General features: G+C 30.4%; 38 protein-coding genes and 2 tRNA genes. 20 read left to right on the forward strand and 20 right to left on the reverse strand.

What is annotated here, in order from left to right:
- Nucleotides 1-944: ABC transporter ATP-binding protein (locus ACFDSN_RS03510; protein ID WP_375238444.1), on the forward strand; the 944-nt coding region annotated here is incomplete at its 5' end.
- A gap of 132 nt (nt 945-1,076) precedes the next feature.
- Nucleotides 1,077-1,289 carry a hypothetical protein gene (locus tag ACFDSN_RS03515; RefSeq protein ID WP_375238445.1) on the forward strand — a complete coding sequence of 71 codons (213 nt, stop codon included), beginning with the start codon at nt 1,077-1,079 and terminating at the stop codon, nt 1,287-1,289.
- On the opposite strand, the gene ACFDSN_RS03520 is transcribed toward ACFDSN_RS03515, so the two are convergent.
- The 7 genes from ACFDSN_RS03520 to ACFDSN_RS03550 form a co-directional block, all read right to left on the reverse strand.
- A complete protein-coding gene (locus ACFDSN_RS03520) occupies nt 1,261-1,722 on the reverse strand; it encodes a 3-oxoacyl-ACP synthase (protein ID WP_375238446.1) in 462 nt (153 codons plus the stop codon). The two genes, ACFDSN_RS03515 and ACFDSN_RS03520, sit on opposite strands and share 29 nt — an antisense overlap.
- Nucleotides 1,712-2,410 (reverse strand): monofunctional biosynthetic peptidoglycan transglycosylase, encoded by a 699-nt coding sequence (gene mtgA, locus ACFDSN_RS03525; protein ID WP_375238447.1) that lies wholly within the window; start codon nt 2,408-2,410, stop codon nt 1,712-1,714. The genes ACFDSN_RS03520 and mtgA overlap by 11 nt, the downstream gene beginning before the upstream one ends.
- A 7-nt stretch (nt 2,411-2,417) precedes the next feature.
- Nucleotides 2,418-3,533, reverse strand: a complete 1,116-nt coding sequence (locus ACFDSN_RS03530; RefSeq protein WP_375238448.1) for an NAD(P)/FAD-dependent oxidoreductase — start codon at nt 3,531-3,533, stop codon at nt 2,418-2,420.
- 76 nt (nt 3,534-3,609) lie between these two features.
- Nucleotides 3,610-5,220, reverse strand: a complete 1,611-nt coding sequence (locus tag ACFDSN_RS03535; protein ID WP_375238449.1) for a S8 family peptidase — start codon at nt 5,218-5,220, stop codon at nt 3,610-3,612.
- Between the two features lie 9 nt (nt 5,221-5,229).
- Complete coding sequence (locus ACFDSN_RS03540) at nt 5,230-6,090, reverse strand: MBL fold metallo-hydrolase (RefSeq protein WP_375238450.1); 861 nt, start codon at nt 6,088-6,090, stop codon at nt 5,230-5,232.
- Nucleotides 6,091-6,144: 54 nt separating this feature from the next.
- On the reverse strand, nt 6,145-8,376 hold the full coding sequence (locus tag ACFDSN_RS03545; protein WP_375238451.1) for a SulP family inorganic anion transporter: 2,232 nt from the start codon (nt 8,374-8,376) through the stop codon (nt 6,145-6,147).
- Nucleotides 8,373-9,221 carry a universal stress protein gene (locus ACFDSN_RS03550; protein ID WP_375238452.1) on the reverse strand — a complete coding sequence of 283 codons (849 nt, stop codon included), beginning with the start codon at nt 9,219-9,221 and terminating at the stop codon, nt 8,373-8,375. The genes ACFDSN_RS03545 and ACFDSN_RS03550 overlap by 4 nt, the downstream gene beginning before the upstream one ends.
- A gap of 152 nt (nt 9,222-9,373) precedes the next feature.
- Between ACFDSN_RS03550 and lpxD the strand changes: the two genes are divergently transcribed.
- Nucleotides 9,374-10,366, forward strand: a complete 993-nt coding sequence (gene lpxD, locus ACFDSN_RS03555; protein ID WP_375238453.1) for a UDP-3-O-(3-hydroxymyristoyl)glucosamine N-acyltransferase — start codon at nt 9,374-9,376, stop codon at nt 10,364-10,366.
- A gap of 68 nt (nt 10,367-10,434) precedes the next feature.
- Here the strand turns inward: lpxD and lepA are convergent, their stop codons facing one another.
- Nucleotides 10,435-12,231, reverse strand: coding sequence for a translation elongation factor 4 (gene lepA, locus ACFDSN_RS03560; RefSeq protein ID WP_375238454.1), 1,797 nt, complete (start codon nt 12,229-12,231; stop codon nt 10,435-10,437).
- Between the two features lie 162 nt (nt 12,232-12,393).
- Here lepA and dusB point away from each other — a divergent pair, with 162 nt between their 5' ends.
- A complete protein-coding gene (dusB, locus tag ACFDSN_RS03565) occupies nt 12,394-13,389 on the forward strand; it encodes a tRNA dihydrouridine synthase DusB (protein ID WP_375238455.1) in 996 nt (331 codons plus the stop codon).
- A 105-nt stretch (nt 13,390-13,494) separates the two neighbouring features.
- Here dusB and ACFDSN_RS03570 read toward each other — a convergent pair whose 3' ends face one another.
- Nucleotides 13,495-14,418: an SPFH domain-containing protein gene (locus ACFDSN_RS03570; protein ID WP_375238456.1), complete on the reverse strand. Its 924-nt coding sequence runs from the start codon at nt 14,416-14,418 to the stop codon at nt 13,495-13,497.
- A gap of 78 nt (nt 14,419-14,496) precedes the next feature.
- Between ACFDSN_RS03570 and ACFDSN_RS03575 the strand changes: the two genes are divergently transcribed.
- Nucleotides 14,497-15,192: a hypothetical protein gene (locus tag ACFDSN_RS03575; RefSeq protein WP_375238457.1), complete on the forward strand. Its 696-nt coding sequence runs from the start codon at nt 14,497-14,499 to the stop codon at nt 15,190-15,192.
- Nucleotides 15,193-15,346: 154 nt separating this feature from the next.
- Nucleotides 15,347-17,179: a T9SS type A sorting domain-containing protein gene (locus ACFDSN_RS03580; RefSeq protein WP_375238458.1), complete on the forward strand. Its 1,833-nt coding sequence runs from the start codon at nt 15,347-15,349 to the stop codon at nt 17,177-17,179.
- Between the two features lie 72 nt (nt 17,180-17,251).
- On the opposite strand, the gene gltX is transcribed toward ACFDSN_RS03580, so the two are convergent.
- Both gltX and ACFDSN_RS03590 read right to left on the reverse strand, forming a co-directional pair.
- Nucleotides 17,252-18,760: a glutamate--tRNA ligase gene (gene gltX / locus ACFDSN_RS03585; protein WP_375238459.1), complete on the reverse strand. Its 1,509-nt coding sequence runs from the start codon at nt 18,758-18,760 to the stop codon at nt 17,252-17,254.
- A 67-nt stretch (nt 18,761-18,827) separates the two neighbouring features.
- Nucleotides 18,828-19,667 (reverse strand): hypothetical protein, encoded by an 840-nt coding sequence (locus tag ACFDSN_RS03590; RefSeq protein ID WP_375238460.1) that lies wholly within the window; start codon nt 19,665-19,667, stop codon nt 18,828-18,830.
- A gap of 229 nt (nt 19,668-19,896) precedes the next feature.
- On the opposite strand from ACFDSN_RS03590, the gene ACFDSN_RS03595 reads away from it, so the two are divergent.
- From ACFDSN_RS03595 to ACFDSN_RS03640, 10 genes are all read left to right on the forward strand, one after another.
- Entirely contained in the window at nt 19,897-23,316 is a 3,420-nt protein-coding gene (locus tag ACFDSN_RS03595) for a DUF4175 family protein (RefSeq protein WP_375238461.1), read from the forward strand.
- A complete protein-coding gene (gene ybeY, locus ACFDSN_RS03600; RefSeq protein ID WP_375238462.1) occupies nt 23,303-23,719 on the forward strand; it encodes an rRNA maturation RNase YbeY in 417 nt (138 codons plus the stop codon). Before ACFDSN_RS03595 ends, ybeY begins: the two co-directional genes overlap by 14 nt.
- Nucleotides 23,720-23,786: 67 nt before the next feature.
- Nucleotides 23,787-25,658: a tRNA uridine-5-carboxymethylaminomethyl(34) synthesis enzyme MnmG gene (gene mnmG, locus ACFDSN_RS03605; RefSeq protein ID WP_375238463.1), complete on the forward strand. Its 1,872-nt coding sequence runs from the start codon at nt 23,787-23,789 to the stop codon at nt 25,656-25,658.
- 6 nt (nt 25,659-25,664) lie between these two features.
- Nucleotides 25,665-26,120 (forward strand): hypothetical protein, encoded by a 456-nt coding sequence (locus tag ACFDSN_RS03610; RefSeq protein WP_375238464.1) that lies wholly within the window; start codon nt 25,665-25,667, stop codon nt 26,118-26,120.
- Entirely contained in the window at nt 26,113-26,952 is an 840-nt protein-coding gene (locus ACFDSN_RS03615; RefSeq protein WP_375238465.1) for a class I SAM-dependent methyltransferase, read from the forward strand. Before ACFDSN_RS03610 ends, ACFDSN_RS03615 begins: the two co-directional genes overlap by 8 nt.
- Nucleotides 26,953-27,215: 263 nt before the next feature.
- Nucleotides 27,216-27,731 (forward strand): OmpH family outer membrane protein, encoded by a 516-nt coding sequence (locus tag ACFDSN_RS03620; RefSeq protein WP_375238466.1) that lies wholly within the window; start codon nt 27,216-27,218, stop codon nt 27,729-27,731.
- A gap of 2 nt (nt 27,732-27,733) precedes the next feature.
- Nucleotides 27,734-29,575, forward strand: coding sequence for a M1 family metallopeptidase (locus tag ACFDSN_RS03625; RefSeq protein ID WP_375238467.1), 1,842 nt, complete (start codon nt 27,734-27,736; stop codon nt 29,573-29,575).
- 87 nt (nt 29,576-29,662) lie between these two features.
- A complete protein-coding gene (gene rnpA, locus ACFDSN_RS03630) occupies nt 29,663-30,025 on the forward strand; it encodes a ribonuclease P protein component (RefSeq protein WP_375238468.1) in 363 nt (120 codons plus the stop codon).
- 22 nt (nt 30,026-30,047) lie between these two features.
- Nucleotides 30,048-31,682, forward strand: coding sequence for a S41 family peptidase (locus ACFDSN_RS03635; protein WP_375238469.1), 1,635 nt, complete (start codon nt 30,048-30,050; stop codon nt 31,680-31,682).
- 6 nt (nt 31,683-31,688) lie between these two features.
- On the forward strand, nt 31,689-32,567 hold the full coding sequence (locus ACFDSN_RS03640) for an OmpA family protein (RefSeq protein ID WP_375238470.1): 879 nt from the start codon (nt 31,689-31,691) through the stop codon (nt 32,565-32,567).
- A gap of 33 nt (nt 32,568-32,600) precedes the next feature.
- Here the strand turns inward: ACFDSN_RS03640 and ACFDSN_RS03645 are convergent, their stop codons facing one another.
- The 4 genes from ACFDSN_RS03645 to ACFDSN_RS03660 form a co-directional block, all read right to left on the reverse strand.
- Nucleotides 32,601-33,755, reverse strand: coding sequence for a GNAT family N-acetyltransferase (locus tag ACFDSN_RS03645; RefSeq protein WP_375238471.1), 1,155 nt, complete (start codon nt 33,753-33,755; stop codon nt 32,601-32,603).
- An 84-nt stretch (nt 33,756-33,839) separates the two neighbouring features.
- Nucleotides 33,840-34,322 (reverse strand): DUF1761 domain-containing protein, encoded by a 483-nt coding sequence (locus ACFDSN_RS03650; RefSeq protein WP_375238472.1) that lies wholly within the window; start codon nt 34,320-34,322, stop codon nt 33,840-33,842.
- Nucleotides 34,323-34,494: 172 nt separating this feature from the next.
- Nucleotides 34,495-36,507 (reverse strand): glutamine--tRNA ligase/YqeY domain fusion protein, encoded by a 2,013-nt coding sequence (locus tag ACFDSN_RS03655; protein WP_375238473.1) that lies wholly within the window; start codon nt 36,505-36,507, stop codon nt 34,495-34,497.
- A gap of 25 nt (nt 36,508-36,532) precedes the next feature.
- Complete coding sequence (locus tag ACFDSN_RS03660) at nt 36,533-37,114, reverse strand: outer membrane beta-barrel protein (RefSeq protein ID WP_375238474.1); 582 nt, start codon at nt 37,112-37,114, stop codon at nt 36,533-36,535.
- A gap of 139 nt (nt 37,115-37,253) precedes the next feature.
- Here ACFDSN_RS03660 and folB point away from each other — a divergent pair, with 139 nt between their 5' ends.
- Nucleotides 37,254-37,616, forward strand: coding sequence for a dihydroneopterin aldolase (gene folB / locus ACFDSN_RS03665; protein ID WP_375238475.1), 363 nt, complete (start codon nt 37,254-37,256; stop codon nt 37,614-37,616).
- A gap of 46 nt (nt 37,617-37,662) precedes the next feature.
- Nucleotides 37,663-37,733, forward strand: a tRNA-Cys gene (locus ACFDSN_RS03670).
- A 36-nt stretch (nt 37,734-37,769) separates the two neighbouring features.
- Here ACFDSN_RS03670 and ACFDSN_RS03675 read toward each other — a convergent pair.
- The 5 genes from ACFDSN_RS03675 to rbfA form a co-directional block, all read right to left on the reverse strand.
- Nucleotides 37,770-38,177 carry a hypothetical protein gene (locus ACFDSN_RS03675; RefSeq protein WP_375238476.1) on the reverse strand — a complete coding sequence of 136 codons (408 nt, stop codon included), beginning with the start codon at nt 38,175-38,177 and terminating at the stop codon, nt 37,770-37,772.
- A gap of 15 nt (nt 38,178-38,192) precedes the next feature.
- Entirely contained in the window at nt 38,193-38,873 is a 681-nt protein-coding gene (locus ACFDSN_RS03680) for a LysE family translocator (protein WP_375238477.1), read from the reverse strand.
- A gap of 45 nt (nt 38,874-38,918) precedes the next feature.
- A complete protein-coding gene (locus ACFDSN_RS03685) occupies nt 38,919-39,218 on the reverse strand; it encodes a heavy metal-binding domain-containing protein (protein ID WP_375238478.1) in 300 nt (99 codons plus the stop codon).
- An 80-nt stretch (nt 39,219-39,298) separates the two neighbouring features.
- Nucleotides 39,299-40,504, reverse strand: coding sequence for an ABC transporter permease (locus ACFDSN_RS03690; protein WP_375238479.1), 1,206 nt, complete (start codon nt 40,502-40,504; stop codon nt 39,299-39,301).
- Nucleotides 40,505-40,900 carry a 30S ribosome-binding factor RbfA gene (gene rbfA, locus ACFDSN_RS03695; protein ID WP_375238480.1) on the reverse strand — a complete coding sequence of 132 codons (396 nt, stop codon included), beginning with the start codon at nt 40,898-40,900 and terminating at the stop codon, nt 40,505-40,507.
- 98 nt (nt 40,901-40,998) lie between these two features.
- On the opposite strand from rbfA, the gene mce reads away from it, so the two are divergent.
- Together mce and ACFDSN_RS03705 are read left to right on the forward strand one after the other, a co-directional pair.
- Complete coding sequence (mce, locus tag ACFDSN_RS03700; RefSeq protein WP_375238481.1) at nt 40,999-41,400, forward strand: methylmalonyl-CoA epimerase; 402 nt, start codon at nt 40,999-41,001, stop codon at nt 41,398-41,400.
- 57 nt (nt 41,401-41,457) lie between these two features.
- A tRNA-Ile gene (locus tag ACFDSN_RS03705) sits at nt 41,458-41,531 on the forward strand.
- Nucleotides 41,532-41,535: the final 4 nt, after the last annotated feature.

A 41,535-nucleotide genomic window follows, 5' to 3' on the forward strand; every position in this document is an offset into this window, starting at 1 on the left:
CTTTTTACATTTTATATCTATTTTTAAAACCAATGTTAAAAGTTCAAAATCTTACTTTTTCTTACACAAAACAACCTGTTTTAACTAGTTTAAATTTTACAGTTAAACAAGGTGAACATTTAGCTCTTATTGGCGAAAGCGGTTGTGGAAAAAGCACACTTTTAGAACTCATTTATGGCGAATACGATTTAAATGAAGGACACATTTTTTGGAAAAAAATAGAAATATTAGGACCAAAACACAATTTAGTAGTTGGTTACGATTTTACGAAATACGTGTCACAAGAATTTGATTTAATGCCTTTTACTACGGTTGAAGAAAATATAGGGAAATTCTTATCTAATTTTTACCCTAAAGAAAAGAAGACACGTACTGCAGAACTTATAAAAGTAGTAGAATTAGAAGCTGTAGCAAAAACCAAAGTAAAATTACTAAGCGGCGGACAAAAACAACGTGTTGCTTTAGCTAGAGCTTTAGCTAAAGAACCCGAATTACTTTTATTAGACGAGCCTTTTAGCCATATAGATAACTTTAAAAAACAATCTTTAAGACGAAGTGTTTTTAGATATTTAAAGGAGAAGAATATCACTTGTATTGTTGCAACTCATGATAAAAATGATGTATTAGGTTTTGCAGATCAGATCATGTTTTTAAATAATAAGAAAATTGAAATTAAAGGCGATCCAAAAAATTTATATTCTAATCCAAAAACACCTTTAATTGCTTCATTTTTTGGAGAGTTTAATATTATAAATAATCAAATAATTTACGCGCATCAAATTAAAACTGTTGATAATTCTAACTTAAAAGCAGTTGTTTTAGAGTCTTATTTTAATGGTAGAAACTATTTAATAAAAGCAAAATTAAGTTCTGAAATTGTTTTTTTTGAGCATAATAAAACATTGCAAAAAAATGATTCCATTTGTTTAAAAATTAACCTTTAGTTCTATAGTTGTCTTTTTTGAAATGTTGCAGATACTTTTTCGTCTAATAGTTATCATAATTAGAAAAAAATGAAAAACACGCCAACAATCAAGCTTTTTGGTACACATAACTGTCATAAAACACAGTGTTATATGGCTTTCTTTGACAACATTAAAACACCTTATTTATTTTTGGATGTTTCAAACGAGAATAATACCGATGAATTGAGAAGGCTTTATACAAATAGAAGGCTTAATTTTCCAACAATTACCATTGGTGATAAAAAACTAAGAAATCCTAACGGTACTGATTTAAATAAGTGGATTACTAAATCAATTACAACACCTCAACAATATCAAAACTAGTTCCTCTAAAAGTAATAGTATCTCCTACTGTTTTACCAAGAAGTAATAATCCAATTGGTGTATTTGGAGAAATAGCATAAAAAGTGTCTTTTTCAAAAGTTAACTCACCAGAACTAATAGCTATAAAATAATTGGCTTTTGTTGTAATAACAACACTACCTAAGCCAATAATAGTTTTTGAAAAATACTCTGGATTTATTTTTGAAAGTGTGACTTGAATTTTTTGAATTTCTGAGAGTTGATTTCCAGATTTTTCACGTTCTAACTGCACCATTGCTCTTCCTGTTTCGTGCTTATCTCCTGCGCTACTTTTTGTTTCACTTTGTAAACTCTGCTGTAAGTCGTCTATTATAGTTTTAACAGTTTTTAAGCGCACATCTAAATTCTCTTTACACAATGCTAGTAGTTGAGTTTTTATGGCTTTATTTCTCATTTTTAACGTTCTTTTTTGGAAGTTTTAAAGGTCCATAATAATTCATTTGTTTAACAATCCAACTTTTTCTTTTAGAGATATAATTTGTTGCTGGATTGGCTTTATATGTTCTTGGATTTGGTAAAATAGAAGCAATTGCAGCTGCTTGATAATTATTTAATTTTTTAGCTGTGGTTTTAAACCAATATTGAGATGCTGCTTCTGCTCCGTAAACACCTTTTCCCATTTCTATACTGTTTAAATAAACTTCCAAAATGCGTTCCTTGCCCCAAATAAGCTCAATTAAAAACGTAAAGTAAGTTTCTAAACCTTTACGTAACCAACTTCTGTTTGGCCACAAAAAAACGTTTTTAGCAGTTTGTTGACTAATAGTGCTTCCGCCTCTTATACGTTTTCCTTTTTGGTTGTTTTTATAAGCTTTTTCTATGGCATTAATATCAAACCCATTATGATGCAAAAATTTTTGGTCTTCACTACAAATAACTGCTTTTTTTAAGTGGACTGATATATCTTTAAACTCAACCCAACTATGTTTAATAGATTTGGTTTTGCTGTCATCTTCCGCATAACGAATTAACATTAGTGGCGTATAAAAAACAGGAACAAATTTATAAACCACAACTAATCCTACAGTAAACACAACAAACCAAAAACAGCATTTTATAATAAAAGTAAAAAAACGTTTCATTCAAAAATTAATCTAATAAATCGGCTAATTCTTTACCAACTAAACTACCAATTGCAATTCCCATTCCGCCTAATCTAACACCACAAAACACGTTATTAGAAATTTGTTTTACAATAGGTTTTTTTTGAGAACCTACGCCCATAATTCCGCTCCAACGTAAATCTATTTCAAAATCAACTTTAGGTAAAATAGTAGTTTTTAAAAGTTCTTCTAGCTTATTTTGAATTAACGCTGTTTGGTTAAAACTAGTTGTTTCTTCAGCTTTAAAATCAAGATTTCGTCCGCCACCTAAAAGAATTCGATTATTAATATTTCTAAAATAATAGTACCCTTGTTCTAAATGAAATGTGCCTTTTACCTTTAAATCTTTTATTGGTTTAGTGATTAGCACCTGAGCTCTTGCAGGTTTTACGGTTTCGTTTAATAACTGTGATGCAAATCCGTTTGTTGCTACTAATACTTTTGATGCTTTTAAAGTGAAATGATTTGTTTTAATATCAACAGAATCGTTATTGTCTTCAAAAGCTTCAACTGAAATATTATTTAAAATCTTAATATCTTTTTTAATGGCTAGTTTCAGTAATGAATTCATCATTTTTCCGGTATCAATCTGTCCTTCAAATCGATTAAAAAACAACTGGTTATTTACGTTTTCAAACCCGAAAGCATTTTCAACTTCATTAAAAACGTCTTTCTTAAAAATAGGTTTTAAAATATGATTGATATGGTTTTTATGAAACTGACATTCTTCAAACAAGAAATTATCATTACTTGGAAATAGTTCATAGCCACCATAAGATTTATATTTCAGTTTTTTATCACCAACAGTTTCTCTTAACACGTGCAAACCTTTTAAACGTTGAATAACTAATTCTATAACCTCAGCTTCAGAATGTGTTTTTAAATCGTCGATAAGTTCTGTTAAACTTCCAAAACAAGCAAAACCTGCGTTTTTAGTACTTGCTCCTTGAGGTAAAACACCTTTTTCTAAAATTACAATCTTAGCTTTTGGTTGTTTTTTTCTTATTTGTAATGCGCAATTAAGCCCAACTATTCCGCTACCAACAATAGCATAGTCTATATCTGAAAGCCAATTTTTATGTTCCCAATAACTATAATTCATAACCACAAGAAACAAAAAAAAACCTTAATAGAAATAACTATTAAGGTTTTAAAATTATACGTTTTTTATATATGAATTATTGTATCATACTTGCCATAATTAAGGCGTTATATGCATTAACTATTTTACCAGATTTACATAACTCTGCAAATGGTCTAACATCTTCTCCATTACCACCAACAACTACTTTAGAGTGAATTGGAACTCCAGAATTTAAAATAACTTGCTTTACTTGTGCAGCTGTTAATTTTGGATATTGAGACCAAACTAATGCTGCAACTCCAGCAACTCCAGGAGAAGCCATACTTGTTCCACTAATAGATTTATATTCGTTTTCTGGAAATGTTGAATAAATTTGAGCTCCTGGAGCAAATACGTCTACATTTTTTTGACCATAATTAGAAAATCTAGCTACCATATCTGTTCCGTATTTTGGACCTAATGCACCAACACGGATATAAGTATTTGATATTTCTGCTCCACCAGTATTATCGTCTGGAAAATTAAGTCCTAAATCTACATCTTTACTATCATTTCCTGCTGCGTGTACAAAAATTACATTATTATCGCTTGCATATTTAATTGCATCTCTAACCCATTCACTTTGTTGAGAAAATGATTTACCAAAACTTCCGTTTATAATATTTGCACCATTATCTACTGCATAACGAATTCCTTTTGCAACATCTTTATCGTACTCATCTCCATTTGGTACTACACGAACACTCATTAATTCTGCGTTGTTTGCAATACCATTTGCTCCTATCCCATTATTTCGCTCAGCTAAAATAATTCCAGCTACGTGTGTTCCATGTGATTCAGATTTTTTGATTTGCTTTACATTTGCATTTCCATAACCAGGTTTATCGTTAAAATCGTTTGGATTATCTCCAGTTTTACGTCCTGAAAAGTCTGGGTTTAAATGTGTATTTAAACGCTCTACTATACCATCTAAAGCACCTTTTAACTCTTCTTTAGCTTGTTGTACACTTTCTAATCCAAAGCCATTCATTTGTGCCGCTACAGCTTTATGCTTTAATAAATCCTCATCTTTTGTATCAAGATTTTTTACTTCGTCGTTTGTATAATCGGCTTTACCAAAGTATTTAGTAAATGCAGCATCTGCATCTTTTAAAGCTGCATAGATTTGTTCGTAGCGTTGTTTTGTTGGTTCCATTTGTGCGCGATCTTTTTCTAAAGCTGCTTTAGCTTCAGCAAAACGATGTGCATTAGCATCTCCTGTTGCAACAATACGGGTCATTTCTAATTGCTCGTCGTAGGCTTCACCTAAAAAGTTCCATCCGTGAATATCATCGATGTAACCATTTTTATCATCATCAATTCCGTTTCCTGGAATCTCTTTACTATTTGTCCAAAGTACGCCATCTAAATCTTCATGATCAATGTCTATTCCTGAATCTATAACAGCAACTATAATTTTCTTACCTTTTTTGTCTTTTACTATTTCTGTATAAGCTTTATCTACACTCATTCCAGGAATAGTATCTTTTACTAGATCTAAATGTCCCCAATTGTGCTTTTCAGCTTCAGTTAATTCTTGTTCTTTAATTGGTGTGTTATCAATATTTGTAATTGGTGTTGATAAAATCTCTGTAGATCCACCACAACTTGATAAAATAGCTGCAACTACTGCAGAGAATAGGATTGGTTTGTTAATAAATTTCATAATATATATTTAGTTAAAAATGTCTTGACACGTAAAGGTTTCTTTTAATCTTACGCCTTTTTCAGTGTGTTTTACGGTTATAATTTCGTTATGTGCATCATGTTCTAAAAACAAATAAAATTCGTTATCTGCTGCCATATTTAAAAAACGCTCTTTTTCGTCTAAAGTTAGTAGTGGTCTTGTATCATATCCCATTACAAATGGTAGTGGTAAATTACCTACAGTTGGTAATAAATCTGCCATAAAGCAAATGGTTTTTCCTTTGTAATTAATCATTGGAATCATTTGTTTCTCTGTATGACCATTTGCAAAAAAAATATCAAATCCTAATGCTGAATTTTTTAAAATATCGTTATCAGGAACTTCAGTAAATTTTAATTGTCCACATTCCTCCATTGGTAAAATGTTTTCTTTTAAAAACGAAGCAACTTCGCGTCTATTAGGCTCTGTTGCCCATTTCCAGTGATTTTTATTAGACCAAAAATGTGCGTTTTTAAATGCCGGCTGTAAAACTGTACCGTCTTTATTATATTCTATACTTCCACCACAATGATCGAAGTGTAAATGCGTCATAAAAACATCTGTAATATCATCACGATGAAAACCTACTGCTTTTAATGATTTATCAATAGAATCGTCTCCATACAAATTATAGTGACCATAAAATTTATCAGACTGTTTGTTTCCCATTCCTGTATCGATTAAAGTTAATCGATTACCATCTTCTATTAATAAACATCGAGCAGCAATATCTATCATATTGTTACTGTCTGCAGGATTTGTTCTAGTCCATAAAGATTTAGGAACTACACCAAACATTGCACCACCATCTAATTTAAAATGTCCTGATTGAATAGGATATAATTTCATAATTTATGCAAATTATGAAATTATGAAAAGAATGATACTATTTTTTGGAATTTATTAACGTAAAAAAGGTTCTTTTTCACTTTCTATTACAGAATCAAGAATTAGGTCTCGTAATTGTTTTCCAAAATATAATAATGCTTTAATTTCTTTTAAACTTGCCACGCGTTCTTTAGAAAAAATAAGTAATGATTTTCCATTAGATTCAACATGATAATAAGGATTACTTTCGAAAAAGTGAACCAGCTCATTAGAAAAAAACTGCTTAATTTGCTGCGAGTTTTTACCTAATAAATAAAAACGCTTAGAGAAATCTGGATGTTTATCAACATTTATATCTGTATAACCTGCAAACGCATAAGCCTTTTCTAAAAAACCTTCTTTATCTAGTGTAAATTCAGGAATGTTTTTATATAAATCTAAATAAAACATCGTAGATCTAATGGTTTCTTTGGCAATAAACTCACCTTCAGAATATTCTAAATCGAAAATTTTAGCACCACATTTTTCGTCTAATAAATGATTATGTGAAAATCTTGTTTTTTTTGTTTTAAAATACTCAAATGGTTCTAAAAAATCCAAAGATTTATTCTTTTTAGATATATAGTTTAATTCAAAATCTTCTGCAAAAGCCTCTAAGCTATTTTGCCTTCTTGTTAAACTTTTCTTGATTATGTTAGGAACAGGCAACATCCGTTTTAAAGCGAATGGATGCTCGGTTTTACTATCATGCATATCCAAACCAATAATTTCAAAATGACCACCTTTTTTATGAAATGTATCTTGATAATTACTTAGGTTTTCCATAACCGTATCGTCTACAAACTCACACATAGAAAAATCTACAATAACATCTAAATGTTCTGGAATAGCATTAATACGTTCTTTTAATTTATAGAAATTTAAAAAACTACAAAAATGCTTTACACTTATAAAATAACTGTCGTTATTATCATGTTCTTGATACATTAAAACATTAGGTTTTAATATGTTTTTGGCAAACAAATTAAAACTTTTATTAACTAAAGTATGTAAAATAAACGTGGCAATTATCCCCGCTAAAATACCTTGAATTAAACCGATTAAAAGTGTTGTAAATAATGTAACAAAGAAAATTACCAATTGTCCTTTTCCAATGCGCAAAATTTTCCCTAATTGATTTGGGTTTGCAAGTTTGTAACCTGTATAAACTAAAATAGCCATTAAGGCAGGTAAAGGAATTCTTGTTAATTGTGTACTAAATAATACTATAAATAACACTAAAAAGAATGCGTGGAAAAAGTTAGAAGATCTATTACTTCCACCATTATTAACATTTACAGAACTTCTTGCTATTACGGTAACTACATTTAATCCACCTAAAAGCCCACTTGCAACTGTTGCTAGGCCTAAAGCTTTTAAGTCTTTATTTACATTAGAACGTCTTTTATCTACATCTAATTTATCTACTGCTTTAATACTTAATAACGATTCTATACTTGCTATTAAAGTCAATGAAACAACACTTAACCAAAAGGTTAAAGAATTAATTTTACTAAAATCTATACTAGGTAGTTCAGATATGATTTGATCTGCTGTCGGAATTCCAGAAATCATATATTCTTCTGCTATTGGATTTGGCAACTTTAAGACTAGTTCAAAATAATAACTTAAACCAATAGATAACATTACGATCCACATTGGAGCAGGTACTAATTGAAAATATTTATTTCTAATCTTAGAATAAAATATCATAATTAGCAAACTTAATACTCCTGCTAAAGCAGCATAAAGCAAGCTTCTATTTTCAAAATGAAATACGTTTATAATGGCATTAGGGATTTCTAATAGATAATCTACTGTAGTATCACGTTTTATTTTGTGCGCTACCATAATATGAAACTGTTTTCCAAGAATAATTAATCCAATAGCGGCTAACATTCCTTGTATAGCAGAGTTTGGAAAAAAATCTGCCAACTTCCCCATTCTAAGAAATCCTAAAATAAGCAATAAGGCTCCAGAACAAATTATTGCGGCATAAGCACTTTCTAATCCTAAAGTTGAAATAGCAACTAATAACACACCAACTAATCCATTTCCTGGACCGGTAATTGTAACATTACTTCCTCCAAGAATTGATACTATTATTCCACCAACAACTGCTGCAATTATTCCAGCGATTGGTGGTGCATCACTAGCCATAGCCAGACCTAAACCTAGAGGTAAAGCTATAAGGCTTACTACAAATCCTGAAAAAATATTTTTAGGTAAGCTTTTAAAAAAAATTACTATGTTGCTTTTTGGACTCATCTTACAATTAAAACATCGCTTGGTAATTCTGTTAAAATATATTCTATATCATGAGGGAAAATTCGATCCCAAAAAGTTAATTTTTTTGGTGCATTCATTACTAACAAATCAGCCCTTACCACTTCGGTATAATGACCAATACTATAGCCACTTGTTCCAAAAATTGGTTGAGATTTAATTTTTAAATTAGCTTTATAGTCTTCTGGAATGTTTTTTAAAATAGCATCTACTCGTTCTTCCTCAAGGCGCTTTAATTTTACTTTTTCGATGTTAGATTTCCTTAAAGATGTATCATCTTCAACGGTAATAGATAATTTTTGTTTAGAAATCTCTTCAACAATTGTTACACTTTTAGAGCCAAACTTATGTGCCATATATATAGCAGAAGTAACTGTCTGTTCTGTTTGCTTTTCGTCTAAACCATTAACCACAATGTGCTCACAAATTTCTCTGTTTACAGAAGGATGCGTTAGTAAAAGTATAGAACATTTCGCTTTTCTTGTAATCTTTCTGGCAATAGAGCCTAAATAGAAATTTACAAGCTTTTCCCGCTTTAAAGCCCCTAAAAGTAGTAGGTCTATTCTAGAGTCTTCAATAGTTTGCAAAATTACATCTACTGGTTTTCCTGGTTTAAATACAATTTCGAATTGTAAACCTTGTTCTTTATAAGGTTTTAATAGTGATTTAAATTTATTAGATTTCTCTTCAGAAAACTCACCAACATGTATTAATATTAATTTAGAATTTAGGTATAAACTTAATCTTGAGGCTTCATTAATATTAGCTTCAAGGTTTGGAGAAAAAGCCACTCCAATTCCAATAGTATTAAATAGGTTTAATGACAAATTTATTTTTTAAAAAAGTGAAGATAGTATTTTAGGTATAGAAAGCTAACTTAAAATTATAGAAACTTAATTGAATCTATAGTTTTTTTATTCTTTGATTCTTTTTTATATCACAAATACTATCTTAGTAAACTTAAAATATAAAAACATCTATGAAGTCCTTTTCAATTAATGAAATTAAAAACTTAGTAAATGGTAATCTGATTTTCGAAATAAACGAAGTTATTACAGGTTTAGAAACAGTAGACAATGCAACTATAGGACAAGCTACTTTTATAGGTCATAAAAAATTTGCTAAGAACTTTGAAAACTCAAAAGCTTCTGTTGTTATTGTTTCTGAAGGTATTGAATTAAAAGATAATCCTACTTGTGCACAAATAAAAGTTACAAACGCAGATTTAGCTATGGCTAAACTTTTGGAAGCTTTTTCTCCAGAAACACCAAGTTTTATTTCTAATATTAGCCCTGTTGCTGTAATTGATAAATCTGCTATTATTGGTAAGAATGTTAAAGTTGGTGCAGGTTGTTATGTTGGAAAAAACACAGTTGTTGAAGATAATGTAACTTTATATCCAAACGTAACTGTTTTTGACGATTGTAAAATTGGGCAAAATACTATAGTTTGGTCTGGAACAGTTATTAGAGAGCGAAGTGAAATTGGAGCTCATTGTATTTTTCATAACAACGTTAGTATTGGTGCAGATGGGTTTGGTTATAGACCAAGTGATGACGGAAGAAGTTTGGTTAAAATACCACATATTGGAAATGTAATTATAGGAAATAACGTAGAAATTGGTGCTAACTCTTGTGTAGATCGCGCTAAATTTAGTTCTACTATTATTGGCGATGGTTGTAAAATAGATAACCTAGTACAAATTGCACATAATTGCATTTTAGGACGATCTTGTATTATGGCCGGAAGTAGTGGTTTAGCTGGTTCTGTAACACTTGGCGATGGCGTTATTATTGGCGGAAGTGCTTCTATAAAAGACCACACCACAATACATTCTGGAGCTATAGTTGGTGCTGGATCTGGCGTTTTAGCCGATGTTCCTGCTGGTAAAACCGTTTTAGGTTATCCAGCAACAGATGCTAAGGAAAAAATGAAACAATGGGTTGCTTTACGTAAATTAGGTAGAGCTTAGTTTAATTTTATACTATCAAAAAAGCCTCAAATTAATTCTAATTTGAGGCTTTTTTGATTTCTTATTTCTTAATCATTAAGTTTTAATACTGCCATAAACGCTTGTTGTGGAATTTCTACATTACCAACTTGGCGCATACGCTTTTTACCTTTTTTCTGCTTTTCTAATAACTTACGTTTACGTGAAATATCTCCACCATAACATTTAGCCGTAACATCTTTACGTAATGCTTTTACGGTTTCTCTTGCTATAATTTTTGCTCCAATTGCTGCTTGAATTGGAATGTCAAACTGTTGTCTTGGAATTAATTCTTTTAATTTTTCGCACATTTTTTTTCCAATATTATGTGCATTATCTGCATGAATTAAAGCAGAAAGTGCATCTACAGATTGTGCATTTAATAATACATCTAAACGTACTAATTTAGAGGCTTTTAATCCAATTGGATGATAATCGAAAGAAGCATAACCTTTAGAAACCGTTTTTAAACGATCGTAAAAATCAAATACAATCTCTGCTAAAGGCATTTCAAATGTTAACTCTACACGTTCTGGTGTTAAATAGGTTTGATTCATAATCATTCCTCTTTTTTCAATACACAAACTCATAACATTACCAACAAAATCAGATTTTGTAATAATAGTAGCTTTAATATAAGGTTCTTCAACACGATTTAAACTAGATGGTTCTGGTAAATCACTTGGATTGTTTACAATAATAATATCATCTGGATATTTATGAGAAAACGCATGATAACTAACATTAGGAACTGTAGTAATCACGGTCATATCAAACTCACGTTCTAAACGTTCCTGGATAATTTCCATATGTAACATTCCTAAAAATCCACAACGAAAACCAAAACCTAACGCTGCTGAACTTTCTGGCTGAAACACCAAAGAAGCATCATTTAGCTGTAATTTTTCCATAGAATTACGAAGTTCTTCATAATCCTCTGTATCAACTGGATAAATTCCTGCAAAAACCATTGGTTTTACATCTTCAAAACCTGCAACTGCATTTGTTGTTGGATTAGCTGCATCTGTAATTGTATCTCCTACTTTTACTTCTTTAGCCTCTTTAATTCCTGTAATTAAATAACCAACATCTCCAGCTTTTATCTCTTTTTTTACAACTTGATTTAACTTTAAAGTCCCAACCTCATCTGCGCCATAAGTTTTACCTGTAGCAATAAATTTAATTTGTTGGTTCTTTTTTATTGTTCCGTTAATAACTCTAAAGTATGTTTCTACACCACGAAATGAATTGTAAACAGAATCAAATATTAATGCTTGTAATGGTTCATCTGGATTACCTTCTGGCGCGGGAACACGTTCTATAATAGCTTTTAAAATGTTTTCTACACCAAAGCCAGTTTTTCCACTTGCGTGAATAACTTCTTCTGGATCACAACCTAAAAGATCTACAATATCATCTGTAACCTCTTCAGGATTTGCACTTGGTAAATCTACTTTATTAAGAACAGGAATAATCTCCAGGTCATTTTCTAAAGCTAAATATAAATTAGAAATAGTTTGTGCCTGTATGCTTTGTGCAGCATCTACTATAAGTAATGCGCCTTCACAAGCGGCAATAGATCTAGAAACTTCGTAAGAAAAATCTACATGACCTGGCGTATCAATTAGATTTAAAATATAATCTTCACCTTCAAATTGATATTCCATTTGAATAGCGTGAGATTTTATGGTAATTCCACGTTCGCGTTCTAAGTCCATACTGTCTAATAACTGAGCTTGCTCTTCGCGAGCAGTTACAGTTCCTGTATGACCTAATAAACGATCGGCAAGTGTACTTTTTCCGTGGTCAATATGTGCAATAATGCAAAAATTTCTAATGTTCTTCATAGTCTTTCGTCTCTAAACAAGGTAGATATTGCAAATATAGTCGAAAAAACTATGGGTTTTGGGAAATTTGTTAGTACTTCTTTTGCTATGAAAGAATAAGATATTTCAATCAAAATTATCATTACATAAAAAAGCCCTAATTTTGCATAAAAATATTCAATTTTGGTAAAAATAGGCGACATAGAACTTCCTGATTTCCCTTTGCTTTTAGCTCCAATGGAAGATGTAAGCGATCCACCATTTAGAGCGTTGTGTAAAGAGCAAGGTGCTGATGTGGTTTATACGGAATTTGTAAGTAGTGAAGGTTTAATTCGAAATGCTGCAAAAAGTGTTATGAAGCTTGATATTTACGAAAAAGAGCGACCTGTTGGAATTCAAATTTTTGGAGCAAATTTAGATAGTATGCTTCAAACTATAGATATTGTTGCAGAATCTAAACCAGATATTATAGATATTAATTTTGGTTGTCCTGTAAAAAAGGTCGTAAGTAAAGGTGCTGGCGCTGGAATTCTAAAAGACATCTGCTTAATGGAACAATTAACTGCCGAAATGGTTAAGCGTACCAATATTCCAATTACGGTTAAAACACGTTTAGGTTGGGACGACGATTCAATTAAAATTGTTGAGGTTGCTGAGCGCTTACAAGATGTTGGCTGTAAAGCAATAGCTATTCACGGACGTACAAGAGCACAAATGTATAAAGGCGATGCTGATTGGAAACCTATTGCACAAGTAAAGAATAATCCAAGAATGCACATTCCTGTTTTTGGAAATGGAGATGTTACTAGCCCAGAACGTGCAGTGGAAATGAGAGATGATTATGGCTTAGATGGCTGCATGATTGGTAGGGCAACTATTGGAAATCCATGGTTCTTTAAACAAGTGAAACATTTTTTTAATACCGGCAAACATTTAGAGCCAATTACAATACAAGAACGTGTAGAAGCGGCCAGAAGGCATTTACAAATGGCTATAGATTGGAAAGGTGAAATCTTAGGTGTTTTTGAAACTAGAAGACATTACACAAATTATTTTAAAGGTATTCCGCATTTTAAAGAACATAGAATGAAAATGGTTACCAGCGATCATTCTGAAGATGTTTTTGCAGCTTTTGATACGGTTTTAAAAGAATTTGGTGATCATATATTTACAGAATAACAACTCATAATTCACTTAAATTGTAAAAAAAACCAGAACGTCTTAGTTCTGGTTTTTTTGGAAAAATTGCTTATTGTGTTACTACAATAATGTTGTTAAAGAAGTTTAGCTATTAAGTTTTTTATTCTTCTTAGCTTCTTTCATTGCTTCACCTATTTCGTTACTTGCTGCAAAACTAGCAACCATATCATTTAACATATTACTTCCTGCTTGTGGTGAATTTGGTAATAATATTAAATTACTGTTTGTTTCACTACCAATAGCTTGTAATGTATCATAATGTTGTGTTACAACAATTAAAGCTGATGCTTCTTGAGAATTAATACCAACTTTATTTAATACCTCTACTGATTCTTCTAAACCACGAGCAATTTCACGTCTTTGATCTGCAATACCTTGACCTTGTAAGCGCTTACTTTCAGCTTCTGCTTTTGCTTTCTCAACAATTAAAATACGTTGTGCATCACCTTCATATTGTGCAGCTGTTTTTTCTCTATCAGCTGCATTAATTCGGTTCATTGCTTCTTTTACTTGTGCGTCTGGATCAATATCTGTTACTAATGTTTTAATAATGTCGTAACCATAATTTTGCATAGCCTCATTTAATTCTGTTTTTACAGCAATAGCAATATCATCTTTTTTTAAGAATACATCATCTAAAATCATTTTTGGCACTTCTGCACGAACTACATCAAATACATAAGAAGTAATTTGATCATGTGGATAATCTAATTTATAAAAAGCATCTTCTACTTTTTGCTTAATAACTTTGTACTGTACAGAAACTTTAAGTCGAACAAATACATCATCTTTAGTTTTTGTTTCAACAATTACATCTAATTGCTGAATTTTTAAGCTTAATCTCCCAGCTATTTTATCAACTAAAGGAATTTTAAATTGTAAACCTGATTGGCGTATAACTTTAAATTTACCAAAGCGTTCTATAATAGCAGCAGATTGTTGTTTTACGGTAAAAATACCCGTAAATAGAATAATAAGTCCAAGGACAATAAAAGGAATAAAAAACATATTTAGTTAGGTTTTAAAGGTTAATGTTTTATGCTTACTAATTTAGTTATATTTGCGCTGTAAAACCCAAATAATTATATGAAAAATAAACATTTACTCCTATTAGTCGCAATATGTGTGTGTTTTGTTACACAAACAAACGCACAAAGACAAAAAGCGAAAGGAACTGTTAATATAAAAAATGGTTTTGCTATTGCAGGAGGACTAACTCAGTATGATATTTTAACAGATAATTTTACTACTACCAAAGGTGAAGGTTGGGTTTTTGGAATGAGTGCTACAGTGGATTTACCCCACAAAGGTTTTAATGTAAGTTATGGTATGCAATTATCTGAAAACATTCTTGGAGTTGCCGCTAAACCTTCTTTAACGACATCTAGCATAGATAATTCTGTTGACTATAAAATATTTACCGCTCAAGTAGCTTTTTTGTGGCATCTTAAGTTAGGAACAGATCATTTAACCTTAGACATTGGTCCTATGCTACAATATAATAGTGATTTAGAGTTAAAAGACGAAGATAAAGAAAACTACATAATTGATGGTTTTAACTCAGTAACTGCTAAAGACTTTAAAAGTTTAAACAATGTAAACTTTAATGGTGCTATTGGTTTAACCGCAGGTATTAGTCATTTTAAAGTTAAGGCACAATACATCTATGGAGTAACTAATATATTAGGCGGATTAAATAAAGAAGATTTCGCTCAAGATTTAGAGAAAAAATTTAAAGGAAATCAAAGTATGTTAGCCTTTACTGTAATGTTTTCTTTTTAATATATTTTCACTTTATATTATAAAAAAGAGCTAATGAAAATTAGCTCTTTTTTGTTTTATGTGTTGAATTATATTATTTTCTTTAAAGGTCAATCTTACTAAGTCGATAAATGCTTATCTTTAAAAAAATTCAACCTAAAAACCTCACTTTATTATGAAACAAAAATTACTTTTTTCAATTCTTTTTTTCAGTATGATTTTTTTAGCATCTGCTCAAAATAAAAGAGAGGTCGCGGATAAATGGTTAATAGATAATTATTCTGAATTATTAATTAATCAAGAACATCAATTAGAAATGCTTTTTAGTAGACCTGCGCTCTCTGGAGAAACTTTTCGTTATTACCAAATGATTAATAACGTGCAAGTTTTTGATGCTGAGATAACTGTACACGTGTCAAATAAAAATAAGGTTTCTTATTTTGCGAGTTCTTATAAAAAAGCTGTTCAAAATATTAATACCAACCCTAGTGTTACAGGACCTGAAGCTTTTCAAATAGCTCTTAATGAATTAAATATACAAACTTCAGATGTTATTCAAAGTGAAAATAAACTTTACATTTTTCATAAAGATGATATAACCACCTTAGTAAGAAGAGTATATATTTATGGGTATTCAAAAACAGGTGCTTGGGAAATAATAGTAGATGCACAAAACGGTACGGTAATAAGCTCTAGGGATGTTGCTGTATATCATAAGCCTAATCATCAAAAAGATAAACCAAAAAAGAAAAAAGAGGAAAAAGAAAATATAAGCTCTGTCTCTACTACAGGAATAGGTTTTATTTTTGATACAGATCCTTTAACAGCAACAACAAGCAGTTATGGTGGACAATATGTGGATGGTAATGATGCTACAAATGCAACATTAGATGCTGCGCGTACATTTGTTACCTTGCCAGATATTGATTTAAATGGAGGAAACTATACATTAAAAAGTAATTATGTTGAAATAGCGGAACTAGACTCTCCTAACAAAGGATTATTTATCCAAAACTCTGACGATTTTAGTTTTAATAGACAAGAAGACGGTTTTGAAGCTGTAAATGTTTTTTATCATGTAGATAAAAGTATGCGTTATATAAATACAGATTTAGGGATTGTATTAACTCCTCCTCAAAATGGTGGTGTTGTTCGTTTTGATCCACATGGAGCTGGAGGAGCAGATAACTCCTATTATACAGGAGGAACACTAGTATTTGGTGAAGGTTGTGTAGATGACGGTGAAGATGCAGATGTAATTTTACATGAATTAGGACATGGACTACATGATTGGATAACAAATGGCGGCTTGTCTCAAGTAAATGGGTTAAGTGAAGGTTGTGGTGACTATTGGGCAAATTCTTATAAAAGAAGCTTAGGGCTTTGGGGTTCTGGAGATGCTGCTAGAAACTATGTTTTTGGTTGGGATGGACATAATGTATGTTGGAATGGTCGTAGCACTATTTATGGTGCACAATATCCTGGTGGTTTAGTTGGCGGTGGACCGCATACAGACGGCCAAATTTGGGCTTCTGTTATGATGGAAATTTGGGAAATTGTTGGTCGAACAAAAACAGATAAAGCATTTTTAAACGGTCTTGGAATGACTAATAGTGGAACTAATCAAGAACAGGCTGCCATTGCTGTTAGACAAGCCGCAATAGATATGGGAACTAATCATGGCTATACTTGTGCAGACATACAAGCATTTACAGATCGTTTTACAGCTAGAGGTTATACAATGCCTGCTTATACATGTACTTTAAGTGTTGCTGATTTTGATACTAATACTATTTCAATATTTCCTAATCCTGCTTCAACGGGAATTACATTTAAAAATATTAAAGTTCAAACCGAAATAATTGTTTTTAATATGTTAGGACAAACTGTTGCAACTAAAACAATATCTAGTAACAATAACACACTAAATGTTAATGCTTTAACTACAGGAACATACTTTATTAAAATTAAAGGTTCTAACAAAGTTTTAAAGTTTATAAAAGAATAACTTTTAAAATCAAATTACAAAAAAAAGGAGCTAATTTTCATTAGCTCCTTTTTTGTTTAATAAACCTAAATATTAACAAACTTCTATTAACTTATTAATACGTTTTAAGGTTTCTAGTTTTCCTATTAAGTACATAATATCAAAAACGTCTGGACCACTTAATCCACCAACTAAAGCTAAACGTAAAGGCATCATAATTTTACCAAAACCAATCTCTTTAGAAGTTATCCAGCCTTTTATAGTGCTTTGTAATTGTTCTACATCAAAATCGTTTACAGATTCTACAATTTCAACTAATTCTTCTAATAAAGGCTTTGTGTCTTCTTTTACAGCTTTCTTTAAACCTTTCTCATCGAATGTATTTGGTGTAACAAAGAAAAAATGACTTAAGTCCCAAAAATCACTTATAAACGTTGCGCGTTCTTTTATTTTATAAACTACTAATTCGATAAAATTTACATCTATATCTTTTAACTCTTCTCTTTGAGATTTAAAAGCTTCAGCTAATTCATAGTTGCTTTGCTCTTGCATATATTGGTGATTAAACCACTTCGTTTTGTCTGGATCAAAACGTGCGCCTGCTTTGTTAACCTTCCCTAAATCAAAAGCCGAAATTAACTCTTTCATTGAAAAAATTTCTTGTTCAGTTCCTGGATTCCAACCTAAAAAGGCTAAGAAATTAACTACAGATTCTGAAAAATAACCTTCTTCTTTATAGCCTTTAGAAACTTCTCCACTTGGAGATTTATATTCTAATGGAAATACTGGAAAACCTAATTTATCGCCATCACGCTTGCTTAATTTTCCTTTTCCTGTTGGTTTTAATATTAATGGTAAATGTGCAAATTCTGGTGGATTCCAACCAAAAGCAGTGTATAATTGATAATGTAATGCTAAACTTGGTAACCATTCTTCGCCACGAATTACGTGAGAGATTTCCATTAAATGATCGTCTACAATATTTGCTAAATGATAGGTTGGCATACCATCGCTTTTAAACAAAACTTTATCATCTAAAACATTCGTGTCAATTTTAATATCTCCACGGATTATATCTTTTAAATGAAGAATTTCGTCTTGTGGTGATTTAAATCGAATCACATAATCTTCTCCTGCTTCAATTTTAGCAGTAACTTCTTCTACCGAAAGACTTAAAGAATTATCTAATTTTTCTCGATTATGCCAATTATAAATAAACGTTTTACCGTTTTCTTCATGACTTTTTCTATGTTTGTCTAAAGCCTCTGAGGTGTCAAAAGCATAATATGCGTTTCCAGACGCTATAAGCTGATCCGCATATTGACGATATAGATGTTTGCGTTCGCTTTGTTTATAAGGACCATAGTTGCCTCCAGCATTTGGACCTTCGTCTATAGTCATATTACACCAATTTAAAGACTTAGTGATGTAATCTTCTGCTCCTTCAACAAAACGTTTTTGGTCTGTATCTTCTATTCTTAAAATAAAAGTTCCGTTGTGCTTTTTAGCAAATAAATAGTTAAATAAAGCAGTACGAACACCACCAATATGTAATGGTCCAGTTGGACTTGGTGCAAAACGCACACGAACATTCTTAGTCATAAAAATAATTTTATAACTGCAAAGATATAGTCTTTATCTATAAAGATAAAACAGATGTTATTTTAGTTTAAAACTTTGTATAAACACCAAAGTTTACCGCTGCTCTTTTAGCAACGTTGTTTCCTGAAAAAGCACCTCCAAAACTAGCTGTTAAACCTATTTTTTGTGTTATTTCTAAAAGAGCTTTTAAGCCATAAGCTGTAAATTCTTGGTTATTCACATAAGTTCCTGTTAAAAGGTTTTCTATAGGTAAATTAGTGTCTTTTTCATTTTTAAATGAACTAACAACGTCTAAATAAGCAACAATCCACAGCCTTTTAAATGTCTTGTAACCAGCTTCTCCTCCAATTCTAAAATTAGAACTGTAATTGTTAAATCTAGCATTTACTCCTGTAAATCCTTGTATATAAAAATCCGTAAAACCTCTACCTATATTTAATGTTGGGGTTAAGGTCCAAGTATCATAACCTGTTCTTAATCCTGTTTTAGTGTCGTAATTTCCAGTATTAGCTTCAATATTTAATTGCCCAGAAATCACCCACTTTTTATTATAAAAATTATGTTTTAAGCCAAGTTCTATATTACCTAAGGCATTGTTGGATCCATTATTTGTAATTGGAATGGTGTTTGAAAAAGTAGCATCTCCAGCTTTTAAAATTTTAAATGGTACACTTGCTATTAAAGTAGTTTTATCTGTTAAACCATATTCTGTATATAATTGTATAGTGTTATCTGTTATGGTTCTTTCTGTTTGGTAATCCGGGCTTCCAAACTGATTATTATAATTAGCTATAGAACTAAAACTTAACTGAGTAAAACCTTCGCCTTTTTTCTTTGTCCATGCGCTTTGTGCTTGTATTAATTGAGATACAGTTATAAAGATGAGAAGTAAAATAAGGCGTTTCATAAAATATGTTTTTAGACTTAGTTGTAAACTGTTTTAATTCCTTACAAATTACTCAAAATAGTATGTTATTTATATTAAAAAATAAAACAGTAATTTAGTATGTTAAATACAAAACACTATAATTCTGAATTCATTCAATAATATACAAGATAAATTACAGCAATTTGTAAGTAAATATTACACAAATAAGTTAATTAAAGGCGTTATTTTGTTTTTTACAATTGGGTTATTGTATTTTATATTAACTCTTCTGGTTGAACATTTTTTATGGCTTAATTCTTCTTTAAGAACTATTTTATTTTGGATGGTTGTTTTGGTAGAGGCAAGTCTTTTTGTTGTTTTTATAGTTGTTCCTTTGATTTATTTATTTAAAATTAAAAAAGGGCTTAATTTTAATGAAGCCTCTAAACTTATTGGAGAACATTTTCCAGAAGTTAAAGATAAATTAACCAATGTATTGCAGTTAAAAGAAGATAACTCTAACTCGGAATTAATCTTAGCAAGCATTAATCAAAAATCGGAAGAACTAAGTCCAATTTCATTTAAAAATGCTGTTAATTTTAGATCAAATACCAAATATTTAAAATACGCACTAATTCCATTGTTAATTTTAATTGCTTTTTATGTGTCTGGAAAGATTGATTGGTTTAGTAAAAGTTACAATAGAGTAATTAATTACAATGTAGCTTATGAGCCGCCAGCTCCATTTAAATTTTTTGTAATAAATGAAAAATTAGAAACAGTAGAAAACAAACCTCTAACACTTTTTATTGAAACAGTTGGAGATGTTGTTCCAGAAAATGCGAGCATTAAATTTAATAACGAAAATTACTTTATAGAATCTAAAGGCTCTGGTGTTTTTCAGTATACATTTAATCGTGTAAACCAACCTATTACTTTTAATTTATCTGCTAATAATGTCACCTCAAAACCTTATACAATTAGCCTAATAAATGCGCCACAAATTATAAGTTTTGAAATGACTTTAGATTACCCATCTTATACTGGTAAAAAAGATGAAACTCTAAAAAGTATTGGTAATGCCATAATACCTCAAGGTACAAAAGTAACTTGGAATGTTAAGAGTAAATCTACAGAAGAACTTATGTTTTATTCTAAAGATACTTTAGCTTTCTCTAAAGTGAATTCAGGTTTATTTAATCTAACTAACCGTATTTACAATACAATAGATTATACTTTAAGCACAACAAATAAAAGCCTTAATAATTATGAAAACTTCGCATTCAGCTTAAAAGTAATTAAGGATCAGTATCCTGAAATTAGTGTACAATCTAAAATAGATTCTTTAGACTTGCAAACACTTTATTTTTATGGAGAAGCAAGTGATGATTACGGGTTAAATCGCTTAGAATTAGTGTATTACCCTGTAAGCAACGAGAATCAAATCAAAACTCAGAAGATCACAATTTCTAATGGGAATTTTTCTGAGTTTATAACTAGTTTCCCTAACAATCTTTCTATTGAAGAAGGCAAGGCTTATGAATTATATTTCCAAGTGTATGATAACGATGCCTCAATAAAAAACAAGAAAACCAAGAGTAAAGCCTTCACTTTTAGAAAAAGAACTAATTCTGAAGAAGAACAAAAGCAATTACAAGAACAAAGTAAAACAATTCAGGATTTAAGCAAATCTTTAAAACAATTAGATAAACAAGAAAATGAACTACAGGAATTATCTAAAACTCAGAAAGAAAAATCTACATTAAGTTTTAACGATAAAAAGAAAATTGAGCAATTTTTGGAACGCCAAAAAAATCAAAAGAAATTGATGCAAGATTTCAATAAAAAATTGAAAGATAATTTAAAGGAATTCCAGAAAAAAAATAATGAATTACCCAAAGAAGAAGGACAGCCTAAAGATCAATTTAAAGAAGATTTAAAAAAACGTCTTCAGGAAAATGAAGAAAAACTTAAAGAAGACGAGAAGCTTTTAGAGGAACTTGAAAAGCTAATGGAGAAATTTGATAAAGAACAGTTTTCTGAAAAAATGAATAACTTATCTAGTAAATCAAAGAATCAAAAAAAGAGCTTAGAGCAAATATTAGAATTGACGAAAAAATATTATGTTACGAAAAAACTTGAAAAAATTGGTAAGGAATTGGATGAGTTAGCAAAAAAACAAGATGCACTAGCTAATAAAAATGACAACAAAAATACCAAAGAAGAACAAGACAAGTTAAATGAAGCGTTTAATGAGCTAAAAATACAATTAGACGAATTAGAAAAGGATAACAAGAACCTAAAAAACCCAATTAAATTGCCTCGAAACAAAAACATAGAGGAGAATGTTTCAGAAGACCAAAAAGAAGCTTCAGAGGCTTTAAAAGAAGAGCAAGAAAGTCAAGAGCAATTAGAAAAAGAGACTTCAAAGAAAAAAGCAAAAAAGAAACAAAAAAGTGCAGCACAACAACTCAAGAAAATGAGTATGAGTATGCAAAAAAGTATGCAAGGTGCACAACAGGAAAAAATGGAAGAAGATACAGCTATGCTTCGCCAAATATTAGATAATTTAGTCTTGTTTTCCTTTAATCAAGAAGCTAATATGGATGCTTTTTCTAATATAGATGTTAACCACAGCGAATATTCTAAGTACTTAAGAAGACAAAACGATTTAAAATCTAATTTTGAACACATAGACGATAGCTTATTTGCATTATCTCTTCGTCAGCCTAAAATCTCAGAGAAAGTTAATACAGAAATCAGTAATGTCTATTATAATATTGATAAAGCATTAGCTCAGTTAGCAGAAAATGATTTATATAAGGCCACCGGAACACAACAATATGCTATTACTGCCGCAAATACATTAGCAGATTTTCTAAGTGATATTTTAGATCAAATGCAAAATCAGCAAATGGGAATGCCAGCTCCTGGAGAAGGAGAAGGAGGAATGCCAATGCCCGATATTATAATCTCTCAAGAAGAATTAGCTAAGAAAATGGAGAAAGGTTCTAAAAAAGGTGATGAAGGTAAAGATGGAGAGAAAGGTGAAAAGGGAGAAAAAGGAAAGGAAGGAAAGAAGGGTAAAGATGGCGAAAGTGGTGAGTCTGGTAAAAGTGGGAAATCTGGAGAAGCAGGAAAATCCGGTAAAAACGGAAAGCCTGGCGAAAATGGACAAGAAGGCAAAAATGGAAAAGGAAAAGGGAAATCTGGTGAAGGGAAAGACGGTAATAATCCAGTAGGCAAGCCTGGAGCTTCAGAAAAAATGAATGGTGAATTGTTTCAAATATATCAACAACAGCAAATGCTTCGTCAAGCTTTAGAAGAGCGTTTAGAACGCGACGGAATTAGAGAGAAAGGAGACGCTTCAAAATTAATTAAAGAAATGGAGCAAGTAGAATTAGATATTTTGAATAAAGGTTTCACACAAGAAACAGCTTCTAAAATGAAAAACATTCAGCATCAGTTAATGAAATTAGAAAAAGCAACATTACAACAAAATGAAGACACAAAACGTAAATCGGAAGCTAATAAAAAAGAGTTTGAAAACACATCTACAAATCAAATAGAAACCGCAAAACAATATTTTAATACAACTGAAATATTAAACAAACAACATTTACCTTTGCAGCCAATCTATAAGCAAAAAGTACAACAGTATTTTAAACAGGATAATGATAAATTATAACTACGAAACTGAATTTAATTTAGAAAACGAATTACTTTTAACAGACTGGATTAATCAGGTTGTTAAAAATCACAATTGTAATATTCAAGAAGTAAATTATATTTTTGTTGATGATGAATATCAGCACAAATTAAATCTCAAGTTTTTAAATCACGACACCTTAACTGATATAATTAGTTTTGATTATTCTATAGGAAACAATTTACAAGGCGATATTTATATTTCTATTGAACGCGTTATAGACAACGCTAAAGATTTTAAAGTTTCTTTTTTAGATGAATTACATCGTGTACTAATTCATGGTATTTTACATTATTGTGGGTTTAAAGACAAAACAGATCAAGACGCTAAAATTATGCGTTCCATGGAAGATGAAGCTTTAAAAATTCTATCCAATAAATAAACGATTACAGTATCTTTGCAAAAATTATATTTCTTAATGTTTCACGTGAAACAATACACCTAGGATTATGTTTAACGAAATTTATGATGTAATAGTTGTTGGTGCAGGCCATGCTGGAAGCGAAGCTGCTGCTGCTGCTGCAAATATGGGATCAAAAACCCTGCTGATAACTATGAGTCTTCAAAACATTGCTCAAATGTCTTGTAATCCTGCTATGGGCGGAATTGCTAAAGGCCAAATAGTTAGAGAAATTGATGCTTTAGGCGGATATAGTGGTATAGTTTCAGACACATCTGCTATTCAATTTAAAATGTTGAATAAGTCTAAAGGACCGGCAATGTGGAGTCCAAGAGTGCAAAGTGATAGAATGCGTTTTGCAGAAGATTGGCGAACACTTTTAGAAAATACAGAAAATCTTGATTTCTATCAAGAAATGGTGTCTGGATTAATAGTAGAGAACAACAAGGTTGTTGGTGTAAAAACATCACTTGGTGTAGAAATTAGATCTAGATCTGTAGTGTTAACAAATGGTACTTTTTTAAATGGATTAATTCATATAGGTGATAAAAACTTTGGTGGCGGAAGAGCTGGAGAAAGAAATTCTATAGGAATAACAGAACAACTAATTACTTTGGGTTTTGAATCTGGAAGAATGAAGACAGGAACACCACCAAGAGTGGATGGAAGGTCTTTAGACTTTTCTAAAATGACTGAACAACCAGGAGACGTTAATCCTGATAAGTTTTCATATTTAGATATTACAAAGCCGTTAACAAAACAACGCTCTTGTCATATGTCTTACACAAGTGAAACGGTTCACGATTTACTTAGAGAAGGCTTTGACAGAAGCCCAATGTTTAATGGAAGAATAAAAAGTCTTGGACCCAGATATTGTCCTTCAATAGAAGATAAAATAAATAGGTTTGCTGATAAGAATAAACACCAATTATTTGTTGAACCAGAAGGATGGAATACCTGCGAATATTACATTAATGGTTTCTCAACATCACTTCCAGAAGATGTTCAATTTAAAGCATTAAGATCAGTAGTTGGATTTGAAAACGTAAAGTTTTTTAGACCAGGATACGCTATTGAATATGATTATTTTCAACCAACACAATTAAAGCACACATTAGAGACAAAGCTGGTAAGTGGTTTGTATTTTGCTGGACAAATTAACGGAACAACAGGTTATGAAGAAGCAGCTTCTCAAGGACTAATGGCTGGAATAAATGCAGCATTAAAGGTTCAAGATCGTGAACCATTTATCTTAAAAAGAGACGAAGCTTATATAGGTGTTTTAATAGATGATCTTATTACAAAAGGAACAGAAGAACCTTATAGAATGTTTACGTCTAGAGCAGAATATAGAACACTGCTTAGGCAGGATAATGCGGATTTAAGATTAACACCAAAAGGTTTTGATTTAGGTTTAGCATCAGAAAAGCGTCTAAAACGAATGGAAGAAAAACACTCAAGAGCACAAAATTTTGTAGACTTTTTTAAGGAAACAAGTGTGACGCCAAAAGAAGTAAATCCAATATTAGTTGCAAAAGATTCTGCTGAAGTAAAGCAACAAGATAAGATGTTTAAGTTATTTGCAAGACCAAATATTACAATGGAAGACATGAAACAAATAGAAAGTGTTTCAAACTATTTAACAACAAACAACCTAGATAACGAAGAATTAGAACAGGCAGAAATACAAGTTAAATACGCAGGATATATTAATAAAGAAAAACTAAACGCAGACAAACTAAAACGTTTAGAAAACATTAAAATACCTGAGGGATTTGACTACTCAAAACTACAATCTATGAGTTTAGAGGCAAGAGAAAAGCTCAACAACATTCAGCCCATAACCATATCTCAAGCTAGTAGAGTAAGTGGTGTTTCCCCAAGTGACATTTCTGTTCTTTTAGTTTTTTTAGGAAGATAAAGAACAATGTTCCACGTGGAACTATTGCAAATGAAAGAGCTGATTATTAATAAAAAACATAATATTTACAAAAGCATCGCAGGTGTTTTAATTGCAGTTTGGACAGTTAATTCTCACTATTTATTATATGTAAATTGGCTAATTTGGGTTAAATTAATTTTAATTTTGTGGCTATTTGGAGTAGGAGAGTTTTATTATTTTAATTCAAATCAAGATCAATTAAAAATCATAACATTTTTAAAATACCCTATTATAAAACGAAAAATATTAAAGAAGTTTCCTGAGTATATCTCTATTTATAAACCTACAGATTCTAAATATTACGAGTTATATTTGTATAGTAACAAAAAGAAATTCCCAATTTTAAACACTAAAAACTATAATGAATTGTGTCTAAAAGCAGACACAATAACTGCGCTTTTAGAAATACAATTTCACAATCCTTACGAGTCCTATGATTAACATTAAAGTAAAAGATTTTTCAGTTTCAGGTGAGGAATTCACTTTAATAGAGAATACAGAATTCGGTTATTTAGAAACTATTCCACAACCTGAATTAGAAAATCTATCAAAATATTATAAATCTGAAGACTATATTTCTCACACAAACACGAAGCGTAATTGGTTTGAAAAAGTCTATCATAAAGTTAGACAGATAACTTTAAATCAAAAATTGAACTTAGTCAATTCATTCAAAACAGAATCAAAATCAATTTTAGATATAGGTTGTGGCACAGGACATTTTTTAGAAATTTGTAAAAACAACAACTGGGAAATAACCGGAATTGAACCAAATGAAAGTGCTCGAGGAATTGCAAATTCTCTAATAAGTAATAAAGTATTGGACGTAAATGAATTAAAAAAGCTACCTAAATCGAGTTTTGATGTAATTACATTATGGCATGTTTTGGAGCATTTACCCAATTTACAAGAACAACTAAAACTGATAAACACATTGTTAAAGCCTAATGGGTTACTAGTAGTTGCAGTTCCTAATTATAATAGTTTCGACGCCAAACACTATAAATCAAATTGGGCTGCATTAGATGTTCCAAGACACTTGTGGCATTTTAATAAAAACAGCATTTATAAATTAAGCAAAAGTTTTGGTTTTAGACTTAAGCAAATTAAACCAATGTGGTTTGATGCTTTTTATGTGTCCTTGCTATCTGAACAAATTAAGGCGAGAAATAAAAATATAATTAAGGCGTTTTTTATTGGTTTTATTTCAAATCTTTCAGCTTTATTCACAAAAGAAGCTTCTTCACAAATTTATATACTTAAAAAAGAGTAATTCTAATTTTAAGACATCTATATTGAAAACTAATCATAACAAGCACAGGACAAGTAGTTGGTTTTTTTAAAACCTTTTAAATCGTCTTATTTTAATCTATCTGTAATAATTAAAAACTATCTAAACACCAAGAGTCATAGGTTTTTATTATTTGATAGGTTTAAGTGTAAGTGTGAAAAATTTAAGAAACCAGCTTTAAATTAAAATTAACACGATTAATAAATTTGTTTTCTATTTTAGCAACCTATAAAATTATACCAAAGATGAAAAAATTAAGTATTGCAGTTTTAGCACTAATGGCATTAACTTCATGTCAAAAACAAAAAATGGCCTTTGTAGATACAGGTAAGGTTGTAAATGAAATTAAGTTAAAGAAAAATGTAGAAGAAAAATTCAAACAAAAGGAAGCTGCTTTAACTCAAAAAACAGATAGTTTAAAATTAGCGTTTCAAACTGAGGTTCAAGAAGCAAGTGCTCTAGCTTCTAAAATGAAGGATCAATCTAAAATTCAGCAATTGTCTCAATCTTTTCAACAAAAAGATCAAATGTTATCTAGACAAATTCAGTCAGAACAACAAGGTCTTGCAAATGATTATAGAACAGAAATAGACTCTGTAATTAATAATGTAAAATCATTTGTTAAAGATTACGGTAAGACTAATGGTTACGATTATATTTTAGGAACAAGCGATAATACAGCAAGTGTTATGTATGCAAAAGATACATCTGATTTAACAGAAGAGATTATCGAAGCATTTAATGCTGAAAACAATAAATAATTATGAAAAAAATTATTCTTTCTTCAATACTAGCAATAACTTTATTAGTGTCGTGTAATTCTACAAAAGACACAATAAAAACAACAACAGTTACAACAACAACAGTTGTAAAAACCGAAGCATATTGGCAACAACACGTTAACTACAACATGGATATAGACATGAATGTAAATAACCACCAATATCAAGGAAAACAAAACTTGGTATACACTAATAATTCGCCAGATGTGTTAAAAAAAGTATATTATCACTTGTTCTTTAATGCATTTCAACCAGAAAGTGAAATGAACGCAAGATTAAAAAGTGTTTCAGATCCAGATGGAAGAATGGTTAATAATATTGGAACTAGAGAAAAGCCAGTATTTGAAAGTAGAATTGATATGTTAAAACCAAACGAAATAGGTTTTATAAGAGTCAATAGTTTAACACAAAATGGAGTTGCTGTTTCACATGAAACTGTAGGAACTATTTTAGAAGTAACACTTAATCAGCCTATTTTACCTGGAGAAAAAGTAACTTTTAATATGGATTTTGATGCACAAGTACCATTACAAATTCGTAGGTCTGGTAGAGATAATGCTGAAGGCGTAGCACTTTCTATGACACAATGGTATCCTAAATTAGCAGAATACGATTTTGAAGGTTGGCATGCAGATCCATACATTGGAAGAGAATTTCATGGGGTTTGGGGAGATTTTAATGTCACACTTCATATAGATAAAGACTACGTAGTTGGTGGAACAGGTTACCAACAAGGTGAAGCCGAAATTAATGGAAACAAAAAGACGCTAAAGTTTAGCGCACCAAATGTGCACGATTTTACATGGGCTGCAGATCCAGATTTTAAACATGATACTAAACAAGTTCCTAACGGACCATTATTGCATTTCTACTACAAAAAAGACTTAGAAGCAGAATACTTAGAAAACTGGAAAAACTTACAGCCAAAAACGGTTGAGTTAATGAACTATTTTAGTGAGAAAATTGGAGAATATCCATACAAACAATACTCTGTAATTCAAGGTGGAGATGGCGGAATGGAATACGCAATGTGTACCTTAATTACTGGTAAACGTAAATTTGGTAGTTTGGTTGGTGTAACTGCTCATGAATTAGCACATTCTTGGTTTCAATTTTTATTAGCAAGTAATGAGTCTAAACACGAATGGATGGACGAAGGTTTTACAAGTTATATTAGCCATAACGCAATGAATGAGGTTATGAAAGAAGGAAAAGTTAACCCTAATTCTGGAGGCTATAGAGGTTATTATTACTTAGTTAGTACAGGAAAAGAGCAACCACAAACTACACATTCTGATCGTTATCATAGTAATATGGCTTACGGAATTGCAGCTTATAATAAAGGTGAGGTGTTTTTAGCTCAATTAGCTTATGTTATAGGTGAAGAAAATCTAGAAAAAACACTAAAAAAATACTTTACAGATTTTTCTTTTAAGCATCCAAAACCGTTAGATATTATTCGTTCTGCAGAGAAAGTGTCTAGTTTAGAATTAGATTGGTATTTAACAGATTGGACACAAACTACAAACACTATAGATTACGCAGTAACAAGTGTTAGCGATAATAAGGTTAATTTAGAACGTATTGGTGCAATGCCAATGCCTTTAGACCTAACTGTAACTTATACAGATGGAACTACAGAAGATTTCTATATTCCTTTACAAATGATGCGTGGTGAAAAACCAACATCAGCAACACAAGTAAAAGATTGGGCTTGGGCTTATCCAACATACAGTTTTACAACTAAAAAAGCCGTGAAATCTGTACAAATAGATCCAAAAGAATTAATGGCAGATGTAGATAAAACTAATAATAAAAAGTAATTAATTTACTTATATAACATTTAAAACCACTTATTTATAAGTGGTTTTTTTATTTTAACGCATATAGTCTACCTTTGGAATATTACTATGAAACTAACCTACAACAAACACGAAAAGCTTAAAAGTAAAAAAGCTATTGAGCAATTATTTTCTGAAGGAAAATCAATTTCGGCATATCCTTTGCGTTTAGTATATTTAGAAAATAGTAAAACGCTTAAAGTTGGTGTATCTGTAAGTAAAAGAAATTTTAAAAAAGCGGTGCATAGAATTCGTGTTAAACGCTTACTTCGCGAAGCTTATAGATTAAACAAACAACAACTTATAGAAAAAGAGATAAACACGTATTCTATTATGCTACTATATATGCATAAAGAAATGCCCAATTTTGAAACCTTAGACGCGTTAACAAAAAAGGTGTTTAAAAAGTTTATAACACAATTAGAACAGTAGTTTGATTAAACAAAGAACCAAAATGAAACATTTTTTTAAATATAAAATTGTAGTTCCAGTACTTGCTGTTATAATTTTCATTTCTACAACAGCATTTAGAAACGATTTTTTCGAAATAGCTAAACAAATAGAAATCTTTACAACTTTGTTTAAGGAATTAAACATGAATTATGTGGACGAAACGAATCCTGCAGAATTAATGGATACTGCATTAAAAAATATGTTGGAAGAGTTAGACCCTTATACAAAATACTATAATGAACAAGATGTAGAAGCAGAAAGGATTAAGCGCACAGGAGATTATTCTGGTATTGGTGCAAATATTATGACACTTAAAGATAAGGTTGTTATTATAGAACCTTACAAAAATTATCCAGCGGATAAAGCTGGGTTAAAAGCTGGGGACGAAATAATAAAAGTAGACGGTATTGCGTTAGCAGAATTTAAAGATGATGCTTTAGATTTATTAAAAGGTGCTCCAAACTCTAAAATAAACATAGAATACATTCGTCAAGGAAAAACCAATACGGCTTCAGTTTTAAGATCGGAAGTTCAAATAGATGCAGTGCCACATTTTTCTATGATAAATGAAACTGTAGGTTATATTGTTTTATCAAAATTCAATGAAAAAACAACCACACAAACGGCTTATGCTTTAAAAGATTTAAAAGCACAAGGCGCAAAACAAATTATTTTAGACCTTAGAGGTAATCCTGGCGGTTTATTAACAGAGGCTGTAAATATTGTAAATCTATTTGTACCAAAAGGTCAGTTGGTAGTATCTACAAAAGCAAAAATTAAAAGCTATAATCAAACGTATTACACTAAAAAAGAACCTTTAGATACAGAAATTCCATTAGTGGTTTTAATAAATGGAAAAAGTGCTTCTGCAAGCGAGATTGTTTCAGGAACACTACAAGATTTAGACAGGGCTGTAATTGTTGGCTCAAGAAGTTTTGGAAAAGGTTTAGTGCAACGTTATAAGAAACTAAGTTACGGAACACAATTAAAGGTTACTATTTCAAGATATTATACACCATCTGGAAGGTGTATTCAAGCTTTAGATTACTGGAATAAAGATAAAGATGGAAATGCTGTAAGAACAAAACAAGAAAACTATAATGCGTTTACTACTAAAAACGGACGAAAGGTGTTTGATGGTGGCGGCGTTTTTCCAGATGAAACAGTTGAAACTTCTAAAAATTCAGCAATAACAAAAGCCATTTTAAAAGAACAAAATATTTTTGAATTTGCCACTAAATTCTATTATGAAAACGATATAAAAGATATTAACTCTTTTAAAATTACAGATACACATTTTAACGCTTTTAAAAGTTATTTAAAGAACTCTGGATTTACTTTCCAGACAGATACAGAAAAAGCACTAAAGAAAGCGTTAGAAATCTCTAAAACAGAAAATCTAGATGATGATATTTCTAAAGATTATACTAATTTAGTTTCTAATTTAAACAAGGCTAAAGACCAAGCTATACAAGATAATAAAATACAACTAGTAAATCTGTTAACAGACGAAATTGTAAAACGTTATACGTATCGAGAAGGATTATACGAATATTACAAAATTCATAATCAAGATATAAAAACAGCAACAAAAATTTTACTTGATTCTAATAAATACAATAATTACTTAAAATAATATATTATGCTAAAAACTACTTATTTAAAGCGCATTTTACCTTTAGTATTAATTCTTTTTACGCTTTTTGTAGCCGCACAAGAAGAGATAAAACACCAAGTGTATTTTAATACAGATGAATTTGAAGTGCCTTTAACAGAAGAAAATAGATTGTTACTTTTTATCTCTAACTTAGAAGATGTAAGAGTTAATAAAATTGAAATATATGGCTTTTGTGACGATAGAGGGACAGATGCTTATAATCAAGATTTGTCGCAATATCGTGCAGATAAAATAAAAGATTTATTTTCTGGTTATGGTATAGACGAAAACCTTATTACAAACGTAAATGGTAAAGGTGAAATTTTACTTCGCATTGTAAAAGAAAGAGATTTAAGTAAAATTCGTGGTTTAAATCGTAAAGTTGAGATTGTTGTAAGAACAGAACCTAAAAAAGCTACCGATTTAGAAGAAGAAGCCTTATCTATTTCTGCTGATGGAAAACGTACTTTGGATGATATTGAAAAAGGAACTATTAAAAAAGGAGATAAAATAACATTAAATAACATTAACTTTAAAACAGGTTATAGTTATATAACTAAAGAATCTCGTAAAACTTTAGAAAACATTTCAGCTATTTTATTAAGAAATCCACATGTGTACTTTACTATAGAAGGACATGTTTGTTGTACGCAAGGCTCTAGAGATGCTGTAGATAAAAAAACTAGAAAACGTAATTTATCGGTTGCAAGAGCTCGTTTTATATTTGATTATCTAGAAAGTCGTGGCGTTCACAGAAATAGAATGAAATATGTAGGAATGCGAAGAAGACAACCATTAGGTGGAGAACCAGAATTTGACCGAAGGGTAGAAATTTTAATAACCTATATAGGAAAGAAAAAATAAAAAGTAAAAAAGCCACTTGAAAATGGTGGCTTTTTATTTAAATGGATTACGTTCTTGCCAAGGCTTTAAAGGGTTTAAATATTTTAAAATAAGTTTTAAAATTTTGTTTGCAAAAAAACTATTGGTGTGTTTTACATATAAAACCATAGGGTTTGGTTTTGCCCCTACACTACTTTTAATTTCCATAGCTGTCCTTGCAAAAACAATAGATTTAAAAGAGCTAGTCACACCATAATCTATCATATCATACAACATATTTAAGTAAATTTGATGCTTATGGTTTAACTTGGAATTATATCCTAAAAAATAAGTTTCTAAAATAGTTTTATTTTCTATTAGCGTGAAAAAACCTAAAAGTTCTTCGTTTAAAAAATAACCATTTAAAATAAACTGATTACCTAAGGCTTTTTTAAGCTCGTAGAAATGACGTTTTGGCAACACAAAAGAGTTTACACCTGCATTATCTGAAACGCTTTTATAAAGCTTAAAAACAGTTTCTTCATAGACTTTTATTTCCTCTAAGGTTAGTGGCTTTGAAATTATGCTTCTTTTCTTTTTTAATGCTGTTGTATATCGTTTTCTGTATTTTTTATTTAAAGCTATTTTATAGTCTTCGGTATTATTCCAATCTGGATTAAGGTTAAAAACCATATTAGGTTGCACTTGGACTTGATATAGTTTTTTAGATTTAAAGAATTCAGTTTGATTATGAATCTCATCATCTAAAAAATAGTCTTTAAAAGTGATGATTCTAATTGTTTTACCAAATTCCATTTTAATTTGATTAGAAACCTCATCAATACCTTGATAAACTAATTCTAAAAACTCAGAATAATTTAAAGCTTCAGAATTAAAATTAAATCCATGTTGTCCAGTATGCATTAAATTTCCTAAAACTAAAATATTCCCTTTTACTATTTTAGAAATCAATGCTGTGGTTTGTTGTTTAATCCAAGTAGAATTATCTCTAAAAATAGATTCTAGATACATTTTAACGCGCTGTAAAACTGCAATTCCAATTAATTTTTCATCTTTAAAAAGACCAACATAATAAGCTGAAATATTTTCTGGATAAGAATATTCCAAACCTTTAAGAAAGGTTGTCCTTAAAAAAATATCATTGACAGCTAACTCGTTCCAAGAATCTGGAAGATCATTAACCTTAAAATAAATTTTTATATGTTTCAATTAGTTAAAAATAAAGTCAAAAAAAGACTGAAATTAATAAACTTCAGTCTTTTGTTGTGTTAAATAATTATAAAGTTTTACAGATTAAACCCAACCGCAAACAATTGCTCCCATAATTGTTAACGAAACAATCCAGTAACCAGAATTAATAAAAATATATTTCCAACTTTTACGCTCAAACAAACTATTAATTGCCATTACAGGAAATAATAAGAAAATTCCAGCTAAAAACCCATGTAATGCTCCATGTCTAAAAGTCCTAAAAGCAGTTCCATAATCTGCCATAAACGCATGATAAGATGGGTTTACATCTGTCAAATCTCCACCAACTAATTGAAATGCGCCCATTTGGTGTATGGTTAACTGTGGTAAAAAGAAAGCTAATAAAATTGAAAGGACCAATGTTAAAGCAAAAATAATAGGCATATTAGCACTTTTCATTTTTTCTTCTGTCATTTCTGCTTCTCGCATCCAAGCGTTTCCAAATAGTTTAGGGTTATACCATAAAAAACCCATTACAAGTGGCACTAAAGCTGCTACAAAAATGGCTAAAAAATTAAATTCCATAATATATTAATGTTTTGATTAGTTGGTTTAAAGTTACTTAAAATAAGTTTTGTTTAACCTATATAAGCTTTTTTAATTTTTTAAGGTGCAATAACTAAACAAAATAGAGCTAAAAAACACTTAAGGATTAACTCCAAAAAGGTTTTATATAATTCTATGTTTTTAAAAACAATTAACTTAAAAGTGTTGCTTCTTTTACTAATAACTCATTTTTGTCCTCTAAAGCTTTTTCTATAAAACTTTTTACAACATCATTACGCTCTAAACCTTCTTGAAGTTTTACACTTAAAATAAGTGTTGCTGCAATACGAGTTCCTACTTTTTTAGCTGCAGTTCCAAACAAAGGCTCTAACTCTTCGTAAGTGACCTCTTTTGCTAGTTCTAAAATCTCAGCACGAATTTTTTGTTGTTTTTCTTCTGGTAAATTGGCGTATTTTTTACCTAGTTTATTGATGGTGTTAATTGCTTTTGCACCTTGCTGTGGATTGTTATTTTTTGGTGTGTTATTTTGTTGTTGAGGTTTTGGTTTTATTTTTTCCCAAGAATCTCTTAGCCCAACTGTTTTATTAAATACTAATTTAGAGGCAGTAGAATCTTTATCTACATTAAAATAACCTAAACGTTGAAATTGAAACTGATCTCCAATTTTAGCATCGGTTAAACTTGGTTCTACAAAAGCTTCAATCATTTTTAAAGAATTAGGATTAATAAAATCCATATAACTTTTCTCCTCATGAGAATCTGGGGTTTCGTCCATAAATAAACGATCATATTCTCTAACTTCTACTTTTACAGCATGTTTTATAGAAACCCAATGTAATGTTCCCTTAACACGTTTTTCTGTGTCTTCTGAATAGGTACAATGTACTTCTGTAATGTTACCGTTAGCATCTTTTATAACGTTTTCTGCCTTTATAATGTAAGCATTCTTTAATCTTACTTCTCCTCCTAATTTTAAACGAAAAAACTTACTACTTGCTTCTTCCTTAAAATCGTTTTTTTCAATATAAATTTCACGAGTAAAAGGCACCTTTCTAAACCCTGCGCTATCGTCTTCTTGATTGTTTTCTGCTTCTAACCATTCTTCTTTATCTTCAGGATAATTAGTAATTACAACTTTTAAAGGGTCTAAAACAGCCATGACTCTTGATGCGGATTTATTTAAATCTTCACGAACACAAAACTCCAAAAGAGCTACATCAATAATATTATCTCGTTTAGCAACTCCTGCTTTTTCTACAAAGTTTTTAATTGCATTTGGTGTATAGCCTCTACGACGTAAACCAGAAATAGTTGGCATTCTTGGATCATCCCATCCATTTACAATGTTTTCCTCTACCAGCTTAAGTAACTTACGCTTACTCATTATGGTATAACTTAAGTTTAAACGCGCAAATTCACGTTGCTTAGGTAGCATTTTGTACTTATGCTTAGTATGCGGATAAACTTGCTCTTTAAACCAATCGTAAAGCTCTCTATGAGGTTTAAACTCTAAAGAGCATAAAGAATGTGATATTTGTTCAATATAATCGCTTTCGCCATGTGTCCAGTCATACATAGGGTAAACACACCACTCATTTGCTGTTCTGTGATGATGTTTGTGCAACACACGATACATAATTGGATCTCGCATTAACATATTTACATGCTGCATATCTATTTTAGCACGTAAAATATGTTCACCATCTTTAAATTCCCCGTTTTTCATTCGGGTGAATAAGTCTAAGTTTTCTTCAACAGTTCTATTTCTAAAAGGTCCATCTACACCAGGTTGTGTTGGCGTACCTTTTTGTTCTGCCATAGCTTCGCTAGACTGAGAATCTACGTAAGCTTTATTTTCTTTTATTAAAATAACAGCCCAATCGTATAGTTCTTGAAAATAATCTGAAGAATAACGTTCTTCTGCCCATTTGTAACCCAACCACTCTATATCTCTCTTAATAGCGTCTACATATTCTTGCTCTTCTTTAGCTGGGTTAGTATCGTCAAAACGCAAATTAACTGGTGCATTATAACGTTCGCCCAAGCCAAAACTTATACCGATAGCCTTAGTGTGGCCAATATGTAAATAGCCGTTTGGCTCTGGTGGAAATCGAAAACGTAACTTATCTTTAGATAAACCATTAGCTAAGTCATCTTCTATAATATGCTCTAAAAAATTGAGTGATTTTGTGTTTTCTTCCATAATGTCTATTATAGTATAAGCAAGGCTAAAACCTTAATCCTAAACCAAATTTTAAAAGATTGATGTTTGTGTTGTAAGGCGTAAATAAAGTACCATTTTTTGTGTCAAATTTAACAAAATCGTACTGAACTTGTAAAAATATATTTTTGATTAAATCAATTGCTATTCCTGCATTAAAATTAAAACCTGATTGTGTATCAAAAAAAGAAATTAACTGATTGGTATTAATTTCGTTTCTTGGTTTACCATTAAAAAGCGTAAATGTATATCCAAGTCCAAATTGTGGATGAAACCTTTCTAGCCCTGGTAAAGAAAATTCTGCAAATAATTTAGGTTGGATATTATAAATGGAAACGTTGTAATCTTGATTTATAGATGATTTTGTATTGCTATAAAAAGATCCATTTATTCCTGCGCCAAACTTGATTAAATTTAACTGATAAGTTCTATATTTTAAACCTAAATCAACATATCCGTTATAATTATCTGCTATAAAATTATTTCCAAAAGCCAAAGGATAACTTAACTCTAAACTTAATTTATCTTCTTGAGAAAATAAATTAATCGTAGAAATAAAAAATATAATTATGAGTAATACTCGTTTCATTAATGTGTCAACTTAAATCTATTGTGTCTTTTTAGATAAAACAAAATTAGTTAAATTTTAATGGAATAAAATCACTTCATAATATTTAAAATTAATAATGCCTTTTTTTAACTACTTTTGGACAAAATTATTACAGATAATGGGTATAATTAAAGTAGAAAACATACGTGTTTTTGCTCATCATGGTTGTTTAAAAGAAGAAACAGCTATTGGTAGCGAGTATAGTGTAGACATAAAAGTAAAAGCAGATTTGCAGAAAAGTGCTAGTTCTGATAAATTAGGAGATACGGTAGATTATGTTCTTATAAATAAAATTGTAACAGAAGAAATGGCTATACCAAGTGCGCTTTTAGAAAAGGTTGCAAAACGCATTATAGACCGTATTTTTATAGAAGATAAATTAGTTTCTGTAGCTACGGTTGTTGTAAGTAAAATAAATCCTCCAATTGGTGGCGATGTTGAAAAAGTAACGATTGAAATTTCTGAAAAAAGAAAAGCATAATAGTTAGGTTATAAAAACTATATTTTTTTATATTTGCAACCTTACTGGCGTCGTGGCCGAGCGGCTAGGCAGTGGTCTGCAAAACCATCTACAGCGGTTCGAATCCGCTCGACGCCTCAATAAAGAGTTACTTTTTAAGTAGCTCTTTTTTTATTAGTTTTTAAAATATAAACGTCCTTTATGTGTTAGAACATCTCCTTCAAAATCTACTGTTGCAGAAAATTCATAACCATTCTCTATAAGTTTAATAATTTCGATTCTAACACCACCATAGTCATTAACTAATCTTTCAGTTTCAGAAATTGGTCTAGTGGTTAAATCTTCATTAATCATTAATATATAAGTACAGTCATTAATCCATTTTATATCTGTATAGATTTTGTCTCCAGTTCCGTCTTCTTCTATTTGGTGTTTTTCTGTTCTAGTTAAAGTATGAGGTGTTTTAGTTGTTTCATCTGCAGGAATTATATAAACACCAGTTTTAAAATCACTACAATCTATGTCTTGTGCAGAAGTTAATAAGCTTAATAATAAAATAAAACAAGTTAAAACAGTTCTCATAAATAGTATTTTGTATTAATCCAGCGGATTTATTTGTTCAATCTTTTCTTTAAGTAAGGCTTTTTCTTTAGGAAAAAACCCTTGTGCTAAAAGTAATATTCCAAAACCTAAAATAACTAAAGCAATTAGTTTTTTACTCTTATAAATGCGTTTTGGTGTAAGTTTATTCTTTAAACCTTTTGCTGCTGCCATTTTAAATAGATCTGCTATAAAATAACTAGTTAGCATACTTGCTATAAAAAGAATAACACCATTTTTTGAAGTAGTAATAGAATTTGCAATTACTATAAAGCCTAACCAACCTGCTAAAACACCAATATTAATAAAGTTTAATAAAAACCCTTTAATAAATAATTTTCCATAATCGCGCTGTATATGGATTTCTTGGTATTCTCTAACAATAGATTTAAAAGATTTACTTGCTTTAATAAAGGAAATAATACCATAAATAGTTAATAAAACACCGCCAAAAAGTAAAAAATTTGAATCATCTTTTACTTTCTCAATTAAACTTTCTGTACTATAAAAAGCGACTAAGATAAAGAGAATATCCGCAATAATAACACCTGTGTCAAACACTAAAGCGCTTTTAAAGCCTTTGGTTGCACTCGTTTCTAATAACACAAAAAAAACGGGCCCAATCGTAAAAGATAGAATAATACCAAATGGAATTCCTGCTAAAATATCGTCAAACATATAGATCTTTGAATGTTACTACAAAGTAAAGAAAATTTTATGAATTTACTTTACAATACTTACTGCGGTACCTGTAACAGAAACTACGGTACTATTAGATTGTGTTAACTCTATGTCTACTTTTATTCCAATTACTGCATTTGCATTTAAGGCTATGGCATTATTTTTTAATTGTTGAAATGCTATTTCTTTAATTTCTGACATACTTTCTTGCATTGCTTTATAGTATTTGTCCATAGAAAATGTCATTTTAAGCTTTTGCGTATTAACGGCAATTCCAGAAACAATACCTTTATATTCTGAAACTCTATATCCGTCAACCGAGTTTGTTGTTGTAAAAATCATAATTTGCTTGTTTAGATTATTAGTAGTCTTTAAATGATAAGTGTTACATAAATTTAAGAACCAAAACTATAAATAACGCTCTAGCCTATTTTAATTAAGTTTTTAGTAATTCTACTACTTGCTATTTTTGAAGCAATAACACCTAAAATTGTAATAGTAACAAAAACAATAACAAAGTTTTGAAAATATATAGCAACAGGATATGGTAAATTTGGTGTTAACATAATTAATGAAAAACTATACTGTAATTGGATTATTATATAACCTAAACACAAACCAATAAAACCTCCAAAAACTGACATTAAAAGACCTTGATAAAAGAAAATTTGTCTTATTTGAGGAACTGTTGCGCCAACATTGTAAAGAGTACTTAAGTTGTTGCGCTTATCTAAAATCATCATAATTATAGATCCAATTACATTAAAAAGCGCAATGATTAGTACTAATGTAAAAATAAGATAGACAATTAAATTTTCTGTGTTTAGCATTTTATATAATGCTTCGTTTAATTGTGACGTGTCTTTAACGGTAAATTTTTTTCCAAAAACCGACTCTAATTCTGCTCTAAAATCATCCTTATTAAAAATGTTATTTACTTTTATTTCTAGAGAAGAAATTTGATTTTCTTTATAGTTTAACAAGTTTTTTGCTGTACTAAAAGATGAAAATATATAAGAATTATCAACAGTTTCATTAACTGCAAAAACACCAACATTAATAGTGCTTAGGCTATTAAAAGCTTGATTTTTATTAGTTACTTGCCCTTTTCCTGGTTTAGGAACATAGACGGAAATAGATTTTGAATAATCTAAAACTCCAATAGATAAGTTTCTTGCAATACCGTAACCAGTAACAATTTGAGGTGTGTTTTGTTCTAACCAAGAACCATCATCCAAAATAGAATCTATTGGATTTACACGTTTAAAATTCTCGTCAACACCTTTAATAAAAGCCATTATTTGCTTTCCATCTGAAGATGCCATAACACGTTCTTCAATTACCTTAGAGTAAAAGGCTAAACCATCTACATTGTCTAGTTTGGTTTGAAGTTCTTTATCTAAAACAAACGATTTTCCTGTGGTACTTTCAATTTTAAAATCTGGATCTATTAAGCTAGTAAACTCTAAAGTGAATTCCTTTAACCCAGAAAAACCAGATAATACAATAAATAGTGCTGCAGCGCCTAATATTACACCTAACAAAGCAATATAAGTAATAATATTAATAGCATTATTACTGCTTTTTGAGCGCAAATAGCGCTTTGCTATGTATAGAGAAAAATTCAATTACCCTTTTTTTCTATCGTCTAATAAACTTGGATCTTTAATTGGATTTTCAGTACGTTTTAGAGACTGATCTATTTTAGACATAAACTCAATAGAATCGTCTAAAAAAAATTCTAAATTTGGCATTCTACGTAACTGATTTCTTGTGCGTTGCGCCATTTCATGGCGAATAAAAGGTGTGTTAGCCTTAATTCCTTCTATTATTTCTGAACCTTTTTCGTTAGGAAAAATACTTATATACACTTTAGCAACACCTAAATCAACCGTTACTTTAACTTTAGATACAGAAATAATAATACCACGCATTCCACCTTGTGTAGCGGCTTTCTGAAGTATATCTACTAAGTCTTTTTGTAAAACTGAACCGATTTTTTTTTGTCTTTGTGTTTCTTCCATAATGCAAAAATAGTGTTATTTAAAGATTATAAGTCTTTTACCCTACAAAATTTATACCTTTAGCCTACTAAAATTAAGTAATAAACCATCTTTTTAAAATGAATAATATAGAACATATTGGTATAGCAGTAAAGGATTTAGAAACATCTAACGCTTTATTTGCAAAATTATTTGGTAAACCGCATTATAAAGAAGAGTCTGTAGAAAGCGAAGGCGTAAACACTTCGTTTTTTAAAGTTGGCTCCAATAAAATTGAGTTGTTAGAAGCTTCTAAATCAGATAGTCCTATTGCAAAATTTATAGAAAAAAAAGGTGAAGGGATTCATCACATTGCTTATGATGTAGATGATATAGAGGCTGAATTAAAGCGATTAAAAACAGAAGGTTTTATTATTTTAAACGAAACACCAAAAAAAGGCGCTGACAATAAGTTAGTTGCTTTTCTTCACCCCAAAAGTACTAATGGTGTTTTAATAGAATTGTGCCAAGAGATTAGATAAATACTTTTTTACTTGCTGAAAAATAAAATAAGTAGTAATATTGCAACCTCAATTATAGGTCCTATAGCTCAGTTGGTTAGAGCACCTGACTCATAATCAGGTGGTCCATGGTTCGAGTCCATGTGGGACCACTTT

The organism is Aurantibacter sp. (genome assembly GCF_042094015.1).
Taxonomy (GTDB): domain Bacteria; phylum Bacteroidota; class Bacteroidia; order Flavobacteriales; family Flavobacteriaceae; genus Aurantibacter.

What these genes read in the sequence shown, in the direction of transcription:
- ACFDSN_RS03515 (WP_375238445.1), top strand. Translation starts at nt 1,077, where the DNA reads ATGGCTTTCTTTGACAACATTAAAACACCTTATTTATTTTTGGATGTT.
- ACFDSN_RS03520 (WP_375238446.1), bottom strand. Translation starts at nt 1,722, where the DNA reads ATGAGAAATAAAGCCATAAAAACTCAACTACTAGCATTGTGTAAAGAG.
- mtgA (WP_375238447.1), bottom strand. Translation starts at nt 2,410, where the DNA reads ATGAAACGTTTTTTTACTTTTATTATAAAATGCTGTTTTTGGTTTGTT.
- ACFDSN_RS03530 (WP_375238448.1), bottom strand. Translation starts at nt 3,533, where the DNA reads ATGAATTATAGTTATTGGGAACATAAAAATTGGCTTTCAGATATAGAC.
- ACFDSN_RS03535 (WP_375238449.1), bottom strand. Translation starts at nt 5,220, where the DNA reads ATGAAATTTATTAACAAACCAATCCTATTCTCTGCAGTAGTTGCAGCT.
- ACFDSN_RS03540 (WP_375238450.1), bottom strand. Translation starts at nt 6,090, where the DNA reads ATGAAATTATATCCTATTCAATCAGGACATTTTAAATTAGATGGTGGT.
- ACFDSN_RS03545 (WP_375238451.1), bottom strand. Translation starts at nt 8,376, where the DNA reads ATGAGTCCAAAAAGCAACATAGTAATTTTTTTTAAAAGCTTACCTAAA.
- lpxD (WP_375238453.1), top strand. Translation starts at nt 9,374, where the DNA reads ATGAAGTCCTTTTCAATTAATGAAATTAAAAACTTAGTAAATGGTAAT.
- lepA (WP_375238454.1), bottom strand. Translation starts at nt 12,231, where the DNA reads ATGAAGAACATTAGAAATTTTTGCATTATTGCACATATTGACCACGGA.
- ACFDSN_RS03570 (WP_375238456.1), bottom strand. Translation starts at nt 14,418, where the DNA reads ATGTTTTTTATTCCTTTTATTGTCCTTGGACTTATTATTCTATTTACG.
- ACFDSN_RS03575 (WP_375238457.1), top strand. Translation starts at nt 14,497, where the DNA reads ATGAAAAATAAACATTTACTCCTATTAGTCGCAATATGTGTGTGTTTT.
- ACFDSN_RS03580 (WP_375238458.1), top strand. Translation starts at nt 15,347, where the DNA reads ATGAAACAAAAATTACTTTTTTCAATTCTTTTTTTCAGTATGATTTTT.
- gltX (WP_375238459.1), bottom strand. Translation starts at nt 18,760, where the DNA reads ATGACTAAGAATGTTCGTGTGCGTTTTGCACCAAGTCCAACTGGACCA.
- ACFDSN_RS03590 (WP_375238460.1), bottom strand. Translation starts at nt 19,667, where the DNA reads ATGAAACGCCTTATTTTACTTCTCATCTTTATAACTGTATCTCAATTA.
- ybeY (WP_375238462.1), top strand. Translation starts at nt 23,303, where the DNA reads ATGATAAATTATAACTACGAAACTGAATTTAATTTAGAAAACGAATTA.
- mnmG (WP_375238463.1), top strand. Translation starts at nt 23,787, where the DNA reads ATGTTTAACGAAATTTATGATGTAATAGTTGTTGGTGCAGGCCATGCT.
- ACFDSN_RS03610 (WP_375238464.1), top strand. Translation starts at nt 25,665, where the DNA reads ATGTTCCACGTGGAACTATTGCAAATGAAAGAGCTGATTATTAATAAA.
- ACFDSN_RS03615 (WP_375238465.1), top strand. Translation starts at nt 26,113, where the DNA reads ATGATTAACATTAAAGTAAAAGATTTTTCAGTTTCAGGTGAGGAATTC.
- ACFDSN_RS03620 (WP_375238466.1), top strand. Translation starts at nt 27,216, where the DNA reads ATGAAAAAATTAAGTATTGCAGTTTTAGCACTAATGGCATTAACTTCA.
- ACFDSN_RS03625 (WP_375238467.1), top strand. Translation starts at nt 27,734, where the DNA reads ATGAAAAAAATTATTCTTTCTTCAATACTAGCAATAACTTTATTAGTG.
- rnpA (WP_375238468.1), top strand. Translation starts at nt 29,663, where the DNA reads ATGAAACTAACCTACAACAAACACGAAAAGCTTAAAAGTAAAAAAGCT.
- ACFDSN_RS03635 (WP_375238469.1), top strand. Translation starts at nt 30,048, where the DNA reads ATGAAACATTTTTTTAAATATAAAATTGTAGTTCCAGTACTTGCTGTT.
- ACFDSN_RS03640 (WP_375238470.1), top strand. Translation starts at nt 31,689, where the DNA reads ATGCTAAAAACTACTTATTTAAAGCGCATTTTACCTTTAGTATTAATT.
- ACFDSN_RS03650 (WP_375238472.1), bottom strand. Translation starts at nt 34,322, where the DNA reads ATGGAATTTAATTTTTTAGCCATTTTTGTAGCAGCTTTAGTGCCACTT.
- ACFDSN_RS03655 (WP_375238473.1), bottom strand. Translation starts at nt 36,507, where the DNA reads ATGGAAGAAAACACAAAATCACTCAATTTTTTAGAGCATATTATAGAA.
- ACFDSN_RS03660 (WP_375238474.1), bottom strand. Translation starts at nt 37,114, where the DNA reads ATGAAACGAGTATTACTCATAATTATATTTTTTATTTCTACGATTAAT.
- folB (WP_375238475.1), top strand. Translation starts at nt 37,254, where the DNA reads ATGGGTATAATTAAAGTAGAAAACATACGTGTTTTTGCTCATCATGGT.
- ACFDSN_RS03675 (WP_375238476.1), bottom strand. Translation starts at nt 38,177, where the DNA reads ATGAGAACTGTTTTAACTTGTTTTATTTTATTATTAAGCTTATTAACT.
- ACFDSN_RS03680 (WP_375238477.1), bottom strand. Translation starts at nt 38,873, where the DNA reads ATGTTTGACGATATTTTAGCAGGAATTCCATTTGGTATTATTCTATCT.
- ACFDSN_RS03685 (WP_375238478.1), bottom strand. Translation starts at nt 39,218, where the DNA reads ATGATTTTTACAACAACAAACTCGGTTGACGGATATAGAGTTTCAGAA.
- rbfA (WP_375238480.1), bottom strand. Translation starts at nt 40,900, where the DNA reads ATGGAAGAAACACAAAGACAAAAAAAAATCGGTTCAGTTTTACAAAAA.
- mce (WP_375238481.1), top strand. Translation starts at nt 40,999, where the DNA reads ATGAATAATATAGAACATATTGGTATAGCAGTAAAGGATTTAGAAACA.